This is a genomic window from Halomonas sp. SpR1, assembly GCF_031010175.1.
Taxonomy (GTDB): Bacteria; Pseudomonadota; Gammaproteobacteria; order Pseudomonadales; family Halomonadaceae; genus Vreelandella.
In genome coordinates this window covers 57,672-115,342 of record NZ_JAUAMB010000010.1, presented here as the reverse complement: position 1 = coordinate 115,342, position 57,671 = coordinate 57,672, and the positions used below count along the sequence as shown (strand labels likewise).

The 57,671-nt window shown below is 56.8% G+C and carries 48 protein-coding genes and 3 tRNA genes (2 of these 51 cut by a window edge); 13 read left to right on the top strand and 38 right to left on the bottom strand.

Annotation, left to right across the window (positions count from 1 at the left end; genetic code table 11):
* Positions 1 to 414, bottom strand: partial view of a hypothetical protein gene (locus tag QT231_RS09725; protein WP_308336700.1) — the 5' portion only. The gene continues 198 nt to the left of window position 1, outside the view; only the first 414 of its 612 coding nucleotides appear in the window; the start codon lies at positions 412 to 414; the stop codon falls past the left edge of the window.
* A gap of 503 nt (positions 415 to 917) precedes the next feature.
* Between QT231_RS09725 and QT231_RS09720 the strand changes: the two genes are divergently transcribed.
* Positions 918 to 1,772, top strand: coding sequence for an SDR family oxidoreductase (locus QT231_RS09720; RefSeq protein ID WP_308336699.1), 855 nt, complete (start codon positions 918 to 920; stop codon positions 1,770 to 1,772).
* Positions 1,773 to 1,974: 202 nt separating this feature from the next.
* Here the strand turns inward: QT231_RS09720 and QT231_RS09715 are convergent, their stop codons facing one another.
* Positions 1,975 to 2,850: a MurR/RpiR family transcriptional regulator gene (locus QT231_RS09715; protein ID WP_308336698.1), complete on the bottom strand. Its 876-nt coding sequence runs from the start codon at positions 2,848 to 2,850 to the stop codon at positions 1,975 to 1,977.
* Positions 2,851 to 3,012: 162 nt separating this feature from the next.
* On the opposite strand from QT231_RS09715, the gene QT231_RS09710 reads away from it, so the two are divergent.
* Positions 3,013 to 4,338 carry an aspartate aminotransferase family protein gene (locus QT231_RS09710; RefSeq protein ID WP_308336697.1) on the top strand — a complete coding sequence of 442 codons (1,326 nt, stop codon included), beginning with the start codon at positions 3,013 to 3,015 and terminating at the stop codon, positions 4,336 to 4,338.
* A 35-nt stretch (positions 4,339 to 4,373) separates the two neighbouring features.
* Complete coding sequence (locus tag QT231_RS09705; RefSeq protein WP_308336696.1) at positions 4,374 to 4,940, top strand: carboxymuconolactone decarboxylase family protein; 567 nt, start codon at positions 4,374 to 4,376, stop codon at positions 4,938 to 4,940.
* Between the two features lie 37 nt (positions 4,941 to 4,977).
* Here the strand turns inward: QT231_RS09705 and argA are convergent, their stop codons facing one another.
* The 3 genes from argA to QT231_RS09690 all read right to left on the bottom strand — a co-directional run bounded on the left by argA (position 4,978) and on the right by QT231_RS09690 (position 8,435).
* A complete protein-coding gene (gene argA / locus QT231_RS09700; RefSeq protein WP_308336695.1) occupies positions 4,978 to 6,291 on the bottom strand; it encodes an amino-acid N-acetyltransferase in 1,314 nt (437 codons plus the stop codon).
* Positions 6,292 to 6,478: 187 nt separating this feature from the next.
* Entirely contained in the window at positions 6,479 to 7,744 is a 1,266-nt protein-coding gene (locus tag QT231_RS09695) for an anion permease (RefSeq protein WP_308336694.1), read from the bottom strand.
* A 10-nt stretch (positions 7,745 to 7,754) separates the two neighbouring features.
* Entirely contained in the window at positions 7,755 to 8,435 is a 681-nt protein-coding gene (locus QT231_RS09690) for a TIGR00153 family protein (protein WP_308336693.1), read from the bottom strand.
* Between the two features lie 137 nt (positions 8,436 to 8,572).
* Between QT231_RS09690 and QT231_RS09685 the strand changes: the two genes are divergently transcribed.
* Both QT231_RS09685 and QT231_RS09680 read left to right on the top strand, forming a co-directional pair.
* Positions 8,573 to 9,472 (top strand): CYTH domain-containing protein, encoded by a 900-nt coding sequence (locus QT231_RS09685; protein WP_308336692.1) that lies wholly within the window; start codon positions 8,573 to 8,575, stop codon positions 9,470 to 9,472.
* A 69-nt stretch (positions 9,473 to 9,541) separates the two neighbouring features.
* Entirely contained in the window at positions 9,542 to 10,474 is a 933-nt protein-coding gene (locus QT231_RS09680; RefSeq protein WP_308336691.1) for an ion transporter, read from the top strand.
* Positions 10,475 to 10,637: 163 nt separating this feature from the next.
* Here QT231_RS09680 and QT231_RS09675 read toward each other — a convergent pair whose 3' ends face one another.
* Together QT231_RS09675 and QT231_RS09670 are read right to left on the bottom strand one after the other, a co-directional pair.
* The gene (locus QT231_RS09675; protein WP_308336690.1) at positions 10,638 to 11,261 is read right to left on the bottom strand and encodes an L-threonylcarbamoyladenylate synthase; all 624 of its coding nucleotides are present in this window, start codon (positions 11,259 to 11,261) and stop codon (positions 10,638 to 10,640) included.
* Between the two features lie 114 nt (positions 11,262 to 11,375).
* The gene (locus QT231_RS09670) at positions 11,376 to 12,305 is read right to left on the bottom strand and encodes a PHP domain-containing protein (protein WP_308336689.1); all 930 of its coding nucleotides are present in this window, start codon (positions 12,303 to 12,305) and stop codon (positions 11,376 to 11,378) included.
* Positions 12,306 to 12,449: 144 nt separating this feature from the next.
* On the opposite strand from QT231_RS09670, the gene QT231_RS09665 reads away from it, so the two are divergent.
* Both QT231_RS09665 and mnmC read left to right on the top strand, forming a co-directional pair.
* Positions 12,450 to 12,749 carry a YciI family protein gene (locus QT231_RS09665; RefSeq protein WP_308336688.1) on the top strand — a complete coding sequence of 100 codons (300 nt, stop codon included), beginning with the start codon at positions 12,450 to 12,452 and terminating at the stop codon, positions 12,747 to 12,749.
* Positions 12,750 to 12,907: 158 nt separating this feature from the next.
* Complete coding sequence (mnmC, locus tag QT231_RS09660; protein ID WP_308336687.1) at positions 12,908 to 14,917, top strand: bifunctional tRNA (5-methylaminomethyl-2-thiouridine)(34)-methyltransferase MnmD/FAD-dependent 5-carboxymethylaminomethyl-2-thiouridine(34) oxidoreductase MnmC; 2,010 nt, start codon at positions 12,908 to 12,910, stop codon at positions 14,915 to 14,917.
* Positions 14,918 to 14,991: 74 nt separating this feature from the next.
* Here the strand turns inward: mnmC and QT231_RS09655 are convergent, their stop codons facing one another.
* From QT231_RS09655 to QT231_RS09640, 4 genes are all read right to left on the bottom strand, one after another.
* A complete protein-coding gene (locus QT231_RS09655) occupies positions 14,992 to 15,267 on the bottom strand; it encodes a YheU family protein (RefSeq protein ID WP_064235814.1) in 276 nt (91 codons plus the stop codon).
* Positions 15,267 to 17,312 (bottom strand): NAD-dependent DNA ligase LigA, encoded by a 2,046-nt coding sequence (ligA, locus tag QT231_RS09650; RefSeq protein ID WP_308336686.1) that lies wholly within the window; start codon positions 17,310 to 17,312, stop codon positions 15,267 to 15,269. The genes QT231_RS09655 and ligA overlap by 1 nt, the downstream gene beginning before the upstream one ends.
* Positions 17,313 to 17,467: 155 nt before the next feature.
* Complete coding sequence (zipA, locus tag QT231_RS09645) at positions 17,468 to 19,306, bottom strand: cell division protein ZipA (RefSeq protein WP_308336685.1); 1,839 nt, start codon at positions 19,304 to 19,306, stop codon at positions 17,468 to 17,470.
* A 439-nt stretch (positions 19,307 to 19,745) separates the two neighbouring features.
* Positions 19,746 to 20,636 carry a LysR family transcriptional regulator gene (locus QT231_RS09640; protein ID WP_308336684.1) on the bottom strand — a complete coding sequence of 297 codons (891 nt, stop codon included), beginning with the start codon at positions 20,634 to 20,636 and terminating at the stop codon, positions 19,746 to 19,748.
* A 98-nt stretch (positions 20,637 to 20,734) separates the two neighbouring features.
* Between QT231_RS09640 and QT231_RS09635 the strand changes: the two genes are divergently transcribed.
* On the top strand, positions 20,735 to 21,904 hold the full coding sequence (locus QT231_RS09635) for a mandelate racemase/muconate lactonizing enzyme family protein (protein WP_308336683.1): 1,170 nt from the start codon (positions 20,735 to 20,737) through the stop codon (positions 21,902 to 21,904).
* A 1-nt stretch (position 21,905) separates the two neighbouring features.
* Here the strand turns inward: QT231_RS09635 and smc are convergent, their stop codons facing one another.
* From smc to ccmA, 10 genes are all read right to left on the bottom strand, one after another.
* The gene (gene smc / locus QT231_RS09630; protein WP_308336682.1) at positions 21,906 to 25,400 is read right to left on the bottom strand and encodes a chromosome segregation protein SMC; all 3,495 of its coding nucleotides are present in this window, start codon (positions 25,398 to 25,400) and stop codon (positions 21,906 to 21,908) included.
* A 24-nt stretch (positions 25,401 to 25,424) separates the two neighbouring features.
* On the bottom strand, positions 25,425 to 26,675 hold the full coding sequence (gene ccmI, locus QT231_RS09625; protein WP_308336681.1) for a c-type cytochrome biogenesis protein CcmI: 1,251 nt from the start codon (positions 26,673 to 26,675) through the stop codon (positions 25,425 to 25,427).
* Positions 26,672 to 27,142, bottom strand: a complete 471-nt coding sequence (locus tag QT231_RS09620; RefSeq protein ID WP_308336680.1) for a cytochrome c-type biogenesis protein CcmH — start codon at positions 27,140 to 27,142, stop codon at positions 26,672 to 26,674. Before QT231_RS09620 ends, ccmI begins: the two co-directional genes overlap by 4 nt.
* Positions 27,133 to 27,660: a DsbE family thiol:disulfide interchange protein gene (locus tag QT231_RS09615; protein WP_308336679.1), complete on the bottom strand. Its 528-nt coding sequence runs from the start codon at positions 27,658 to 27,660 to the stop codon at positions 27,133 to 27,135. The genes QT231_RS09620 and QT231_RS09615 overlap by 10 nt, the downstream gene beginning before the upstream one ends.
* Entirely contained in the window at positions 27,657 to 29,666 is a 2,010-nt protein-coding gene (locus QT231_RS09610) for a heme lyase CcmF/NrfE family subunit (RefSeq protein ID WP_308336678.1), read from the bottom strand. Before QT231_RS09610 ends, QT231_RS09615 begins: the two co-directional genes overlap by 4 nt.
* Positions 29,667 to 29,692: 26 nt before the next feature.
* Positions 29,693 to 30,202, bottom strand: a complete 510-nt coding sequence (gene ccmE / locus QT231_RS09605; protein ID WP_308336677.1) for a cytochrome c maturation protein CcmE — start codon at positions 30,200 to 30,202, stop codon at positions 29,693 to 29,695.
* Positions 30,199 to 30,390, bottom strand: coding sequence for a heme exporter protein CcmD (ccmD, locus tag QT231_RS09600; RefSeq protein ID WP_308336676.1), 192 nt, complete (start codon positions 30,388 to 30,390; stop codon positions 30,199 to 30,201). The genes ccmE and ccmD overlap by 4 nt, the downstream gene beginning before the upstream one ends.
* Positions 30,390 to 31,142 (bottom strand): heme ABC transporter permease, encoded by a 753-nt coding sequence (locus QT231_RS09595; RefSeq protein WP_308336675.1) that lies wholly within the window; start codon positions 31,140 to 31,142, stop codon positions 30,390 to 30,392. The genes ccmD and QT231_RS09595 overlap by 1 nt, the downstream gene beginning before the upstream one ends.
* A 14-nt stretch (positions 31,143 to 31,156) precedes the next feature.
* Positions 31,157 to 31,825, bottom strand: coding sequence for a heme exporter protein CcmB (gene ccmB, locus QT231_RS09590; protein ID WP_231896862.1), 669 nt, complete (start codon positions 31,823 to 31,825; stop codon positions 31,157 to 31,159).
* A gap of 113 nt (positions 31,826 to 31,938) precedes the next feature.
* Positions 31,939 to 32,559, bottom strand: coding sequence for a cytochrome c biogenesis heme-transporting ATPase CcmA (ccmA, locus tag QT231_RS09585; protein ID WP_308336674.1), 621 nt, complete (start codon positions 32,557 to 32,559; stop codon positions 31,939 to 31,941).
* Positions 32,560 to 32,756: 197 nt separating this feature from the next.
* Here ccmA and QT231_RS09580 point away from each other — a divergent pair, with 197 nt between their 5' ends.
* Positions 32,757 to 33,161 (top strand): S24 family peptidase, encoded by a 405-nt coding sequence (locus QT231_RS09580; protein WP_308336673.1) that lies wholly within the window; start codon positions 32,757 to 32,759, stop codon positions 33,159 to 33,161.
* Complete coding sequence (locus tag QT231_RS09575) at positions 33,161 to 33,778, top strand: YigZ family protein (RefSeq protein ID WP_308336672.1); 618 nt, start codon at positions 33,161 to 33,163, stop codon at positions 33,776 to 33,778. The genes QT231_RS09580 and QT231_RS09575 overlap by 1 nt, the downstream gene beginning before the upstream one ends.
* A gap of 112 nt (positions 33,779 to 33,890) precedes the next feature.
* On the opposite strand, the gene QT231_RS09570 is transcribed toward QT231_RS09575, so the two are convergent.
* The 3 genes from QT231_RS09570 to QT231_RS09560 form a co-directional block, all read right to left on the bottom strand.
* Positions 33,891 to 35,213 carry a sodium ion-translocating decarboxylase subunit beta gene (locus QT231_RS09570; protein ID WP_308336671.1) on the bottom strand — a complete coding sequence of 441 codons (1,323 nt, stop codon included), beginning with the start codon at positions 35,211 to 35,213 and terminating at the stop codon, positions 33,891 to 33,893.
* Between the two features lie 26 nt (positions 35,214 to 35,239).
* Positions 35,240 to 37,075: a sodium-extruding oxaloacetate decarboxylase subunit alpha gene (oadA, locus tag QT231_RS09565; protein WP_308336670.1), complete on the bottom strand. Its 1,836-nt coding sequence runs from the start codon at positions 37,073 to 37,075 to the stop codon at positions 35,240 to 35,242.
* Positions 37,076 to 37,166: 91 nt separating this feature from the next.
* The gene (locus tag QT231_RS09560) at positions 37,167 to 37,424 is read right to left on the bottom strand and encodes an OadG family transporter subunit (protein ID WP_308336669.1); all 258 of its coding nucleotides are present in this window, start codon (positions 37,422 to 37,424) and stop codon (positions 37,167 to 37,169) included.
* A 159-nt stretch (positions 37,425 to 37,583) separates the two neighbouring features.
* On the opposite strand from QT231_RS09560, the gene QT231_RS09555 reads away from it, so the two are divergent.
* Entirely contained in the window at positions 37,584 to 38,609 is a 1,026-nt protein-coding gene (locus QT231_RS09555; protein WP_308336668.1) for a tRNA-dihydrouridine synthase, read from the top strand.
* A gap of 204 nt (positions 38,610 to 38,813) precedes the next feature.
* Here QT231_RS09555 and QT231_RS09550 read toward each other — a convergent pair.
* From QT231_RS09550 to QT231_RS09510, 9 genes are all read right to left on the bottom strand, one after another.
* Positions 38,814 to 38,890, bottom strand: a tRNA-Arg gene (locus QT231_RS09550).
* A 137-nt stretch (positions 38,891 to 39,027) separates the two neighbouring features.
* A tRNA-Arg gene (locus QT231_RS09545) sits at positions 39,028 to 39,104 on the bottom strand.
* A 19-nt stretch (positions 39,105 to 39,123) separates the two neighbouring features.
* A tRNA-Ser gene (locus tag QT231_RS09540) sits at positions 39,124 to 39,216 on the bottom strand.
* 133 nt (positions 39,217 to 39,349) lie between these two features.
* Positions 39,350 to 39,538 carry a carbon storage regulator CsrA gene (gene csrA, locus QT231_RS09535; protein WP_308336667.1) on the bottom strand — a complete coding sequence of 63 codons (189 nt, stop codon included), beginning with the start codon at positions 39,536 to 39,538 and terminating at the stop codon, positions 39,350 to 39,352.
* Between the two features lie 194 nt (positions 39,539 to 39,732).
* A complete protein-coding gene (locus tag QT231_RS09530; RefSeq protein WP_308336666.1) occupies positions 39,733 to 40,983 on the bottom strand; it encodes an aspartate kinase in 1,251 nt (416 codons plus the stop codon).
* 243 nt (positions 40,984 to 41,226) lie between these two features.
* Positions 41,227 to 43,839, bottom strand: coding sequence for an alanine--tRNA ligase (gene alaS / locus QT231_RS09525; protein ID WP_308336665.1), 2,613 nt, complete (start codon positions 43,837 to 43,839; stop codon positions 41,227 to 41,229).
* 214 nt (positions 43,840 to 44,053) lie between these two features.
* A complete protein-coding gene (locus QT231_RS09520) occupies positions 44,054 to 44,518 on the bottom strand; it encodes a regulatory protein RecX (protein ID WP_308336664.1) in 465 nt (154 codons plus the stop codon).
* A gap of 39 nt (positions 44,519 to 44,557) precedes the next feature.
* On the bottom strand, positions 44,558 to 45,625 hold the full coding sequence (recA, locus tag QT231_RS09515; protein ID WP_308336663.1) for a recombinase RecA: 1,068 nt from the start codon (positions 45,623 to 45,625) through the stop codon (positions 44,558 to 44,560).
* A 129-nt stretch (positions 45,626 to 45,754) separates the two neighbouring features.
* The gene (locus tag QT231_RS09510; protein ID WP_308336727.1) at positions 45,755 to 46,294 is read right to left on the bottom strand and encodes a CinA family protein; all 540 of its coding nucleotides are present in this window, start codon (positions 46,292 to 46,294) and stop codon (positions 45,755 to 45,757) included.
* 162 nt (positions 46,295 to 46,456) lie between these two features.
* On the opposite strand from QT231_RS09510, the gene mutS reads away from it, so the two are divergent.
* Positions 46,457 to 49,018, top strand: coding sequence for a DNA mismatch repair protein MutS (mutS, locus tag QT231_RS09505; protein WP_308336662.1), 2,562 nt, complete (start codon positions 46,457 to 46,459; stop codon positions 49,016 to 49,018).
* Positions 49,019 to 49,319: 301 nt separating this feature from the next.
* Positions 49,320 to 49,643, top strand: coding sequence for a ferredoxin FdxA (gene fdxA / locus QT231_RS09500; RefSeq protein WP_007111508.1), 324 nt, complete (start codon positions 49,320 to 49,322; stop codon positions 49,641 to 49,643).
* Between the two features lie 503 nt (positions 49,644 to 50,146).
* On the opposite strand, the gene eno is transcribed toward fdxA, so the two are convergent.
* The 5 genes from eno to gltB form a co-directional block, all read right to left on the bottom strand.
* The gene (eno, locus tag QT231_RS09495) at positions 50,147 to 51,436 is read right to left on the bottom strand and encodes a phosphopyruvate hydratase (protein WP_308336661.1); all 1,290 of its coding nucleotides are present in this window, start codon (positions 51,434 to 51,436) and stop codon (positions 50,147 to 50,149) included.
* Positions 51,437 to 51,516: 80 nt separating this feature from the next.
* Positions 51,517 to 52,380, bottom strand: coding sequence for a 3-deoxy-8-phosphooctulonate synthase (gene kdsA / locus QT231_RS09490; protein WP_308336660.1), 864 nt, complete (start codon positions 52,378 to 52,380; stop codon positions 51,517 to 51,519).
* Between the two features lie 12 nt (positions 52,381 to 52,392).
* Positions 52,393 to 54,048, bottom strand: a complete 1,656-nt coding sequence (locus QT231_RS09485; protein ID WP_308336659.1) for a CTP synthase — start codon at positions 54,046 to 54,048, stop codon at positions 52,393 to 52,395.
* Positions 54,049 to 54,363: 315 nt separating this feature from the next.
* Positions 54,364 to 55,782, bottom strand: a complete 1,419-nt coding sequence (locus QT231_RS09480; protein WP_308336658.1) for an FAD-dependent oxidoreductase — start codon at positions 55,780 to 55,782, stop codon at positions 54,364 to 54,366.
* Positions 55,783 to 55,818: 36 nt separating this feature from the next.
* A protein-coding gene (gltB, locus tag QT231_RS09475; protein ID WP_308336657.1) for a glutamate synthase large subunit crosses the window boundary here: on the bottom strand, positions 55,819 to 57,671 show its final stretch. It continues 2,590 nt past the right edge of the window; 1,853 of the gene's 4,443 nt are visible here — the last part of the coding sequence; the start codon falls outside the window, past its right edge; it ends in the stop codon at positions 55,819 to 55,821.

Below are 57,671 nucleotides of genomic sequence, written 5' to 3'. Positions count from 1 at the left end.
TGAACTACGCAGAAAACGCGTTGCTAAAAAGCCGGCTGCAATCAAACCACCCATAAATAGCGCGGGTTCCCGGCGACTAAAGCTTTGCGCTTCATCGCAAACGTTGCGTAAATCTTTGTCACGCAAGTTGTGGGAAAAACGCTCGGTGGTATCAGCAAACTTTCTCGCTTGTTTCGAGAAAAAGGGCTGCTGCTGGTTATCAAACTCTTCAGCCATTTTTTGCAGAACACTGGTCATCTTATGCGACTGTTCCGCAGCATAATCGCGCTGTTGGTTAAAATAGCCTTCAGCTTGGTGTTGGGCCGCCTCCCCTACCTCATGGGCGGTTTCTCGCCCTTGCTGCTTGAGCGACTCCGTTGAGGAACCCTGTTGGCTGGGAGAGCCTGGATTAGGCTGTTTTCCTTGATCGGTCATCTGTCACTTCCTCCTTGTCGTCTCACTTGTCAGCATCCGTGGTGAAACAAAATCAACGTCAGTGCACATCTACAAGGTGCAATCAATCAGAACCCTTATGAGCTTAAATAAAACAAGCCATAATACTTAACTAATTACACTGCATTACTTAACAGACGCGCCACCTATAAAAACATAGCGGGCATTAGCTTATTGTCAATTGATAGCCACTCAATTCCTGTATAAACATTTATTTTATTAACATAGGTTATTAAAAAAAGGTTATAAAACATAGAATTAATACATAAAAGAACCTTGAATATAGGCATAAAGATAAACATCTGAAAGGTTCTCAAAAGACATCCTCACCCGCGCTGGGGTTTGCTTATTTTTACGCCTTTGGTCTACGTTTAGGGGTGACGCTCGCCCGAGGAGTGGGTAGGCGTCAAATGGCTCAAACAGTATCTATCCGTTTGTGTGGATTCTGTGCCAACCGTTTTGTGCCAACAATGGAGTGACCGCACATGAGTGATCAAAAGCAACCTCCCCAGCATCAAGACAAGCAGCCGGGCGACGAGTACGCCATGCGCCCAGAGCCTGAGTATATCCGCGACAGCTACCGCGGCGCTGAGAAGCTGTTGGATAAAGTGGCCATTATTACCGGCGGCGATAGCGGTATTGGCCGAGCGGTGGCGGTGCACTACGCCCGGGAAGGGGCGGACTGCACGATTGCCTATTTAGATGAAGATACGGATGCCGAAGAGACCAAGCGACTGGTAGAAGCAGAAGGTCGCCGCTGCTTAGTGTTAAAAGGCGATGTAGCTGAACCAGAGTTTTGCCGCGATATTGTTAAGCACACCCTCGACCACTTCGGCAAGATCAATATTGTGATCAACAACGCCGCCGAGCAGTACGACTGGGACGACATTACCGAGATTCCTGATGATCAATTGCTGCGCACCTTCCAGACCAATATCTTCAGCCACTTTTATCTGACTAAATCCGCCCTGCCGCATCTCAGCGAAGGTGACACCATTATTGCCACCTCATCGATCAATGCCTTTAAGGGCAACGATACGCTGATTGATTACACCGCCACTAAAGGCGCCATTCAGGGGCTGGTGCGTTCGCTGGCAATGTCGCTGATGGATCGTGGTATTCGCGTGAACGCCGTGGCGCCGGGGCCTGTGTGGACACCGCTGATTCCGGCCAGTTTTGAGGATGAGAAAGTGGCGTCATTCGGCGGTCAGGTGCCTATGAATCGCGCAGGCCAGCCCAGCGAAATGGGCCCTGCCTATGTCTATTTGGCCTGTGAGGAGTCCTCCTATATGAGCGGCCAAACACTGCATCTGAATGGTGGCGTTATCTTAAATACCTAATACCTAAGGGTTTCTTATTAAGATATAGCGCACGCTAACGGGGCGGCCTTGGGCCGCCTTTTTGTCAGAATGCGTTTGCTCCAAAATATTCCCGCTCGGGGATATTTAATCCTAACAAGGCGAAGAGACGACTGATTATTACCGCTCGGTAATAATCGAAGGATTTACCGGACAATGAGGCTGGGTTAACAAATCTCGCTTCTCACTGCCGCCTGGGGTTAGCGGTCGAATAGGTATTGAGATGCGAGAGGTGATCATCCGCCTGTTGCAACGCCTCTAGCGTCTTAGGCCGGTCGAATTCCGCCAATAAGGTGCATAGTACTTCAGAGACAGCTAACGCAGGGGTTAGCGTATGGAAGAAGCTGTCGCTTTCCGTAGGGCAAAAGATAGCCTGCTCTGACAGCGCTACCAACGGCGACACCTCACTATCGGTGATCGAAACAATGCCCATACCCTTCTCTTTTGCCAATTGGGCCAGTTCTAGCGTCCCTGTTGCATAAGGCTTGATGGAAATAACCAGCATAACGTCTTCCGGTGTCGCACGAATTAACGCGTCTCCGCCGGTTCCCCCCGGCCCATCCAGGTGAACCGAACGCTCGCCCAGCAAGGTCATCACGTAATGGAAGTGCCAGGCAATGGTATGGCTGGAGCGTAAACCTAGCACATAGACCTTTCTCGCTGACCTCAGTCTATCGGCGGTGGCTTCCAGCCGCCGGAGCGTATCGGGCTCGCAGAGTTTAGCAAGTTGGGCACTCAGCCCTTGAAGCATATGTAAGGCGATATCGCTTTCCTGCGTTTCACTGCCTTCCTCTACCCGCTGGCGAACCTTGGCGGCAAAGCCATCGCCGCCCTGACGCAGCGCCGCCGCATGCTGCGCCCGAAGTTCATCGTAGCCTGGCAGCCCCAAGTGCTTTGCCAGCCGGGTCATGGTGGCGGGTTGTACACCCGCTAAGCGTGCCACCTCGCGCATGGAGACCAGCGCTACTTCCTCGGGATGCTCAAGCACATAGCGAGCCGCCTGTTGGAGCTGCGGTGACATGGCATCGTAATGGGCAATTATCTGCTCTCTCAGCGACATAGGCGGTTGCTCTTTTAGAAATAAGCGGTTGGTTCTTTGAAAACATGATCCATATGTTTCATTATACATTAAAATGATTTATTTGTTGTAAGCGTCTCTATAGATGTGTCAATCTCCTTGTTATATGAATTTCTCACCGTTTGATAATGAGGGTCAGGGGCTATGACGCGTATTCTTCACCGTGGTATCGGCGGGGCACTGCCCCATGCAGCGTCGGCGCAGGGTGTCTATATCACCGATACCACGGGTCGGCGCTACCTGGATGGATCGGGGGGTGCAGCGGTTACCAGCGTCGGTCATGCCCACCCGGAAGTGCTGGCCGCCATGCGCGCGCAGATCGATAGCCTTTGTTACGCCCATACCGCTTTTTTCACCACCGATGTCGCCGAAGCGCTTGCTGAAAAGCTGGTAGATTTAGCCCCGGCCGGGCTGGATTACGTCTACCTGGTATCGGGCGGGTCGGAGGCCGTTGAAGCGGCTTTAAAGATGGCACGGCAATACTTTGTCGAGATTAATCAGCCCCAGCGGCGACACATCATTGCCAGACGCCAGAGTTACCACGGCAACACCATCGGCGCATTGGCCACCGGTGGCAATGCCATGCGGCGCCAGCAGTTTCAGCCCATTCTGCCCGAAACGCACCACGTATCGCCCTGCTATGCGTATCGCGACAAAGGCACCGATGAGACGCCAGCAGCCTACACGGCACGGCTCGCCGATGAGCTTGAGGCAAAGATTCTGGCGCTAGGCCCCGACGAGGTCATGGCGTTTGTTGCCGAACCCGTCGTTGGCGCCACCTTAGGGGCGGTCGCCTCTGAGGCGGATTACTTTAAACGCGTGCGGGCTATTTGCGATAAGTACGGCGTGCTGCTGATCCTCGACGAAGTGATGTGCGGCATGGGCAGAACCGGCACCGTCTTCGCCTGCGAACAAGATGGGGTAACGCCTGATATCGTTACCATCGCCAAGGGCCTGGGGGGCGGCTATCAGCCCATCGGCGCGGTGATGCTATCGGCCAATATCTACGCCAGCTTCGCCAATGGGTCTGGGCTGTTTCAGCATGGCCATACCTACCTTGGTCACCCTGTCGCCGCAGCCGCCGCCAACAAAGTGGTTGAGATCATTGCACGACCAGAGACACTGGCGAACGTTAATGCCATGGGGGCGAGGCTGCAGAGCGGCCTTGAAGCAGCGCTCGGCGAATCACCCCATGTGGGCGATATTCGCGGCAGAGGCTTATTTCGCGGGATCGAGCTGGTGGCGGATAGGGAAAGCAAAACGCCTTTCGACCCGGCTCGCAAGCTTCACGCAAAGATCAAACGCCAGGCCATGGCGCGTGGCCTGATCAGCTATCCGATGGGCGGCACTATTGACGGCATTTACGGTGACCACATCTTGCTGGCACCGCCCTATATCATCGAGCCTAGCGAAGTCGATCTGATCATTGAGCGTATTGCCGAGGCCATCGACGCCGCCATCGCAGAGTGATGATGAAATAACAACTATCTGAAAGGAGCTCGCCCATGACATCGTCTCCCTGCCCGCCTGTTTCTGACGCCGACTGGCCTGAGGAAATCGCTCCTCTGCGCGAAGATTTTGCTGGTGCACTCAACGTCTATCGCACCATGGCACACCACCCAGCCCTGCTTAAAGCGTGGGCGCCCTTGCGCCAACACGTTGTGAAGGAGAATGCGTTAGGCCCGGAGTTGACCGAAGTGGTGATTCTACGTGCAGGCCTGCGTATGGGCTCAGCGTACGAGTGGGCCCACCATGTTAGTCGCGCCCTCGCTCTGGGGTTTCCCGAGGCCCGCATCAATGCCATTCGCGGTAACCCCGAAGGCGTGGATGGGCTTATCGTCAAGGCCGTGGATGCGTTGCTCGACGAGCGCATGCTGGCCAAGAACCAGGAAGCAGAACTTGCCGAGGCGATCGGGCGCAAGGCGGTGATCGACCTGATCGCCATGGTGGGTTTCTATTCGGTGCTGGGCTATTTGCTCAAAACCTACGACACACCGATTGATGAGAATATTCAACGAGAAGCGCAAAAAATGCCGGCGCTGTTTTCAATAGCGCCAGGCTCCAGCTCATAAATCAGCTGTGCTAACGGTTCCCCCTTTTAAAAGCGGGTTACGTTAGTTGCTTGACCAGTACCTTCGATTTGCGGGCGTGATTGTAAGTTTCGCGTTTCAGTGGCGGTAGGTCTTCCAGACTGGCGGCACGGAAGCCATGCTCCACAAACCAGTGGGCCGTGTGGGTTGTCAGCACGAATATTTCCGTTAAACCGCGCTGGCGGGCGCGGCGCTCCATGGCTTCGACCAAGCGCTCGCCGCGCTCGCCGCCGCGGTAGCTGTCGTGAACCGCCACGCAGGCCAGCTCGGCAATGCTGGTATCAGTGAACACGTGCAGCGCCGCGCAGCCAATCACCATGCCGTCGCGTTCGATCACCATGTAGTCATCAATTTCGTGTTCCAGGCGCTCCCGGGAGCGCGCCACCAGCATGCCCCGCCGCTCTAGCGGCTCCAACAGCTCCAGCAATCCCGCCACATCATTGAGCGTGGCCGGGCGCAGCTGTTCGTAGCGGTGCTGGGTGATCATGGTGCCCACGCCGTCGCGGGTGAACAGCTCACCCAGCAAGGCGTCGTGGTTGCGCCAGGAGAGCAGGTGCGTGCGTGCCACGCCTTCCCGTGCGGCAGTGCAGGCGGCCTGTAAGTGGCGGGCTAACTCGCTGCCTGGAACGGCGTGGGTTAACCTCGGCTCCGCCTCCGCTGGGGATAGCTGGCGCAGCAGTGCGCCGTGCTCATCTTCTAAACCTTCCGACTCGCCGAGCAGAATCAGCTTATCGGCTTTTAGGGCCACGGCGGCGTGCTGGGCAACTTCTGAAGCGTCCAGATCAAACACCTCGCCGGTGCTGGAGAAACCCAGCGGCGGCAGCAGCACCAGGGAGCCCTTTTCCAACAGGCCTTCAATGGCGCTGGCACGCACCCGGCGCACTTCACCGCTGTGGTCGAAATCCACGCCTTCGCGCACGCCTAGCGGCTTGGCGGTCACCAGATTGCCGGAGATTACGCTGAGCTCGACACCGTGCAGCGGCGTGCTGGGCAGGCCAAGGGAGAGCCGCGCTTCTAACCATAGCCGCTGATGAGCAGCGACCTGCTCCACATGGGCCATCACCGCGCGGTCGGCGACCCAACGGCCATCGATACGGGTGGGTTCAACGCCAGCGGCGGTGAGCGCTTCATGCACCTGGGGGCGAATGCCGAATACCACCACCAGGCGAACGCCCAGGGTATGTAGCAGAGCCAAATCCTGAATCAGCTGCTCCCCTCGGCCAGACGCCATGGCTTCGCCTTCAATTAAGATGACAAAGGTTCGCCCCCGGTGGGCATTAATGTAGGGGGAAGCGTTACGAAACCAATCAACAAAGGGGAAGCGCGTATCCAAGGGCCGCTCTCCGGCAGCAGGTGAAAGAAAAACCAAGCATCTACCACATCCAATCAGGTTACTTTACCAGAGCGCAAAAAACAGCGGCACCTTCTAATGTAAATCTGCTCAATCTAATGCAGATAAACATGAAGATGCCGCTGTGATGTTACCGCTTGGCGACTTCTAAACGCATCCGAGCCTGTTGTTAGCCGAACATGCCCTTGAACATAAAGAAGAACAGAATCGCCAGGCCCGCGCCCGCGGGTAGGGTAATCAGCCAGGACATCACAATGGTGCCGATAACCCGCAGGTTCAACGCCGCCATCCCGCGCGCCAAGCCAACGCCCAATACTGCGCCAACGAGGGTATGCGTGGTCGAAATTGGCAGGCCTGTTCCTGAGGCCAACACCACCGTGGTTGCCGCTGCTAAGGTAGCGGCAAAACCGCGACTCGGCGTCAGTTCAGTAATGCCGGTGCCTACTGTGGCAATCACTTTATGGCCGTAAGTGACCAAGCCCACCACGATACCGCCGCCGCCCAACACCAGCACCCACCAGGGCACCAGCGCTGCGCTATCAATCACGCCTTCGCTACGCACCACACTAATGACCGCCGCCAGCGGGCCCACCGCATTGGCTACGTCGTTAGAGCCGTGAGCAAAGGCCATGGCGCAGGCGGTGAAGATCATCAACACACCGAACACACGCTCAACGTTGGCATAACCGAAATGGTCGCTGGCGTTCTGTACGTATTTGACCCGCCGCTCCATCACTACGCCCAGCGCCGTAATGATCAAGCCAATCACAATGGAGATAAGCAGGCTCTGACTAAAGCTTAAGTGCAGGCCGATGTGCTTCAACCCTTTGGTCAACGTCACCATCGCGACGATAAAGCCGACCAGGAAGATATAGCCTGGCACATAGCGTTTGGCCGCGGCAAAAGGGTCGTCGTTTTCAAAAATCAGGTGATGAACCGACTTGAACAACACGAAACCGATCGTACCGGCAAGCAGCGGCGAAACAATCCAGCTAGAGGCTATTTGCCCAACTTTGCTCCACGCAACCGCATCAACACCTAGTCCCACGGCGCCAAACCCGACGATAGCACCGACAATTGAGTGGGTGGTAGACACCGGCCACCCACGGGAAGAGGCAATCATCAGCCAAATGGCGGCAGCTAACAGCGCCGAGAGCATCCCGTAAACCAACAGTTGGGGGTTATCCGCCAACAGTACGGGGTCAAGCATTCCCCCTCGAATGGTCGCGGTGACTTCACCACCGGCCAACCAAGCGCCAAGGAACTCAAAAATAACTGCGATAAGGATGGCTTGCTTGATGGTAATCGCTTTCGACCCCACCGAGGTTCCCATCGCGTTGGCGACGTCGTTGGCACCAACGCCCCAGGCCATAAAAAAACCAAACACACAGGCCAGGATGATAAAGATTTCACTGTGCTGGGCAATAATCAGCATGGAGGTCCCCTTAGCGGGCAGTCAGGATCTGCAGACGGCTACCCACGCGCTCGGCGCGGTCGGATAGTTCACCCACCCACTCAATGATCTTGTAGAGAAAGATCACATCCACGGGCGGTAGCTCGCTTTCAAGCGCAAACAGCTGGCGACGAATGGTGATCTGTTGGTCGTCGGCCTGGTGTTCGAGGGTGTGCAGCTCGCGGATCATTTTCTGCATCACATCGGAGACGTTTTTGCCAAAGCCAGACTCCAGCAGATCCTTAAGCTCTTCCAGCGCTTGGCGCGCTTGCGCTACGCAGGCAACGCTGGTGCGGATGTAGTTGCACATCGGCTCAGCCAGCTCAGCCGGCACGCGCATTTTACGCCCCAGCATAATGCCGGTAATGTCACGCACCTTATTGGCGATCTTGTCCTGTACGCTGATCAGGTCGAGCAGATCTGAGCGGGAGACGGGCAGGAACATGGTGTTGGGCAGGTTCAACCGCAGCTCGGTTTTCAGCGTATCGGCGTCGTGCTCTAAACGGGTGACGTTTTCGCGCAGCTCTGCCGCTTTGTCCCAGTCGTTGGCTAGGGTTGCTTCAAAAAACGGTAACAGCTGATCGGCGCACTCATTCGCCTTGACGATATGGGCCAATAGCGGCTGGAATGGCGAGCGGCCAAACATCGAAGAAAAAGGATTGGAGGTAACCATAATGCCTTTTAGCCTATTTTCGGGGAGCCGGGAAATGGCGGCGCCAGTATAAAGAGTGCGCCCGCCGCCGTCATGAAAAGTTCATAAATGTAATCAAATATTCATTTAAATGTCACGATAACGAGGTGGCTAGCGTCATGAAAAGTCTAAATCCCATGGAAGTGGAGCTGAAATTAGCCCTTGCCCCTGCAGGGCCTGCGGCGCTTGCTCAGCACCCCCATCTCGCTTCTCACCCAGCACGTAAGCAATCGCTGACCAACACCTACTTTGATACCCCCCAGGGCGATTTGGCCAAGGCACGCATTGCGCTGCGCCTGCGTCAGGTAGACGGCCAGGTGCTGCAAACGGTGAAAACTGCTGGGCAGGGTGGCGGTGGGCTCTCGCAACGCGAAGAGTGGGAGTGGCAGGTGACTGGCCCTCAATTGGATCTCGCTTCAATTGCCAAACTCCCCCCTTTTCAAGGTGAGCTTAGCGGTGTGCTGGATGCCCTGGCACCCCAACTTAGCACCGATTTCACCCGCCGTAGCTGGCAGCTAAAAGAGAGGACACCAGGCCAGGAGAGCCATATCGAGCTGGTGTTGGATGAAGGCGAAATTATTAGCGGTGGCTACCGCACGCCAATTCGCGAAGCAGAGCTGGAATTAAAAGGCGGCGAGCCGGAAGCACTGTGGGCGTTGGCCTTAACGCTTGCTGAGCAGGTGCCGCTGCGGCCTTCGGACAGCAGCAAGGCATCCCGTGGCAATGCCCTTAGCGCTCAACACTGGCCGCTACCCGAAGCGCACTCCCCGGCGGAGTGGCTGCACCGTGCCACGCTGGCGCTGGACGCCTACCATGACAGCCAGCAAGCCAGCTTTCTTGGCGATGCCCAGCAGGCGCTGAGCATCCTCGCCAACCACCCCGAACTGAATGACACTGCGCGCGGTTATGCCCAGGCACTTTCCAGCGGGATCGATGCGCACGGCCAGCCCAGTACGGCCTACGGTAAAGCGGCGTTAGCACTCGCCCATCGCTTGGCGCTCCAAACCGCGCTACGCTAACGGATAGTTAAGCTCCTTTATTAAACACTGACTTCAGGATAGCACTCAGGCTCACTTCAGGATGATGCAATGAATTTACACTTAACCCCTGGCGGAGAAGGCCTGCGCGCGCGGCTGTTTCATATCATTTTCGAGTCTGACACACCGGGCGCTAAGGCGTTTGATATCGCCCTGATCGGGGCGATTTTGTTAAGCGTGGGCGTCATTCTATTGGGCAGCATTGAGAGCTATGCCGAGCGCTACGGGGAGCTGTTTTTCTACATTGAGTGGCTCTTTACAGTGCTGTTCAGTATCGAGCTGGTTGTGCGCATCTACTGCCTGGAACGCCCGTTACTCTATCTAAAAAGCTTTTATGGCATCGTCGATTTAATCGCTATTCTACCCACTTGGCTGGTGCTTCTGGTGCCGGGCGCCCATGGGTTAGTGATTGTTCGCATACTCCGGGTACTGCGTATTTTCCGCATTTTGCGCCTGATGGAGTTTGTTGGTGAGGCACGCTTGCTATTAGACGCCCTCAAACGCAGCCTGCGTCAAATACTGCTGTTTTTCTGCTCTATTTTTATGGTGGTGACGCTGTTTGCCGCCTTGATGTACACCATCGAATCCCCCGAAGCAGGCTTCACCAGTATTCCCATGTCGATGTACTGGGCCATTGTGAGCATGACCACGGTCGGCTACGGCGACATTGTTCCCGCTACCGCCCTGGGTAAGGCGATCACCATGGTGCTGATGCTGCTGGGCTACTCGATTATCGCGGTGCCCACCGGGGTATTCTCCGCCCAGGTGATCCGTTCCATACGCGAGGATCGCTACTCAGACGAAGTCTGCCCCGGCTGCGGGCATGAACGCCATGAAAAACGCGCCCGTTACTGCCTGCGCTGCGGCACCTGGCTCGACGAAGACAGCGAAGACCCACGCAAGAAAGACGACGACAAAAAAGATGAAGCTCAAAAAAATAGCGACGAGGGAGACGCAGACAAAAACGCGCCCCAGGATAGCTAAAAAACCAATAGCCTAACCATGCCGTCAGAAAGAGGTAGCTTCAGCACGCACCTCTCCGGCTGCTCGCTTGAAGTGACACCTCCCGGCCGGATCTTGGCTCCAGTGGGAGGTAGCTTTAGCTCGCGACCGATTAGGCTGCCAGCAAGGCAGCCTCCAGCTAAAACTAAGCCTGAAAAGGCGTAATATCACCGCGCCCTTCGCGGATAATTTTCGGCGGCAGTTCACGCAGGTCAATAACGCTGGTGGGGTCTAAATGGCAGGCGCCGCCGTCGATAATGGCATCCAGGTGGGCGCCAAAGCGTTCGCGAATCTCTTCCGGGTCGTTCATGGGCAGGTCATCGCCCACCGGGATCAGCGTGACGCTCATCAGCGGCTCGCCTAATGCGGCCAGCAGCGCGTGGGTAATGCGGTGATCCGGCACGCGTACACCAATGGAGCGGCGCTTGGGGTGCAGCAGCAGGCGCGGCACTTCGGAAGTGGCATCCAGAATATAGGTGTAAGGCCCTGGCGTGTGGGCCTTCAGCAGCCGGAACACGTCGTTATCCACCTTGGCGTAGGTGCCAATTTCCGAGAGGTCGGAACACACCAGGGTGAAGTTGTGTTTATCGTCCAGTGAACGCAGCCATTTGATCTTCTCGATGGCTTTCTTCTCGCCCAGGTGGCAGCCGAGCGCATAGCCCGAATCAGTCGGGTAAGCCACCACACCGCCTTTACGAATGATGGCAATCGCTTGATCAATCAGGCGTTTTTGAGGGTTTTCCGGGTGAATCTGAAAGTATTGGCTCATTGGTAGCTCCTATCCGTAGGCTCTTCTTGTACCGCATTCGTACAACTGTACTCATATAAACGTATTCGTATAACCGTACTCTTATCACTGCACTTCTAAAACATAGCGTAAACGCTAAGCGGGTTCCCCTGCCGCCAGCATTCCAGCAGGCGCATCGCGCAGGTGCACCAGACGTGGGTGCTGCCATATGGGGGGTGCCGCCGTGCGCGGCACCAGGCTCATACTGCCGGGGGCCGAGTGGCTGCCGGGAAAGTGAAAATCACTGCCCATGGAAGCATACAGTTCGCGCTCCACTAGCTGACGCGCCAGATCACGGGTGCTATCCGGATTCTGCTGGCCGCTGACCAGCTCCACCGCCTGTCCGCCCGCGGCCTGGAAAGTATCCATTAATAGGCCACGCTTGCGCCGGGTTAAGCCGTGGCGCAGTGGATGGGCAATTACGGCCACACCGCCGGAGTCGACAATCCAACCTACCGCTTCGCTGATTTCCGGCCAGTGGGCTTTAACATCGCCCTTTTTGCCGCTGCCCAAATAACGCTTGAAGGCACTGGCCCAGTCGGGCACCACGCCTTCCTCCACCAGCGCGCGGGCAAAGTCCGGTCGGCCCAGGGGGCGGTCGCTGCCTGCGTGCAGGCGCGCTTTTTCCAGGGCGTTGGATAAACCGACTTTTTCCAGCCTTTCGGCGATGACTTCAGCACGCTGAATGCGCGCTTCACGCTGCTGAATCAGGCCTTCCACCATTGGCCCCTGCAAGCCGCCGGGCAACAGCGCCACTACATGAATATTGACCCCTTGCCAGCGTGTGGATAACTCGCAGCCGGGAATAAGACACAACCCAGATTGCTCCGCCGCACGGCCCGCTTCTTCAATGCCGTCCATGGTATCGTGGTCGGTGAGCGACATGTGCGTCAGCCCACGCTCAAAGCACAGTGTCACCAGCTCGGTGGGCGATAGTGCGCCATCGGAAGCGGTGGAGTGCATGTGCAAATCAACTGGGTAGCGCTGATCGGCATCAAAAGTATAGGGAAGTCGAGGCATAAGCATGACGCCGTGTGGGCAGTTTGTCAGAATGCGCTTTTCAGCTGTGAATAAAGTATTCGCAATGGGTAAGATATGGTGCGCGCTTATACCAGTGCGGTCAATTAACGGCCACTTTGCATCCTCGTTTAATCAAGGAGTTAACCCCAAATGCTATATGCCATTATGAGTGAAGATGTGCCCAATAGCTTAGAGCGTCGCTTGTCTGCTCGGCCCGACCATTTGGCGCGCCTGGAAGCGTTGCGCGATGAAGGCCGCGTGGTACTGGCTGGCCCTCACCCTGCCATCGACGCTGAAAACCCCGGCGATGCAGGCTTTTCCGGCAGCTTGGTAGTGGCGGAGTTCGACAGTCTGGAAGATGCCAAGGCGTGGGCCGATGCCGACCCTTACATGATTGCAGGGGTGTATGCCAAGGTAATTGTTAAGCCGTTCAAGAAAGTTTTGCCTTGACCCTTGTAGGCGAGTGTGGAGGGTTCGTCGGCTTTTTCACAGAGCCTGTGGAAAACTCTGTGCAAACCCGGCGGACGCTTTTCGCTAAGCCAGAGATTACGCCAGCGCTGACAAATTGATCATTTTTTAACCACCTAATCATCAATACGGATAACCGCGTGACCCAACGTTCAAACGCTTTGCCTCCGCTGGCGGCATTAACGACGCCTGCGCTTACCTGGAACGAGGGCGCCCCCCACGCAACCGCCTTTGATGACATCTATTTCACCCGTGGCGATGGGCGCGCAGAGACCGAGCATGTGTTTCTGGGTGCCAACCACCTTCCCGAGCGCTTCGCCGCCTGGGAGGCCTCGCGGCCCTTTGTGATTGGTGAAACCGGCTTTGGCACCGGGCTCAATATGCTCTGCGCCTGGGCCTGTTTTGAACAGCATGCCCCACCCAATGCACGCCTCCATCTGTTATCCACAGAGAAGTTCCCCCTTGAGCGTGAGGCGCTTGAACAAGCGCTCGCGAGCTGGCCCTCTCTCGCCAGTTATTCACAGGCACTCTGTGCCCAGTGGCCTGCCGCCGTTAGCGGTATTCACCGCCTGCACTTAACCGAGCGCATCACCCTGGATCTACATTTCGGCGACACCACTGAGCGTCTGGAACAGTTAGACGGTCAGGTCGACGCCTGGTTTTTAGACGGCTTTGCGCCCTCTAAAAACCCCGATATGTGGCAGCCGGAACTATTTAACGCCATGGCCGCCCGTTCACGCCCCGGCGCGACGTTCGCCACCTTTACCTGCGCAGGCATCGTTAAACGCGGCCTCAAAGCGGCAGGCTTTAACTGGAAGAAAGTACCGGGCTATGGCCGCAAGCGGGAGATGCTGGCAGGCAGCATCGAGACGCCGCCAGCGGATCAGCGCCGCCAGGCAACACCGTGGTTTACGCCACCCTCTTTGGCTTCAGTCAAGCACGTTGTAGTCGTCGGCGCCGGGCTGGCGGGAAGCAGCGTGGCGGCGGCGCTGGCGCGGCGGGGGGTTAAAGTAACCGTGGTAGAGCGAGAAGCCCCCGGCGCGGGCGGATCGGGTAATCGCCAGGGCGCGCTGTATGTAAAGCTGGCTGCTGAGACCAACCACCAAAGCCGGGTTTATCTCGCTGGGTTGCTGTATAGCCAGCGCTGGCTGGCAAAGCACCACGCTAAGCAAGTCTTATGGCAGCCCTGCGGCGTGGTGCAGTTGGCGAGCAGCGATAAAGAAGCCCGCCGCCAGCAGCGCTTTATGGAACAGCACCCGCTGCCTTGCGAGGTCGTCACCTCAATGGAGAACCCGGCGTTAACTGAGACGGCAGAGATCAGCATTAACGCTTCCCACGGGCTCTATTATCCACAGGCGGGCTGGGTAAGGCCTAAGGCGCTGTGTGAGCACTTGCTTAGCCACCCAGGTGTTGCCTTACAGCAAGGCGAGGTTAGCTCCCTGACCCAACTAGCGGATGGCTGGCAGCTCAACTTGGCCGATGGCAGCACGCTTGAGGCGGATCAGGTGGTGATTGCCAGCGCCCATTTGGCCAACCGGTTTGCGCAAACGGCGGAGCTGCCGCTGCAGTCGGTGCGCGGTCAGATTAGTGAATTGCAGCTACCCAAAGAAGTAGCAGGCCCTACGCGAGTGGTGTGCGCCGGGGGCTATGTGGCGCCTGCTTTGGAGGGCGTGCTGACCTTTGGCGCCAGCTTTGTGCCCAATAACGCAACCACCGATGTGACGATTGACGACCATCAGCGCAATATCGATGAGCTGCGCCAGACGCTGCCCGCCTTGGTAGAGGAGTTGGCTCAGGCAGGCATCGAGCTGACGCCGGAACACCTTCAGGGCCGCGCAGCGGTACGGGCAGCAAGCCCCGACAAAACCCCTTACGCAGGGCCGGTGCCGGTGACAGCCGCGTGGCAAGCGGATTACTCGCTGCTGAGTAAGGATGCCACCCGAGTGGCGGATACGCCGGGTGAGCACTACCCCGGCCTGTGGATATCCACGGCTCACGGCTCGCGGGGATTAGCCAGCGCGCCGCTATGCGCCGAGGTCATTGCCTCACGAATGTGTGACGAACCGATGCCCCTGGAAGCGCCGCTGGTGGATCACTTGCACCCAGGGCGGCGGATTATCAGCGCGATTATTCGTGGCGAGAACGCTTAAAAAGAGAGTCTGATAACGGCCCCTGTGGGAGGTAGCTTTAGCTCGCGACTATTTAGGCCGCAAGCCAAGCCAAATTAAATATCACCCTCCTCTTCATCGTCGGCGATATCGCGGCCAAACGAACGCCACCGCGCCAGAGTCATCACTTCGGTCATTTCCAGCTCAAGGTCATGGGCGATGATCAGCTCATTGCGCTCTAGCTGCTGTTTCAGCTCGGCTACCCAGCCGTGCATGCCCTCGCCGGTGGTATCGGTAGTGTCGTAGCCCTGGCGGGTCACAAACGCCTCTAGCAGGGCGTTGAGGGTATCCGGCGGCAGCATTCTGGCGGGTACTTCAATAAAACGGCTCATTAGCGTTGCTCCCACTCTGCCAAACGTTCAATAAAGGTAGCTTCGTCGACGACTTCCACGCCCATCTGTTCGGCTTTGGTGAGTTTACTGCCCGCCGCTTCGCCAGCGACCAGGCAGGTGGTTTTCTTCGAGACGCTGCCCGCCACCTTGGCGCCCAGCGCCTGCAGGCGCGCCTTGCCTTCATCCCGGGTCATACTCTCCAGCGAGCCGGTGAGCACCCAGGTCTGGCCTTCCAGCGGCGTGGGGCCCTGGGTGACTTCCGCCTCTTGCCAGGTAATGCCCGCGTCAATCAGCGCGGCGATGGTTTCCTGATTGTGCGGTTGGCGGAAGAAGGTATGCACATGGGCGGCGACAATGGGGCCGACATCGTTAACCGCTTCCAGCGCTTCCAACTCTGCGGCTTGAATGGCGTCCAAGGTACCAAAGTGGGTGGCAAGGTTGGCGGCGGTAGCTTCGCCCACTTCACGAATACCTAAAGCGTAAATGAATCGTGCCAGCGTGGTTGATTTCGATTTTTCGAGGGCGTTGACCAGATTAGTCGCTGACTTCTCGCCCATACGCGGCAGACTTTGAAGCTGCTCAACAGACAGGTGAAACAGCGCCGCGGGGGTTTCTACCCAGCCTAAATCAACTAACTGCACGATCAGCTTTTCGCCCAGGCCGTCAATATCCAGCGCTTTGCGGCTGGCGAAGTGCTTGAGCGCCTCTTTACGCTGCGCCGCGCAATAAAGGCCGCCGGAGCAGCGCGCCACCGCCTCGCCTTCGAGGCGCTCGATATCCGAACCGCACACCGGGCAGTGTTCGGGGAAAACAATCGCCTTTGCGTCAGCGGGGCGCAGCTCGGTATGCACGCTCACCACTTGGGGAATCACATCACCGGCCCGGCGAATCGAGACCGTATCGCCGATCATTACATCCAGGCGTTTAATCTCATCGGCGTTGTGCAACGTCGCGTTGGAGACCGTCACGCCCGCGACGGTCACCGGTTCCAGACGCGCCACGGGAGTAATCGCCCCGGTGCGGCCGACCTGGAACTCCACATCATTGAGGGTGGTGACCTCTTCCTGCGCAGGATACTTGAACGCCACCGCCCAGCGCGGCGCACGGGCAACAAAGCCGAGTTCACGCTGATGGCGTAGGTCGTTCACCTTGATCACCACACCATCAATATCAAAGCCAAGGTCGTCACGTTTTGCGCCTAGCTGCTCGCAGTAATCGGCAACGGCCTGGGGGCCTTTGACAATTTTGAGCTCACTGCTTGAACGAAAGCCCCAATCTTTGAGCCTTTCCATCTGGCGACTATGCGTAGGAATTACGCTGTCATCCAAATTAGCCATATTGATACGGGCAACTTGATAGGCGTGAAACTCCAGCGGACGTTTTGCCGTAATACGGGGATCCAACTGACGCAAACTGCCCGCCGCTGCATTACGCGGGTTGGCAAAGACCTTGCTGCCCTCCTCCCGGGCGCGCTCGTTCAGCGCTTCAAAGCCCGCATGGCGCATAATCACCTCGCCCCGGACTTCCAGCAGCTCGGGCACGTTTTTGCCCATCAGCTTTAGCGGCACCGAACGCAGTGTGCGCAGATTTGAGGTAATGCCTTCGCCGGTGCGGCCATCACCTCGGGTCGCTCCGCTTACCAGTACGCCCTGCTCATAGACTAGCGAGACGGCGGCGCCATCCAATTTTGGCTCGCAGGTAAACTCAACGTCGTCTGCGGCGCATTCAAGGCGCTCGGCCACCCGCTCGGCGAAGGCGTGGATATCGTCACGGCTAAAGGCGTTATCCAGTGACAACATGGGGATCGCGTGGGCCACCGAGGGAAAGCCCTCCGCGGGGGCGGCGCCAACGCGCTGGGTCGGCGAATCGGAAGTGACCTGTTCTGGATGTTCGCTCTCCAACTGCTGTAGGCGCTGAAACTTGCGATCGTAGTCGGCATCCGTGAGCGTCGGTTCATCGAGCACGTAGTAGCGGTAGTTGGCCTCGTCCAGGGCGGCCCGCAGTTGGGTAATCTCTTCCAGCGGTTGAGAATCAGACTGACTCATTTGAATGGGTTCCAGACTCGCAGCAAAGGTGCAAAAATTTGAACATACAAAATATGCTGCGTATTGAACAGAAACACCCGCCTTCTGGCAAGAAGGCGGGTGTTACGCTACAAGTGTTTCTAAGTATTTAGCAGACGACGTTTAGTGGGTGACGTTTAGCGTGCCTGCATCTGACGGTGCAGGCGATGGCGACGCTCAAATTCACGCACCCGCTGGCGGGCGAATTCGATTGTTTGCGCGGTCATTACACTGCGGTTTTCGTCTTTCAGCTCACCGCCCATATGGCGTACCACGACCATGGCGGTCTCTACCATCGCCTCAAAGGCAGCAGCGCTATCAATGGCGCCAGGCAACGGCATCAGCAGTGTGATACCGGGGGTCATAAACTCCCCCATCTTTTCGATGGGGAAAGTACCCGGCTTAACCACGTTGACCATCGAGAACTGCAGTTCGCTATCGTCACTCTCGGTTTCAAAGCGGTGGAAAACACCCATTGCACTACTGTAGCGCAACCCGCAGACCATCATCAGTTCCAGCAGCTTGGTACCGTCGAAACCTTCCGGGTCTCTGGAGAGAACGCTAATCACCACGACTTCTTCAGCATTGGAGAGCGTTTCCTTGGCGTGTTCACCGCTCACATCGTGGCGTAACGCTTTTTCTAACGTTGGGTGTACGCGAACTCTCTCATTCACCTCACGCTCGTCGGCAGCCTGGCTGTCATAAGCGTGAGCTTCGACGCTTTCTTCAAAACCAACTTCCTGGGAATATTCACTGGTTTCGTGGCGACGCGCCTCTTCGTCTGCGGCACGTTGCTGAGCGGCGAGCCTATCTGCTGCCGCCGCCGCACTAGCTGCTGCTTCTTCACGAGCTCGCGCCTGCTCTTGAGCGAGGCGAGCACGCTCTGCGTCGGCGGCTTCTTTGGCTTCACGCTTTTGCTCTGCTTCCAGCGCTTTGCGCTCGGCCTTCTGCTGGGCCAAGGCTTTATCACGTTCCACTTTCTCGGCTTTCTTACGCTGCTTCTCTTTACGCCGCGCAATCAAGCGACGCTTCAGTGACCGTCCCATACCTTCAAAGTCGACTAGGCGATACTCATCAACTTCATCATCGTCTAACTCGTCGTATTCGCCCACTGTGTCAGAGCGCAACTGACGCCGTTTAGGCGAGTGCTCATTGGCGTGTTTAGCAAATACGGCGTCTTCTGGCTCTGCTCGCAGTACCGGCTCTTGCTGATACTTTTGCTCAGACTCTGGTTCATGTTCTGGCTCTGAGCGAAGCGGTGCCGCCATTTCAGTATCTGCTTCGCTAGCGGACATCGAGATAGCGTCAGAAGCGGCTGGCTGAGTCGCTTCAAGATTAGTTTTAGCCACACTCGTTTCAGCAGCATCGGTTTCAGCGGTTTCAGCAACATCAGTTTTAGCCATCGGCGCACTGGGCGACGACGCAGCGTACGCAGGTTGCTGCTCGGTGCGTTGCTCCGGCTGCTGGGCAGCAGCCGCTTTGGCCGACGGCATATCAGTTGGCGAAGAGTCAGCCATTGAGATACTTGGCTCGCGACGATCATGCTCTGGCGCCGGTGTAGTAACAGCCGACGCTGCTTTAAAGGCAGTCGATGGTTGCGCCCTTAAGGCTGCTTTATCTAGTTTTTCTGCCTTATCTGCTTTGCGCTTGGCCGCTTTAGCAGAGGCTGAACGTCTAAACTCGGCAAGCACTCTGGAAGGCCCAGGATGCTCTTGACGTTCTAACTTTGGTTTATTACCTAAGCCACTATAGTCTGCGGGTTTAACAACTCGAGCACCGCCATTAGGAAGTTCCCAATTGATCTCCGCGGCTTTAGCAGCCTCTTCGGGATCATCTAGCGAACTGCCGGAAAGATCTTTCTCCGCCTGATCCAGACGGGGTACACGTCGCTGACGTTGAAGCCTTCGCGCACCGTCAATAACGATGAGCGATACCAACGCCAGCCCCAATATGATTAGCCACTCTCTTAGTTCCATGTCGAACGTTCCATGGTCGTCTTGCCGTTTGCTAAGGCACAGGGTCTAAAAAGGCATGCCTGAATTTGATAACTGTAACTGCTATTTAATAAATACTTGCACCAAGCATAGCGCGATTGTGGTGAAAATGGCCAATTTTTGCTGCATTTAACGCGATTTTCACGGCTTGGCAAAATTTTGAGACGCCTTAAGGCGAGAAATTTCGACCTTAACTTCAAACAAAAGTGCCACGATCATTTGATCTAACATCTATAAATAGCTTTATAAAGGAATCCTGGAAGCAAGAAAAGCCGTTTTGACAACCAACTCACCTGCCAGTGCATATTTTCTCTATAAGCCGTTTAACCATCCCCAGCGCCCTATTACTAAGGGTAATATAGTTAAGTTGGAGGCTTTGGCATATTTTTTTACCTTTTAGACTAGCATCAATCTCCCAATGTTAATCGCGTTCACGCTGATCTGTTACTCGCGCCCAGAAGTTTTCGGCCGCAATGCTTAATGGGGCTACTGGCCTCACGAGATGGATTTGCAACGCGATATCCCAGCTTTCATCAAACGCCCGTACCAATCGGCCATCGCTAATTTCTTGCTCTGCAAGGCTTTTTGGCAACCAAGCTACTCCTTTCCCCTCTAATGCCATCGACATCAATACGGCGGCCAGGTGACTACTAAACTGTGCTTTAAGCGCTAACACCTCGCTATTGTCGTATAAACGGTGAGCCACAATGCGCCCAAGACCCGACGCTTCCGTATAGGCCAAATAAGGCAATTGGTTGGCAGGGTTGCTCTCCAGTAACGAGCGGGCTACTAGTGCTATCAGGATGTCGTCGCCCACGTTTTGACTCACAAAGTGCTCCTGGGTCAATGGCGAAGGCACTTCAGGATGGCGATGACAGAGCAAAAATGGCACCTCGCCACGCACCAAGAGTTGCTCGCAGCCCTGCATGCTGTCTGAGTGAAGTTGGATCGCTTCAATCGGCGCGCCATTCTCGGTTTGGCGTATCCAGCGCGGAAAAAAGGTAAAAGAGAGCGAGTGAGTGGCGGCGAACTGAAGGGTCTTTGCCGCTTTACCGGCCACCTCTTGCGCTTCTTCGCGCAGTCGATACAGGCGATTTGTCGCTTCAAACGCTCTGGCTTGAATATGACTACCAGCTTCGGTAAGCGTAGTGCCTTGTGGCGTGCGTATAAACAGGCTGACACCCATCCACTGCTCTAACGAGCGAATGCGACGGCTAAATGCCGGCTGTGTGATGTGACGCGCTTCTGCTGCCCGCACGAAACTGCCGTGTTCTGCCAGGGCGATAAAATCTTCGAGCCAAACGAGTTCCATGAGCAATGCCGTTTCAGCATGGGGTAGCGCAGTAATAGCATTGGTCGCGCTGTATTGTCACGCTTAATGTGGGGCTGTTAACCACACAGGAGCACACCATGCGCATCGTTGAAATTCGCGAGAAAACCGTTTCTATCGCTTCGCCCATTGCCAATGCCTATATCGATTTTTCCAAAATGACCTGCTCGCTAGTTGCCGTGGTCACGGATGTGATCCGTGACGGTAAGCCTGTGGTTGGCTACGGATTTAATTCTAACGGCCGCTATGGACAGGGTGCGCTGATGCGCGAGCGTTTTTTTGACCGTATTAGTGAAGCCGAACCTGAAAGCCTTATTGATCAAGCGCATAACAATCTTAATCCCTTTGCAATCTGGAAAACCTTAATGACCAATGAAAAGCCCGGTGGCCACGGTGAGCGCTCCGTAGCGGTAGGCACAATCGACATGGCCGTTTGGGATGCGGTGGCCAAAATAGAAGGTAAGCCACTCTACCGGCTGCTGGCTGATCGGTACCGTAATGGCCAGACAGACGACAAAGTGTGGGTCTATGCGGCAGGCGGCTACTACTACCCTGGCAAGGATCATAGCAAACTACAGGATGAAATGCGCAGTTACCTGGATCGTGGCTATAGCGTGGTCAAAATGAAAATCGGTGCTGCATCGTTAGCAGAGGATCTACGCCGAATCGAAGCGGTCATCAAGGTCGTTGGTGATGGTAGTCGTTTAGCCGTGGACGCCAATGGTCGTTTTGATCAAGCCACCGCTATCGCCTACGCCGAAGCGCTAAAGCCCTACAAGCTGTTCTGGTACGAGGAGGCTGGCGACCCACTCGACTATGCCCTTCAAGCAGAGCTTGCCAACCACTACGAGCTGCCTATGGCCACCGGTGAGAACCTGTTCTCACACCAAGATGCGCGCAACTTGCTCCGCCACGGCGGTATGCGTGCCGACCGCGACTATGTGCAGTTTGATTGCGCACTCTCCTACGGCTTAGTGGAGTATATGCGTACCCTAAAAGTGATGGATGAGCTTGGCTGGTCATCGCGCCGCGTGGTTCCCCATGGCGGCCACCAGATGTCGCTGAATATTGCCGCGGGTTTACAGCTAGGCGGCAACGAATCCTACCCGGACGTTTTCCAGCCCTTTGGCGGCTTTGCGGATGGTATTCAGGTGGAAAATGGCTATGTGGGGCTGCCAGATATCCCTGGCGTGGGCTTTGAAGCGAAATCGGCGCTTTATGCGGTAATGCGCGAGCTTGGTGAAGGTTAACCTAATCAACCAACGCTGCTGCCTCTTCAATACCTACCGAGACTAACCGCGAGACGCCGGGCTCTTGCATGGTGACCCCCATCAGGCGCTCGGCGGCTTCCATGGCAATTTTGTTGTGGGTGATATAAATAAACTGAACGTTTTCAGACATTTCCTTCACTAGCCTAGCGTAGCGCCCTACGTTGGCGTCATCCAATGGGGCATCCACTTCATCCAGCATACAGAACGGCGCGGGGTTAAGCTGAAAGATGGCAAATACCAGCGACAGCGCGGTCAGCGCCTTCTCGCCGCCCGAAAGCAGGTGAATGGTGCTGTTCTTTTTACCCGGTGGGCGGGCCATTATCGCCACGCCGGTTTCCAACAGGTCATCGCCGGTTAGTGTTAACCAGGCGGCCCCGCCGCCGAATACGCGTGGAAAAAGGGTTTGTAGCCCGCTATTCACCTGATCAAAGGTTTCCCGGAAACGCACGCGGGTTTCCTGGTCAATGCGCTTAATTGCCCGTTCGAGGGTTTCCAGCGCCTCGGTTAGCTCGGCGTGCTGCGCTTCCAGATAGTTACGCCGTTCGGCCTGCTGGTCATACTCCTCAATGGCAGCCAGGTTGATCGCCCCTAAACGGCGAATTTTATCCGTAGTGCTTTCCAAGAGTTCCTGCCAACGGGTTTCCGTCGCTTCCTGGGGCAGTTGCTCGGCGAGAGTTTCGACGTTATGGCCTAATTCAGCCAGTTGCTCATCCTGGGTGGCGGCTTTGAGCGCTAGCGCCTGGGCATCCATACGCCGCTGCTGTAACTGCTCGCGGCTCTGTTCCAGGTTGCGCTCGTGCTGTTGGCGAGCCAGCTCATCATTGCGCAGCTGCTCTGCCAACCCCTGAGCCTGCTGTTTAGTGGCGTTTAAGCGACCCTCCTGCTGTTCGCGCTGGTGAAGCAGCTCTTCGAGCTCCTCCCCGGCCAGCTCGTCGGGCTCGAGCAGCATTTCCCGCGACTCTTCAAGCTCGGCAATACGTAGCGAGAGACGCTCTTCAGAGTCACTTGAGCGCGCCTGCTGGGAGCGCAGGCTATCGCGCTCGGCACTTAAACGTTCCCGCTCAAGTGCCAGCGCCTGCTGCTGTGCTTTGAGCGGAGCGTGCTGCTGAGTCAACTGGTCACGCGCTTCACGCTGCCGGTTGCGCTGCTCGGCGCTGGTTTCCCGCGCTTGCGCCGCGCTCTCTAACTGCTCCATCGCCACATGCCAGCGGGCGCGCTGCTCGTCGAGGGTAAGCGCTAACTCTGCTTCATCCTCTTGTAGCTGGGCAAGCTCTTCATCAAGCTCAGTGGCGCGACTCTCCAGATGCTCCAAGCGCTGGGCCAGGCTGCGTTCTCTTACTGCCAACTGCTGCAGGGTGGTAGCGTGGGCACGCTCCTGTTCGGCCTGCTGCTCGCGGGTCTGCTCTAGCGACTCAATGGCTTCACTGGCGGTTTCACACTGCGCTTCGGCCAGCGCTAGTGCTTCCTCTTCACTTTCACGTTGGGCGGTCAGTTCGGCGTAGCGGCGGCGGGTTAGTAGCAGCCCATCGATACCTTCACCGTTGGCCTGCTGGTTCAGCCAACCGCGGCCTAGCCAAACCCCATCCTGGCTCACCACGCTTTCGCCGGGGGCCAGGTGAGCTACCTGCAGCTTCGCCTCTTCAGCGGTTTGCGTATAGTGAATGCTTGCTAACCATTCGCCCAGCGCGCCAGCGCCTGAGACTAAGCTGTCTAATCGCTGGCCAGACGTCGAGGCGGCTGGCGACGTCTGATCAATCAGCCGCCACTCCGTGGCTAGGGCCTCCGGCAGAGCAGCTAGCTGATCACGCGCGACCATGCGAGCATTAAGCCATGGCGCCAGCAGCCAGGACACCAGTGTTTCCCAGCCGGGCGCTACCTGCAGCACTTCCCCAAGCTGGGGCGCATCCGCCAAGCCATGCGCTTCCAGCGTCGTGCCGATAGCAGGGTCGTGATCCGCCAAGGCGGCGTCCATTAATGCTTGCAGCGAAGCCAGTTCCCCCTGGCGCTGGCTGAGCTCGGCGCGCTGCTGATCCCGCGCCTGAGTTGCCTGCTGGTAAGCCACTTTGGCATCGCTGTAGCGCTGCTGCCACTGATCACGCTGGGTTTGAAAGCCTTCCGCCTGCTCCTCGGCCTCCGTCAACTGCGCTTGACACACCCCATGCTCTTCGCGCAGGGCGGTGAGATCGGCGACCTCGCTACGCTGCTGCCGGCGACGCTGGTTTTCCGCCTGGAGACGCGCAATACGCTGCTCAAGGTCGCGCAGTTGATCCTGGCTGCGATCTGCATCGCGGCTGGCATCGCGCCAGCGGGTTTCGGCATCGGCCCACTGCTGTTCAGCGGCTTCCAGCGCGGGGGTCGCGTCGGCTAGCGCTTGCTCCAGGCTTTCGAGCTGCTCTTCCAACGCTTCGTGCTCGGGGAGCAGATCGTCAAAGCGCTCGTCAATCGCGGCTAAACGCTCCTGATCGCCTTCGCTGACCCGTCGTTGCTCATCCAGCTCACGTCGGGCGGTGGCGATATCATTGGCCAACTGGGTTTCACGGCTGCGGCGGTGGGCCTGATCCTGCTCTAAACGCGCGATACGCGTGGTGGTTTCAAAAAACTGCTGCTGGTGACGATCAAGCACCTCTGAGAGTTCGTCATGCTGCTCCCGAGCCTGTTCCAGGCGGGTTTCGCACTGGCGTACGCCGAAGACATCTTTTTCAACGGCTATTTCCAACTCGCGAACACGGCTCTCCTGGTGGGACTGCTCCGCCCGCAAGGCGCGCCCGCGCAATAGCGCCAGCTCACCCTTGAGTCGATACTCCTGCTCTTTTAGGTCTTGATAGCGCTTGGCAGCTTCGGCCTGACGCTTGAGGCGCTCCAGCTGCTTATCCAGCTCTTCGCGAATATCATCAAGACGCTCCAGGTTTTCCTGGGTGCGCCGCATGCGGTTTTCGGTTTCCCGGCGGCGTTCCTTGTACTTGGAGATCCCCGCGGCCTCTTCCAGAGTCGAGCGCAGGTCGTCGGGGCGGGCTTCGATCAGCCGCGAGATCATGCCCTGACCGATAATCGCGTAGGAGCGCGGGCCCAAGCCGGTACCCATAAACAGGTCGGCGATATCCCGGCGGCGGCACTTCTGGCCGTTAAAGAAGTAGTTGGATTGACCGTCCCGGGTGACCAAACGCCTAACGGCGATTTCCGCGTACTGGGCGTAGACACCGCCCATACCGCCGTCGCGATTATCGAATTTGAGCTCTATAGAAGCCTGGCTAATCGGTTTACGGCCAGTGGAGCCGTTAAAGATAACGTCGGCCATGGATTCACCGCGCAGGGTTTTGGCGGAGGATTCCCCCATTACCCAGCGCACGGCGTCGATAATATTGGATTTACCGCAGCCGTTGGGCCCCACGATGGCGGTCATATTGCCATCGAAAGGCACCGTTACGGGATCCACAAAGGACTTGAACCCGACTAAGCGAATCGACGTTAAGCGCATACCGAAGCGGCGTTCCCGTTGCGGTTATTCAAAGACACGATTAATCACCACTTCAACCGCCTCCGCGTCATCAATAGGCCCGACGCTAACGCTCTCAAGGTCGCCAAACAAATCCCCCGGCTGAGGCGTCGCCTGGCCGGAGGGAGAAACGCGCACTACCAAACGTGCTTCACGCACCTGGGAGATCTGCGCCTGGGGCGACATTGCGGCGCTGTCGTCTAGGGTCACCGTCATGGGCAGCTCAGATACCTGCGCGCGCACCACGGCAAGAGGCGGTAACTCCCCCTCAAGGTCGCGGGCGGTGACAAACACCGTATCGTTATCGTCAACACGACCAGCAAGCTCTTCGTCTAACGCCACGCGAACCTGAATGCCGCTGCCCACAGCAACAGCCTCTTCAGGATCTATCTCAGGTTCTATACCCATGCGCTCCTGAGCCACACGAATACCGTCGCGCAGCGAAGACACGGTAGTGGGGTCTTCGATATTGGCGATGGCCCGACGCCAGTGATCGATGGCCTGTTGGTAATCACCGCTGTCAAAGGCGTTAATGCCCAGTAGGCCTAACACCGTGGGCTGGCGGGGATCCTGTTCCAGCGTCTCATCGACCAGTGCCTGCACTTCGTCGGTAAGCTCGCGTTCGGCCATAAAGAAACGAATTTGCGCCAACTGAGCGAGCAGCGGCGGAATGCGCCCTTCGATCTCAATCAAACGCTCCAGGGCGTTCACGGCCTTGGGCATTTGCCCGGTTTCGCGGTAGAGCGGAAACAGTGTGCTCCACACATTGGGATTATCCGGCTGGCGCTCGGCCTGCTCCTCCATGCGCTCGATATACATGGCGAGCGATCCTTCAGGGTCGTTCTGCACTTCTTGTTGCACGGCCAGTAGCACCAGGTCGCCCTCAGCGCCCTTTTGCTGGTACCAAATGACGCTTACGGCCACCACAGCGACCATGACCAGTGGCACGACAATTCGGCCGGCGCTGGCTGTTTTTAACGGCCGACGCTCGCGAAATGCGGTGTCTTCCAGCAGGCTACGCTCAAGCTCGAGGCGGTCTTCTTCAAAACGTGCGGCATCAATATCACCGCGCTCCCGGGCCGCTTCCAAGGACGCCAGACGGCGCTTAAAAATCGCTACGTTCTGCTCCGCGGAGGTGTCGTTGGCTTCAAAATCGCGCTGCTGGTCATGCAGTGCACGCGCGTTTCTTAGCGGCGACACCAGCAGCCACAGCGCGGGAACCAGTAAAACGGCAATCGCAATCCAGAGCAGCGTCATGAAGACCTCTTACGGTTAGTCAGCGCTTCTATACGCTGGCGCTCTTCGGGGCTCAACGCTTTAGCAGAGGCGTTGCGGCGGGCACGGATCATCAGCACGACCACAATAGCGCCCAGCAATACCAGGCCGATGGGCAGGCCCCAAAGCAGATAGGTACGGCTCTCTAAACGGGGGTTGTAGAGAATATATTCACCAAACCGCTGCACCATATGATTAATAATTTCGATATCCGACTGCCCATCTTGCAACAGCTGATAAACACGATCGCGCATATCTGCTGAGATAGGCGCGTCGGAGTCGTCAATCGCCTGGTTTTCACACAGCGGGCAGCGCATGGAGGCGGTTAAGTCACGGTAACGCTTCTCCATCACCGGGTCGTCAAATTCACGCAGCTCGATTCCGCCCGCCACTGCGCCAAACGCCATGACTAGCAGTAGTAGCGCTGCTAGGGTTCGCATTAGCGCCATTTTTCCACCTCCGGCAGAATGCGTTCGCGCACGTCTTGGGGTGATACATAGCCTTTATGGTGATAGCGGATCACCCCGTCGGCGTCGACCAGGAAAGTTTCCGGCGCACCGTAGACGCCGAGATCAAAGCCTAGCTCACCTTCTGGGTCGAAAATATTCACCTCAAACGGGTCGCCAAATTCGCTGAGAAACTGCATGCCTTTCTCCCGGGTATCGCGGTAGTTGACCCCCACCATGCGAATGCCGCGGTCAGCCAGCTCCAGAAGCTGTGGCATCTCCTGTTTACAGGCGGGGCACCACTCGCCCCATACGTTCACCAAGGTCACTTCACCCTCTAACAGCGTTTGGTCAACGCGGCGGTTTTCATCGCGCAGCGTGGTGGCTTCAAAGGTCGGGAACTCCCGCGCCATCAGCGCTGAGTCACGCTGGGAAGGATCCAGCGAGAGGCCTTGGTAAAAGAACAGCGCCAGACCTAAAAAACACACCGGCAGTAGTAGTAACAGTAGCCGTCGCTTCATACCGTGGCCTCCCGTACGCTATCGCCTTGGCTGGCCACTTGCGGTGTTTCACGGGTGACCGTGGCGCGACGGTAGCGTTTGTCGAGCACCGCCAGCACACCGCCGAACGCCATCAGCAGCGCACCTAGCCACAGCCAGCGGACGAACGGCTTGTACTGCACACGCATCGCCCAACTGCCATCACCAAGGTTTTCACCCATGGCAACATAGAGGTCGCGGAACAGCCCTGGGCGCAGCGCCACCTGGGTCATCGGCATGCCGGTGGCCAGGTAGAGGCGCTTTTCAGGCCGCATGGTAAAGCTGCGGCCTGAATCGCCGCGCTGAACCTGAAGAATGGCGGTATCCGCCAGAAAGTTGGCCCCGCGACGCTCGGTTAACTCGGTCATGGTGAACTGATAGCCGGCGACTTCCACCGTGGTGCCCGGCGACATACGCACATTGCGCTCGATGTTGTAGTTGGAGACGACCGTCACGCCAACGATAGTCACGGCAACGCCGATATGCCCCAACACCATGCCCCAGTAAGCCAGGGAGAGCTTGCGGACACCGGCAACAAACGAGCTGGCGTGGCGGGTTTTATCGAACACATCGCGCACCATGGGCAGCACAATCCAGAGTGCCGAGACGATGCCCAGGGAGACAAACAGGCTCCACTCGCCGCGGTACAGCAGCGGCATTAATAGGCCGATCACCAATGCGGCCACGCCTGATAACCATAGTTTACGGATCAGGTCGCGTGCCGCCATGCTTTTCCAGCGCGTTACCGAGCCGAGCCCCATAAAGATACACATCATCACGGTAAGCGGCACAAACAGGGCATTAAAGTAGGGTGGGCCCACGCTGATTTTGCCCAGCCCCAGAGAGTCCAGAATCAGCGGATAGACGGTACCCAGCAGCACGGTGACGGTCATAATCACCAGAAAGATATTATTGACCAGCAGCAGCGCATCCCGAGAGAGCCAGTTAAAGCCGACTTTATGGCTTACCCGCGGGGCGCGCAGGGCAAACACCAGCAGCGAAAGCGTTACCGTAATGGCCAGCAGCATGAGGATAAAGAAGCCGCGTGCAGGATCGTTGGCAAACGCATGTACCGAGGTCAGCACCCCAGAGCGCACCAGGAAGGTGCCCATCAGCGATAGCGAAAAGGTCGAGATCGCCAACAGCACGGTCCAGCTCTTAAACGAGCCACGTTTTTCGGTGACTGCCAGCGAGTGAACCAGCGCGGTGCCCGTCAACCAAGGCAGTAGCGAGGCGTTTTCGACCGGATCCCAGAACCACCAGCCACCCCAGCCAAGCTCGTAGTAGGCCCACCAGCTGCCCAGCGCGATACCCACGGTCAGAAACGCCCAGGCAATATTCGTCCAAGGCCGTGCCCAGCGCGTCCAGGCGGCGTCCAGGCGGCCACCCATCAGCGCCGCAATGGCAAACGCAAAGACCACCGAAAAGCCTACGTACCCCATATAGAGCATCGGCGGATGCACCACTAGCCCGAAGTCTTGCAGCAGCGGGTTAAGGTCGGCGCCATCCTGGGGCATATCGGGCAGCAGCCGCTCGAAGGGGTTCGATGTGATCAGAATAAACAGCAAGAAGCCGACACAGACCATGCCCATCACGCCCATCACTCGGGCGACCATATCTCGCGGCAGGTTGCCGGTGAATAGGCTAGCCGCAAAGCCCCAGCCCGCGAGCATAAAGCTCCATAGCAGCACCGACCCTTCGTGGTTGCCCCACACGGCACTGAACTTGTAGTACCAGGGCAACAGCGAGTTTGAGTTGTTGGCCACGTTGGCCACGCTAAAGTCATCGAGCATATAACTGGCGGTCAGACAGGCGTAGGCAATGGCAATAAACACAAACTGCCCCACTGCCATGGGCTGGCCGTAGGCCATCCACAGCGGGCGTCTGGTGGCGGCACCTGCCAGCGGCATCACTGCCTGCACCGCCGCCATCAGCAGCGCAATGATAAGGGCAAAGTGGCCAATTTCGGGGATCAGTTTGATCAGCATATGTGCTCCAAATTGGGCTTTTTACCCTAGTATTCGCTTGCCTGGGGGACGCCTTCTTCGTCCAGGCGTTTACCCACCTCGGCAGCTTTGGCCTGGTAGTCGGCCGGCGAATAGCCTGCCTCTTCTAGCGCCTGGGCGACTTCGGGGGGCATATAGTTTTCGTCGTGGCGGGCGAGCACCTTATCGGCATACAAGCGTCCGTCGGCCTGTAGCTCACCGACCACCACCACGCCCTGGCCTTCACGGAACAGGTCGGGGAGGATGCCGCTGTAGTAGACCTGCAGGTCATCGACGTAATCGGTCACGGTAAATTCGACGTCCAGACTCTCGGGATCACGGGATACCGAGCCCTCCTTTACCATGCCGCCAGCGCGAATCTGCCGCTCCAAGGGCGCATCACCCTGGGCAATCTGCACCGGGCTAAAAAACAGATTGATGTTAGAACGGAGCGCGTAAAGGGTCAGCCCCACTGCAATCGCAGCCAGCGACACAAGGCCAAGAATAACAAATAGTTTCTGTTTACGTTTCGGCGTCATTGGGCGCTCCCCCTTGCGCTGTTTGCGCGTCTTGCGCGGCGTTTCAAGCCTTTGAGCAGTTGGCGCTGTTCAGCACGCGCATGCCAAACGGTGGCGAGCAGCAGCAGCGCAGTAACACCCCAGGCAGACCATACATAAGGCGCGTGGCCGCCCATGGCGAGAAATTCGGCAAATGAGTCAAATGCCATTAGCGAGCCTCCTCTACCTGGCCTTTGACCAGATCCTGTACCCAGCGCTTGTTAGCTTCGCGGCGAAGAATCTCGCTGCGCGTACGCATCAGCGTTAAGGCGATAAAAAAACTGTAAAAACCCAGCACCATAATCACCAGCGGCAGCCACATTTCAGTGGGCATTGCCGGGCGTGAGGTCAGGGTAAAGGAGGCAGGCTGGTGCAGGGTGTACCACCAATCCACTGAGTATTTAATGATGGGGATATTGATCACCCCCACCATGGCCAGCACCGAGGCTGCCCGTGAGGCGCTATCGCGGCTGGCAAACGCCCCACGCAGGGCAATCACGCCTAAATACAAAAACAGTAAAATCAGCATGGAGGTTAGCCGTGCATCCCACATCCACCAGGTTCCCCAGGTGGGCACGCCCCACACGGCGCCGGAGAACAGCGCCACAAAGGTCATTGCCGCACCCAGAGGCGCCATCACTGCTGCCGCCATATCAGCCACTTTAATTTTCCAGACCATAAACACCAGACCGGAAACCGCCATGGCGATAAAAATGGACTGGGCTAAAAAGGCCGCTGGCACATGAACGTAAATAATCCGGAAGCTATTGCCCTGCTGGTAATCCGCCGGAGCAAATGCCAGCCCCCATAGCGAGCCAACGATTAATAACAGTGCCGCCGCGGCCCAGAACCAGGGCTGTAGCTTGGCGCTAATGGCGTAGAACCACTTGGGTGATCCCAGTTTATGTATAAAGGCCCACATAGTGTGTCCTGTCCTTAACCGTTGATACTGATACGCAGCGATGCGGCAATCGCCCACGGCGCCAACATGAGTGAGGCGGCGAGCAGCGCGCCCAGGATAGCCAAATGGGCAGCGACACCGTCCCCAAAAATGGCCGCCTGCACCGCACCAGCGCCAAAAATGAGCACCGGAATATACAGCGGTAGCACCAGCAGCGAGAGCAGCACGCCACCCCGTGCCAAGCCGACGGTTAACGCCGCACCAATGGCACCAATCAAGCTCAAGCTTGCCGTACCCAGGGCAAGGGATAGTGCCAACACAGCGTAGCTACCCGCTGGCAGCGCCAGCATAATACCCAATATTGGCGCCATCAGTGCCAACGGTAGACCGGTCAACAGCCAGTGCACGGCCACTTTGGCCAAACTGAGTGCGGCTAACGGCTGCGGCGCCAATAGTAGTTGCTCCAGACTGCCATCGTCATAATCGCTACGAAACAGGCTGTCTAATGAAAGCAGCGCGGCTAACAGCGCCGCTACCCATAGCAAACCTGGCGCAATTACTGCTAACAGCTCAGGGTCGGGCGAAATTGCGATCGGAAACAGCGTGATCACCAGAGCGAAAAACACCAGCGGATTGAGCACTTCGCCGCGGCGTCTCAGTAACAGCGTTAAATCACGCACTAGCGTGGCCTTCACTGCGATCATCAAGCCACCTTTATGTTCACGCAGTGGCACTGTTAGCACCTGCGGGGTGGTGTCTGAACCTTGTGAAGAGCTGTGTGAAGCGCCATGTGAAGAGCTGTGCAACCCTTTCTCCTTTACCCCAGGGATATCCGTCTCAACAACGGTGAAGCGGTTAACTCGTGGTGTGTCGTTACCAGCACGCAGCCCCCCGCCTGAGCGTGGGCAACAAGCTGTCTTTCCAGATCAGCGACGCCGTGGCGATCAATGGCGGTGAAGGGTTCATCCAGCACCCAGAGCGCGCGGGGCGTTAGCGTTAAGCGCGCCAGCGCCACACGGCGCTGTTGGCCTGCCGAAAGCTGCCCTGCGGGCACGTCTTCAAAGCCTGCCAATCCTACTTGCTCAAGGGCATCCAGACGCCGCTCTTCATTACCGCTCTCCCCGCTTAACGCCTGATACCAGGCCAAGTTTTCTAACGGAGAAAGCCCTGACTTTATGCCTGGGGCGTGTCCTAAATAGAGCAAATTCGCCAGGAAATGTTCGCGCGCCTCGTTCATCGCAGCTCCATTCCAGAACAGCTCGCCCTGGTAGTCGCTGAGTTGCCCGGAGAGGATTTTCAACAGGCTGGTTTTACCACTGCCGTTAGGCCCCTCGATACGCACAATTTCGCCGCTGCGAATATCCAGATCCAACCCTTGAAACAGCCAGCGGTCGTCGCGTTCACAGGCAAGCTGTCGGGCTTGTAGACACAGGCTCAAGCGTCTCTCCTGGCATATTGATTTCGCGTCGAACTCTACACGTAAAGGCCCTTTCTCGCCACTCACGCAATGCGGCGCTGGGTCGCAGCGTGATCTCAATCAATATGTCGTTAGACCAATTATCTCTAGCACTGTATGCAAAAACAGGTCTACAATGAAAACCACTGTATGAAAGAACATGCAATGGAGATTTCCCAATGACTCTATCGATGGCAGCACCTACGACTACGTTCGGCCGCAGACAACCCGCTCCGCGCCCTTACGCGATGGCCCCTAGCGTTACCCGACGCAACACCTATGCGCTCAAAGTGCGCGGCAATGCACTGTGCGATTGCAACTTGTTCGATGGCGATGTCATTATTATCCGTCGCTATCAACACGATGCCCAGACAGAAACCGCCGTTGCCGAAATTAACCAGCAAACGATTGCCTTAAGGCAGCTCTCTATCAGCCGCTTTGGCGTAGAGCTATGGCCAGAGGATACTTTGCGGCCAGCGCTATTTTTGCATAACCGGGATATTCAGGTACTCGGTATGGTGATGGGTGTCGAACCACATCCCAGAGCTCATTTGAAAAGTGAGCCTACCTTCACGGAGCATTAATGCGCTATCGGGTTCCCGAGCTACCCATTGGGTCATGGCATACGGCCGACATCGAAGTAGAAAAAAGTCAGTTTATCACCTGGGTATGCCACGCCCCTGATATCGATGCATTCACCAACCTGCTGACTGCGGCGAAAAACGCGCACCCTAATGCCAGCCACCACTGCACTGCTTACATTGCCGGTCCACCCGGTGAGCAAAACCTGATTGGCTTTTCCGATGATGGCGAGCCAGGCGGCACCGCTGGTCGACCCATGTATCAGGTTCTCCAGGGTAGCCAACTAGGCCAGATCGGCTGTGTGGTCATTCGGTATTTTGGTGGCACCAAGCTCGGCACCGGCGGTTTAGCCCGCGCTTATGCCCAGGCGGTTAGCCATGCCCTTGAGACGCTGCCTACCCGTGAAGTGATTGAGCGCGACATCTACTCTCTGCGACTCACCTTTGCCAATGAAGCGATTGCCCGCGCCTGGTGCGAAGAGCGCAATATCCCTATTGAACAAGCCGACTACGATGGCGATGGTGTACGCCTATCCATTGGCTGGCCACGGGACTACCCGCTGGACCTTGCCCCACTGGAAAACCGCTTAAAAAGTGCTATTGAGGTTCTCACTGACTAAACCTCTCACCCATTAAAAAACGCGACATACCGAAAGTGGCAGTATGCCGCGCTCTGTTAGCCCACTATTAAAATAGGCTGTTAAAACCTGCCTTAAGCGCTATCCCTAAGTGTCATCCCAGGTATTTAATCATTACCCCGGCGGCGACCGCCGAGCCAATCACCCCGGCCACATTGGGGCCCATAGCGTGCATCAGCAGAAAGTTGTGCGGGTTGGACTCAAGCCCCACTTTATTCGCCACCCGCGCTGCCATGGGCACTGCGGAAACGCCTGCGGCACCGATCAATGGGTTAATGGGCATTTTGCTTACCAGGTTCATCAGCTTGGCCATCAATACCCCCGCCGCCGTGCCAATGCCAAAGGCGACAATACCCAGACCCAATATCCCCAGCGTCTCAAACGACAGGAAACTCTCGGCCATCAGCTTGGAGCCCACCGACAGGCCGAGGATAATAGTGACGATATTGATCAGGGCGTTTTGTGCAGTATCCGACAAGCGTTCGACCACGCCGCATTCGCGCATCAAGTTACCGAAACAGAACATACCCAGCAGCGGAGCTGCATCGGGCAGAAATAGCGCCACCAGAATCAGCAGCACCAGTGGAAAGACGATCTTTTCCAGTTTTGAGACCGGCCGCAGCTGCGTCATCTTGATTTGACGCTCTTTCTGGGTGGTCAAAAGACGCATAATCGGCGGCTGAATCAGTGGCACCAACGCCATATAGGCGTAGGCGGCCACGGCGATAGCCCCCAACAACTCCGGCGCCAGCACACTGGAGACGTAGATGGAGGTCGGGCCATCAGCACCACCAATAATACCAATGGCGGCGGCCTGGTTAAGCGAGAAATCCATGATCCCCATCGAGCTTAGCACTACAGCGCCAAACAGGGTGGCAAAAATACCAAACTGAGCGGCCGCGCCTAAAAACAGTGTGCGCGGGTTGGCCAGCAGCGGGCCGAAGTCAGTCATGGCGCCCACGCCCATAAAGATAATCAGCGGGGCAATACCCGAGCCAATCGCGACTTTATAGAAGCTGTAGAGCATGCCATCGCTGTACCCGGATCCCACGGCAATATCACGCGCGGCACGTAGTTGATCCGGCGCAACACCATCGTGGGCAAGCGTTTTTAGCGACTCCCGCCAGGCTTCTGCGTTTGATAGCGGATCCAGCGTTGCGCCCAGCGCTGCTGCCATCTGTTGCAACACTGCGGGCTTTGCCACCTCAATCGCTTGATCTAGCGCTGAAATCGCCAGCCCCGCTTCGGGGATGTTAGCCAGAATACCGCCAAAGCCAATCGGCACCAGCAGCAGTGGCTCAAACTTCTTATAGATGGCCAGGTAGAGCAGCAGTAACCCCACTATCATCATGACCGCTTGGCCAAGCTCCAGGTTGTACAGCCCCGAGCCTTCCCATAACGTTACTAATTTATCCATTACTTTTTATCCATTACCGGGGGCCCTTAGAGCTCGATCAGCGTGTCGCCTACGGCAACGCTATCGCCTTCGCTGACGTTAACCTTAGACACAGTGCCCGCACTGCTGGCGCGCACTTCGGTTTCCATTTTCATCGCTTCCAGGATGATCACCACATCACCTTCTGCGACGCTGTCGCCAGGGCGAACATTAACCTTGAAGATATTGCCTGCCAGCGGCGCATCGATGCTTTCGCCACTACCGCCACCGCTCGGCGCAGGCGCTTCGCTAGAGGAGGGCTGTGCCGACGCTGTGCCAGATGCAGTTTGCTCCTGCACTTCGCCAAGCTCACCGCCTTCAGAAACTTCCACCACGAAGGCTTTGCCGTTGAGCTTAACGGTATAGGTTTCCGGGCCTTGGCTTGCGACCGGCGCTTTGTTTTCCGCCTTGGCGGGTGCCTTTTCAGCGCTGGCTTCAACTGCTTGGGGCGCAGGCTCAAAAGCGTCTGGATTGTCGCGGTTTTTGAGGAACTTCAGGCCGATCTGCGGGAAGAGCGCGTAAGTCAGGACGTCATCCACTTCGCGCTTACCTTCGGCCAAGCGGATGCCTTCAGCGCTGGCTTTGTCTTTTAGCTCGGCGGCCAGCTTGTCCATCTCTGGCGAGAGGTTATCCGCCGGGCGACAGGTAATCGGCTCACCACCTTCCAGCACGCGCTTTTGCAGCTCGGCATTAAAGGGCGCTGGCGCGGCACCGTACTCACCTTTGAGCAGCGCCTGCACTTCCTTGGAGATCGACTTGTAGCGCTCGCCCATCATCACGTTCATCACCGCCTGGGTGCCCACAATCTGCGAAGTGGGCGTCACCAGCGGAATAAAGCCAAGGTCTTCGCGCACGCGGGGGATCTCGTTCAGCACGTCGTCCAGCTTGTCGCCCGCGCCCTGCTCTTTGAGCTGGCCTTCCATGTTAGTCAGCATGCCACCCGGCACCTGAGCAATCAGAATGCGTGAATCAATACCGCGTAGCGAGCCCTCAAAGGCAGCGTACTTCTTACGTACTTCACGGAAGTAACCGGCAATATCTTCCAGCAGCTCAAGATCCAGCCCGGTATCCCGACCAGTGTCCTTCAGCATTGCTACCACGGACTCGGTGGGGCTGTGGCCATAGGTCATCGACATGGACGAAATTGAGGTATCGACGTTATCAATGCCCGCTTCCACCGCCTTCAGAATGGTCGAGGTAGAAAGGCCGGTGGTGGCATGGCAATGCAGGTGCACCGGAATCGACAGCTCTTTCTTGAGCCGGGTGACCAGATCAAAAGCCGTATAGGGCGTCAATAGCCCCGCCATATCCTTGATAGCCAATGAATCTGCGCCCAAACCGGCAATGGTTTTAGCGAGATCGACCCAGCTATCCAGGGTATGTACCGGGCTCACGGTGTAAGAGATGGTGCCCTGGGCGTGGCCTTCTACGTTACGCACCGCCTGGATAGCGCGTTCGAGATTACGCGGATCGTTCATGGCATCGAACACACGGAAGACGTCAACGCCGTTGGTCTTCGCCCGCTCGACAAACTTATCGACAACGTCATCGGCGTAGTGGCGGTAACCCAGCAGGTTCTGACCGCGTAGCAGCATCGCTTGCGGCGTATTAGGCATCGCTTCTTTCAGGGCGCGAATACGTTCCCAGGGGTCTTCACCCAAATAGCGGATACAGGCGTCATAGGTGGCGCCACCCCAGGTTTCCAGCGACCAGTAGCCAACGCGATCCAGCTTTTCGGCAATCGGCAGCATATCGTCCAGGCGCATGCGCGTGGCAAACAGCGATTGATGGGCATCGCGCAGCACGACATCAGTAATGCCTAGAGGGCGTTTTATTTCGTTCATGGTCTTGGCTCACAGTAATAGAGTTGTAAGTTTGTAGTAAAAATAACAAAAAAATAGCCAAAAGAGGGCTGAAATGAAAAAAATAAGAAAGTTAGCGACGCCGGGTTGAACGGTAACGGTGCACTGCAGCACTGATCACTGCCCTGACCTCGTCACTTTGCGCTGCGGGGGGCGAAGAGGGCGACGATTTTTTACCCGTATCAACAGCAATGGGAACGGGTTGAAAATGCCCAACAAGCTTCGACATCAGCGTAACGCTAATGACCAAAATCGTAAGAAAAACAAACACTACGCCCATTCCGAGCGCCATTAACGCCAGCCCATCCTGTAATAGTTCCAGATCCTGCATAAGGCGCTCTCCTTGAAGCGAGGTGTCTTGAAGTACAGTTCAAGTACCATTGTTACGCACATCATTGCGCCAATACGGTGAAAGGCGCTTGGCGCAGTAAGAGGAATACACTAACCTGCCACACTCAGAATAGAATGCAATGGCGCGATAGTGGAAGTCATGGTTGTTAATTTACTACATAACGGCAGAATTGGCCTAGCCCCTAGAATTGGTCTAGCCCCGATGGAAGGCGTGATCGATGCACTGACCCGCGACCTGCTAACCCGCCATGCCGGGTTCGACTGGACAGTCACGGAGTTTGTCCGCGTTGTGGATGCCCGCCTGCCGCCCAGAGTGTTTTATAAACACTGCCCCGAGCTGACGCAACCGCCTGTGGCAACGCCTAGCGGCATTCCCGTGCATTTACAGTTACTGGGCTCTGACCCAGCCGCCCTGGCGGCCAATGCGCGGCAGGCGCTTAGTTTGGGCGCGGTAAGCGTCGATCTTAATTTCGGCTGCCCCGCCAAGCTGGTAAACCGTCACGATGGTGGCGCTTCGCTGCTGCGCCAGCCTGATCGCGTCTATCAAGCGGTTAAAGCCGTTCACGACGCCTTAGGGGGTGAAATTCCGGTGACGGCCAAGATTCGTCTGGGTTTCGCCAATCGCCGCCTAGCGGTTGCCTGCGCCCAGGCCACCGAAGCGGGAGGCGCTGCGCAGCTTGTCGTCCATGCGCGCACTCGGGACGAGGGTTACCGCCCACCGGCACACTGGGAGTGGATCGGCAAAATTCGCCGCCAGGTGTCCATTCCGGTTGTCGCCAACGGCGATATCTGGACGCTGGAAGATTACTGGAAGGCTCGCACCCTGTCAGGGTGTCGTGATGTGATGCTAGGGCGTAGCGCGCTGGCCGACCCTTGGCTGGCACCACGTATTCGCCACTGGCTGCAAACCGGCGAGCGTCTGCCTGAAAGCAGTTGGGCAATGCGCGCCAATGTACTCAAAGAGTACGCCGCGCTACAGCGCCAACAGTTACCAGACCGCGTCGTAGTCTCCCTGGTAAAGCAGTGGCTTGCCCAAATGCGCCAAGGCAGTAGTGAAGCGGAACAGAATTTTCAGCGCGTGAAGCGGCTCACTGAGCTGGATCAACTGCTCGACAGCCTTGTTGTCGATGAATATGTCGACGAACAGCACGCCGCACTGGCTTAACTGCTTTCGATCGCCCCCGCCCCCACTCAATCAACAGGCAAAAAAAAGCGCCCTACCGAAAAACGGGGGGGCGCTACACACGATCGCAAGACCGGGGTGCGAGCCTTAGCCGGTCAGGCTGGAAACAGGCGATAAAGTAAGAAATAGGCATTCAGACTGGAAACAGAAAACCCGCCCTCAATAAAGAGAGCGGGTTTTGGAATCTGGCGCGCCCGGGAGGATTCGAACCTCCGACCCCCTGATTCGTAGTCAGGTACTCTATCCAGCTGAGCTACGGGCGCGTAATAGTTTGCTAACATTTGAACTTGCGAAGACGCTACTTGCCAAGACAGTAATTACCGAGACAGTACTTATCAAGACGCTACTTAGCAAAACACTTACAACGATTAATAAGCAGTTAACAAAGCTAATAGAAAGGTGGCGCGCCCGGGAGGATTCGAACCTCCGACCCCCTGATTCGTAGTCAGGTACTCTATCCAGCTGAGCTACGGGCGCATACCTTCTAACATGCAATTGGCGGAGAGAGAGGGATTCGAACCCTCGATAGGGCTATAAACCCTATACTCCCTTAGCAGGGGAGCGCCTTCAGCCACTCGGCCACCTCTCCTTAACGGCACGGCGCGAATATTACCGATTTAGCCTTCTTGTGTCTAGTCTTCTACGGATTTTTTTCGCACCGGCCATATCTTACAAATAAGCTTACGCTTTAAGCATCGGTTCATTATGCGAGCCCGCGAGTCCTATTCCACTTCGTCTTCGCTACTTCTTTCACGCTGAATACGCTGGTAAATCTCTTCACGGTGAACTGCCACATCTTTCGGCGCATTAACGCCAATACGTACTTGATTGCCTTTCACACCTAGCACGGTGACGGTGATTTCATCACCGATCATCAGGGTTTCGCCAACACGGCGAGTTAGGATGAGCATGGCTGATCTCCTTTTCAGACGTTTTATGCAACGGGATATGTCAGCCGGAGGCAACACCACACCATTATGCGGCATAGTGCTGCCTGTCACCAATGGCTCCGGCTCCATGACACCTTATACCTCCCGTTGAAAGAAAGCTCACCACCACACGGCAGCAAGTACCCCTTCAGCGTAGAAGGTTTAAGGCATAAGTGTTATTCAGATTCGATGTCTGCCTTATCTAAACCAAAAGCTTTGTGTAATGCGTTAACGGCAAGCTCCATATGCTTCTCATCAATAACGACTGAGATTTTAATCTCAGAAGTGGAGACCATACGGATATTGACGTTTTCATCGGCGAGTACGCGGAACATCTTCGATGCGACACCCGCATGAGAACGCATACCGACACCCACTAAAGAAACCTTAGCAATATTATCATCGCCACGCAGCTCTCCGCCGCCTAAATCAGGAATCACCGTCTCTTCGAGCAGTTTTTTAGTGGCCTTGTAATCACCTTTAGCAACCGTAAAGGTAAAGTCGGTATAGTCACCGGCCGGCGCCACGTTCTGCACGATCATATCAACTTCGATATTGGCATCGGCAATCGGGCCCAGGATACGTGATGCAACACCTGGCACGTCCGGGGTATTAAGCAGGGTTAATTTTGCTTCATTCTTGGTAAAGGCGATACCGGAGATCAGTGGTTCTTCCATAGCGTCCTCGTCTTGGTCTGCTTCTGCAACAATTAGGGTGCCGGGGCCATCTTCAAAGCTAGACAGCACCCGCAGGGGTACGTTGTATTTACCGGCGAACTCTACCGCACGGATCTGCAGCACTTTAGAGCCGAGGCTGGCTAACTCCAGCATCTCTTCGACGGTGATACTCGTTAGGCGCTGGGCTTTGGAGCACACGCGGGGGTCGGTGGTGTAAACCCCATCTACATCGGTGTAAATCTGGCACTCATCGGCGCCTAGCGCGGCGGCTAACGCCACCCCGGTGGTGTCGGAACCACCACGGCCAAGGGTGGTAATATTGCCGTCTTCATCAACCCCTTGGAAGCCGGCCACAACCACTACCTGCCCATCATCAAGGTCGGCCTTGAGGTCTTCGGTTTCAATACGCTGAATACGTGCCTTGGTATAGGCACTATCGGTATGAATACCTACCTGAGCGCCAGTGTGGGAAGTAGCAGGCACGCCGATTTGCTGCAGCGCCATGGCTAGCAGTGAAATAGTCACCTGCTCACCAGTCGACAGCAACATATCCATCTCGCGCGGCGCAGGTTCGTCGTTAAGCGCCAGGGCCATATCGGTAAGGCGGTTGGTTTCGCCGCTCATGGCGGAGACCACGACCACCACCTGATGGCCTTGATCGCGGAAACCCTTTACCTTTTCCGCTACGGCCTTGATACGCTCGACAGAGCCCACCGAGGTGCCGCCGAACTTCTGTACGTATAGTGCCATATGCCGTTTTTCCTATGCGTTCGGGAGTGGAGGGTGAAAGTGTTAGAGACCTTTGCACGACTACTGCGCTCGCCAATACTTTGTTAAAAACAGACTCAAAATGCTCATTTATAACCCATAAACTCCGCTTTTTCGTCTGTTTTTGCCTCGTCTTGGCATCGCTCGTGACATCGTGCAAAGGTCTCATTATAAGTTTTATATAAATAATAAGGCCGGTAGCAATAATGCCACCGGCCCAGAGGTTTAGCTAAGAACGTTTTCCAACCATGCCGGTACGCTCTTCAACGCATCCGGCAAGGCGTCGGGTTGACTACCTCCGGCTTGGGCCATGTCAGGACGGCCGCCGCCCTTACCTCCCACCTGAGAGGCTACATGGTTCACCAGCTCACCGGCTTTCACTCTACCGGTCAGATCTTGGGTTACCCCAGCGATCAGGCTTACTTTGCCCTCCGCCTGGTCGGCAACGCCGAGGATAATCACTCCAGAGCTTAGCTTGTTCTTAAGCTGATCAAGGATGCCACGTAGGTCTTTGCCTGACACACCATCCAGCTGCGTCGCCAGCAGCTTAACGCCGTTGATATCCTGCACCTGGCTAAGCATATCGCTACCTGCTGCGCTGGCCAGCTTGGCTTTGAGCTGCTCGAGCTCTTTTTCCAGGCTACGGTTACGCTCAACCAGCGATTCCACCCGTGCTTCAACCTGCTCAGGCTTGGTTTTCAAACGCTCGCCCAAGCGCTCAAGGCGGGCTTCCTGTTCGCGGAAGTAGGCCAACGCATTTTCGCCGGTGATCGCTTCGATCCGGCGCACGCCGGAAGCAATACCTACCTCGCTCATCACATGGCAGCAGCCGATATCGCCGCTGCGCGCCACGTGGGTACCACCGCACAACTCGATAGAGAAGTCGTCGGCACCAATGGTCAGCACGCGCACGTTCTCGGCGTATTTGGCCTCAAACAGCGCTGCCGCCCCCTTGGCCTTGGCCTGATCCAGGCTCATCTGCTCGACCTTGGTCGGTGCGTTAGCCAGAATCTGCTCGTTGACCAGTCGCTCGACTTCCGCCAGTTGCTCGGCGGTCATTGGTTCGAAGTGGCTAAAGTCGAAGCGCAGGCGCTCAGCATTGACCAGCGAGCCTTTCTGCTGCACATGGTCACCCAGCACCATGCGCAATGCTTTATGCAGCAGGTGGGTAGCCGAGTGATTGCGGAGAGTGGCGGTGCGCAGGCTGGCGTCCACTTCGCCGCGCACGCTGGCACCAACGCTTAGCGAGCCTTCGATCATTATGCCCTGGTGAAGGTGATGCCCACTCTTCTTTTGGGTATCCGTCACCTGGAAACGGCCACCATCGACATACAGGTAGCCGGTATCGCCTACCTGGCCACCTGATTCGCCGTAAAACGGCGTGCGATCCAGTACCACGACGCCCTTCTGCCCGGCTTCCAAGGCGGCTAATTCGTTACCTTCGCTATCGACCAGCGCGGTTACCTTGGCCTGGTCTTCCAAACGGTCGTAGCCGGTAAAGGCTGTTTCACCCTCCAACTCGATGGAGGCGCTGTAGTCGGCACCAAACTGGCTGGCCGCCCTTGCACGTTCACGCTGGGCCTCCAGGGCTTGCTGAAAGCCCTCTTCATCCAAGGTTACACCACGCTCGCGGCAGACGTCGGCGGTAAGGTCGAAGGGAAAGCCGTAGGTGTCGTAAAGCTTGAAGACGGTTTCACCCGGCAGCACCTTGCCATCCAGCTCGGCCAGGGCGGCATTCAAGAGCCCCATACCGTGATCCAGGGTGCGCGCGAACTGCTCCTCTTCTTTTAGCAGCACTCGGGCGATTTGACCGCTCGCTTCACGCAGTTCTGGATAGGCATCGCCCATTTCGGCGTCCAGCGCCTCGACCAGCTTATGGAAGAACGGTTCTACCGCGCCCAGCTTGTGGCCGTGACGAATCGCGCGGCGAATGATCCGACGCAGCACATAGCCACGCCCTTCGTTGGAAGGCAGCACGCCATCAGCAATCAGGAAGGCGCAGGAGCGGATATGGTCGGCAATTACGCGCAGTGAAGGTGTAGCGGTATCCGGATGCCCGGTAGCCTTGGCAGCCGCTTGCAGCAGGTTCTGGAACAGATCGATCTCGTAGTTGGAGTGCACACCCTGCATGACAGCGGCGACACGCTCCAAGCCCATACCGGTATCGATAGAGGGTTTCGGCAGCGGGTTGAGCGTGCCCTGGGCATCGCGATCAAACTGCATGAAGACCAGGTTCCAGATTTCGATAAAACGATCGCCATCCTCTTCCGGAGTCCCCGGCGGGCCACCCCAGACTTCGGGCCCGTGATCATAAAAGATCTCCGAACAGGGGCCGCAAGGACCGGTATCGCCCATCTGCCAGAAGTTATCTTTTGCACCGATACGCGCAATGCGCTCCTGAGGAACGCCAATGTCGTCGGCCCAGATATTGTAGGCCTCGTCATCTTCCGTAAAGACGGTGACCCATAACTTGTCTGCAGGCAGCCCAAGTCGCTCAGTGAGAAACTGCCAAGCGAAACGAATAGCGTCGTGCTTGAAGTAATCACCGAAGCTGAAGTTACCCAGCATTTCAAAAAAGGTATGGTGGCGGGCGGTATAACCCACGTTGTCTAAATCATTATGCTTACCACCGGCTCGCACGCAGCGCTGGGCGGAGGTCGCCCGCACATAGGGGCGCGGATCATGGCCTAAAAAGACATCTTTAAAAGGCACCATGCCTGCATTCGTGAACAGTAGGGTGGCATCGTTGCCCGGCACCAGTGACCCGGTGGGCACGATGGTGTGCCCCTGCTCTGCAAAGTAATCAAGAAAGGCCTGTCTGAGTTCTGCGCTCTTCATAGGGTATCCGTAACAAGAAAGCGTGATGTCCCAGGGCGCTGTCACCGCTACCCTCAGGGGTCGCAAAGCAGCCATTATAGCGCAGTTGTCAAACGACTAAAGCCGCACTTAGTGGCAGAATGGCAAACAGCTATGTGGACAGCCAGGAGAACAAGCGTATTAGAGCGCCATTAGAAATGTAAGAGGGGGCGGTTTACGGACTGGAGAAAACGTATTAGAGACAGGAGAGTGCGTAGCGAATTTGCTCAAAATCGAAGCCGCGATTGGCGAGAAAGCGCTCGCGTCTAGCGCGCTCTTTGGGGGTTTCACCGGGGCTATCAAAGCGTCGCGCCAGGGTTTCCCGGGCTAGCTCAAACCAGTCGACCTGCTCGCCCTCCTCCACCTCTTCAAAAGCAGTGTTAAGGGTTTCCTGGTCAACGCCGCGCTGGCGCAACTCGCCTTTAATGCGGATAACGCCTTGACCACGCAGTATGCGTGAACGGACGAAACTGGCCGCAAAGCGAGCGTCAGACTGCAATCCTTGCTCAACCAGCGTATCCAGGCATTCATCAATAGCGTCATCGTCGAAGGCTTTTTTCTTTAGCCGCTGGGCAAGCTCGGCGCGGGAGTATTCGCGCCGAGCCAGCAAGCCAATGGCGATGTCACGGGGCGTGGCATCGCGCTGGGAGGGAAAGGCCATCAGACTGTCTTCGCTAGAATTATCTTCGCTAGCATCGTCTTACAGCAGTTCGTCATCACCGGCGTCCAACTCAGCTGGCGCTTCAGTAGCCGCTTCTTCTTTTTTGGGGTCAGGCTTGGCCAGCAGTTGTTCACGAATCTGCGTTTCGATTTCGAGCATGATGTCCGGGTGCTCTTCCAGGTAGAGCGCCGAGTTGGCTTTACCCTGACCGATTTTCTTACCTTTATAGCTGTACCAGGCACCGGCTTTATCGACGAGATTGCACTGCACGCCCAGATCGATGACCTCACCGGCATGGTAGATACCCTTGCCATAGAGAATCTGGAACTCAGCCTGGCGGAACGGCGGCGCCACCTTGTTTTTAACCACTTTCACGCGGGTTTCGTTACCGGTGACTTCATCGCCTACTTTCACCGAACCGGTGCGACGAATATCCAGACGTACGCTGGCGTAAAACTTAAGCGCGTTACCACCCGTAGTGGTTTCAGGGCTACCAAACATGACGCCGATCTTCATGCGAATCTGGTTGATGAAGATCACCAGGCAGTTGGCGTTTTTGATATTACCAGTGATTTTACGCAGCGCCTGGGACATCAGGCGCGCCTGCAGGCCGACGTGGGAGTCGCCCATTTCGCCTTCGATTTCAGCGCGCGGGGTTAACGCGGCCACCGAGTCGATAACAATCACGTCGACACCGCCGGAGCGAACCAGCATGTCGGTAATTTCCAGCGCCTGTTCACCGGTGTCCGGCTGGGAAACCAGCAGATCATCCAGGTTAACGCCCAGCTTTTCGGCATAGCTGGGGTCAAGGGCGTGCTCGGCATCCACGAAGGCACACACTTTGCCCTGCTTTTGCGCCTGAGCAATCACCGAAAGGGTCAGGGTCGTTTTACCCGACGACTCTGGGCCAAAGATTTCGCACACGCGACCAAACGGCAGGCCGCCGATGCCGAGGGCGATATCCAGACCCAATGAACCGGTGGAAACCGACGGCATGACGACACGCGGCGCGTCGCCTAGACGCATAACGGTGCCCTTGCCGAACTGACGGTCGATTTGGGTGAGTGCAGCGTTTAGCGCTTTAGTGCGGTTGTCATCCTGAGCCATTCAGAGATTCCTCATAACAAGCTGTATAATTAGCCAGTAGTATGCCAAAGATTGCGGCGTAAACAAATCCTTGATCACGCTTTCTCTCATCTATTTTGTTAAGTGCCTATCTGGATAAGCGCTTTTGTCTTACGACGGGTGCCTCTTGCTGGCCTTCTTGCGCTCATTCAGGCGTGCCACTAACCCTACCAAGGCCTGGCGCACTGCCTGCTCGCGCACTGCCTGACGGTCACCTGGAAAGTGAAAGCATTCAGCCTCCTGGACGGTGCTATCTCCCCAGGCCAACCAAACCGTACCCACCGGCTTCGCATCGCTGCCGCCATCCGGCCCAGCCACTCCGCTAACGGCAACGGCCAATCCTGCACCACTTTCACGGCAGGCGCCTGACACCATAGCATTAACCACTTCTTCGCTTACGGCACCGTGTTCGGCCAGCGTGACTTCAGGCACGCCCAACAAGCGCGTTTTAGCCGCATTCGCATAGGTCACATAGCCGGTCGTAAAGTAAGCAGAGCTTCCCGCTGTAGACGTAATGGCGCTAGCAATGCCGCCCCCGGTGCATGACTCAGCGGCGGTCACTTCCACACCCAACTGCTTACACAGCCGCCCCAGCCGCTGAGCCAACAGGGTTAAATCAAGATTTTTCAGGCTAGTTTCACTGGGCACTATCGTCGCTCCTTCAAGTGAGTCGTCTGTTCAGCGTAGAATACTGCGTTTAACTTGCTTAACGAACTGTCTCAAAGTCCTTGTTCCAAGAACTGCCTCAAAAAACTGGCTCAACGAACACGCCGTAAGCCGTAATGGCCTACGCTAAGCTTAATCAGGATGCCCATGTCACAGGCTATTCCCGCCAACACGCCAATGATCACGCAATATTTAAAGATCAAACGCGAGCACCCCGAGGTACTGCTGTTCTACCGCATGGGGGATTTTTACGAACTGTTTTTCGACGACGCCAAGCGCGCCGCCGCGCTGCTGGATATCACCCTTACCCAGCGCGGCCAGTCGGGCGGCAAACCGATTCCCATGGCGGGCGTACCCTACCATAGCGCTGAGGGCTATCTCGCGCGTCTGGTCGCCGGTGGCGAGTCGGTGGCTATTTGTGAGCAGATTGGCGACCCTGCCACCAGCAAAGGCCCCGTCGAGCGCCAGGTGGTACGTATCGTCACCCCCGGCACGCTCCACGATGAAGCCCTGCTCGATGCACGCCGTGACAACGTCTTGGTCTCCGTTTCCCCCGGCAAAGAGAGCTGGGGCCTTGCCTGGCTGGAACTCTCCAGCGGCCGCTTTAACGTGCTGGAAGTGGAGAGCGAGGCGGAGATGCTCGCGGAGCTCACTCGCCTCTCTCCCGCCGAACTGCTGGTGCCCGAAAGCCTAACGCTACCCGATGCCTGGTCGCAAAAGCGCAGCCTGCGCCGCCAGGGGGAGTGGCTATTTGACTTGGAGAGCGCCACCCGCAGCCTCTGCGACCAGTTTGAAGTACAGGATTTACGCGGCTTTGGCTGTGCGCATCTAACCACTGCGCTAATTGCTGCCGGGGTGCTGATTGATTACGCCCGGGACACCCAGCGCTCGCGTCTGCCCCACGTAACGGCCATTAGCGTTGAGAATCGCGATGACGCGGTGGTCATCGACGCCGCAAGCCGACGCAATCTGGAAATCGACATCAACCTGGGGGGCAGTAGTGACAATACCCTAGCCAGCGTGCTGGATACCTGCACTACGGCCATGGGCTCACGGCTGCTCAAACGCTGGCTCAACCGTCCGCTACGCCAACGCGATATCGTGCAAGGGCGCCATGCAGGGGTGGCGCTGTTAAGCCTGGATGCCGCCTATATGCCGCTGCGTGAAACGTTGCGTGCAGTGGGCGACGTGGAGCGCATTCTCGCCCGCGTGGCCTTGTATAGCGCTCGCCCCCGGGATCTGGCACGGCTGCGCGATGCACTGGTAACGCTCCCTGAACTGGAGCAGCAGCTTAGCGAGGTAGAGAGCGGCAGCGCCTTGGACAACCTGCGCCCGCATATTCGCCCTTACCCGGAAATGGCCGATATGCTCAGCCGCGCGCTGGTGGAAAACCCGCCGGTGGTGATCCGCGATGGCGGGGTGATTGCCGACGGTTTTGATGCCGAGCTCGATGAGCACCGCGGCATGGCCGAAAACGCCGGCGACTATCTTGTTCAGCTTGAACTTCGTGAGCGCGAGCGTACGGGGCTAGCCAATCTTAAGGTGGGCTACAATCGGGTGCACGGCTACTTTATCGAACTGCCTCGCTCCCAGGCTCAGCAAGCGCCCGCCGACTATATTCGTCGCCAGACGCTGAAAAACGCCGAGCGGTTTATCATACCCGAGCTCAAAGAGTTTGAAGATAAGGCGCTGTCCGCCAAGTCCCGAGCGCTCACCCGGGAAAAATGGCTCTATGATCGCCTGCTGGGCGATCTCAACAATAGTCTTCACGCGCTGCAGAGCACCTCGCAAGCCCTGGCGGAGTTGGATGTGCTGTGCGCCTTTGCCGAACGCGCCGAAGCGCTGAACTGGGTGCGCCCGACACTCACCGAAACCACCGGCATTCAAATCGACGCGGGACGCCACCCGGTAGTCGAGCAGGTGAGCGAGACGCCTTTTGTGCCCAACGACGTAACGCTCAATCCTGACCAACATATGTTGATTATTACCGGCCCCAATATGGGCGGTAAATCGACCTATATGCGTCAGACGGCACTCATCGCCCTGCTGGCCCACTGCGGCAGCTTTGTGCCCGCCGATGCCGCCGAGATCGGCCCGCTGGATCGGATATTCACCCGCATTGGCTCATCGGATGACTTGGCGGGCGGCCGCTCTACCTTTATGGTGGAGATGACCGAAACCGCCAATATTCTGCACAACGCCACCCAGCAAAGCTTGATCCTGATGGATGAGATTGGCCGCGGCACCAGCACTTTTGACGGATTATCGCTGGCTTGGGCAAGTGCGGAACACTTGGCTAAAGGGCGCGCACTCACCCTGTTTGCCACCCACTACTTTGAAATGACTGCACTGCCTGAGCATATGGAAGGCGTGGCCAATATCCACCTAACGGCGACCGAGCACGGCGATAGCATCGTGTTTATGCACCGCATTGAGGCGGGCCCGGCAAGCCAAAGTTACGGCTTGCAGGTGGCGCAGCTAGCGGGCGTGCCTAACCATGTGATCAAACGCGCTCGTGAAAAGCTGATGAGCCTGGAACAGCGCGATGTAGATAACACGGCGCAGGCGCCACGAACCGCTCCCCAGCAAAACGATTTATTCGCCGCCGCGCCGCATCCGGTGGTCGAGGCGTTGGAAAACATCGATATGGATGATTTAACCCCGCGGGAAGCGCTGTCGCTGTTGTATCAGTGGCGAGACCTGATCTAATGGTGCTGATAACTTGGCAGGCCATAAATGAGCATTTAGTGCCAGTGCAGGTTGGAGCGAGGGTCTTTCGACAGGGCCATCGAAAGTAGCGCCCACGGACGGATTCACAGCGCCCTCGTGGAAACCTGTAGTGGCATTGCTACCCACAGAGATAGCTCAGGAATCATATGGCGCTTGCCGCAGGGTAAGCGCACCTCTAGAATGTCGCTCAAACTTTTAGCTTATAAAAAACGGCTGATTTATAACCATTCACGATTGACCATGGCTGGGAGCGCCCCGGCCCTGCAAGAGGGATAGCAAGATGACGTTTGTCGTTACCGAGAACTGCATCCAGTGCAAATACACCGACTGTGTGGAAGTCTGCCCGGTCGACTGTTTCTACGAGGGCCCGAACTTCCTGGTCATTCATCCTGACGAGTGTATCGACTGCGCGCTGTGCGAGCCCGAGTGCCCCGCCGAAGCGATATTCTCCGAGGATGAACTGCCGGATGGGCAAGAGGCCTTTATCGAGATTAACGCCGAAATGGCCGAAGTGTGGCCGAACATTGCCGAACGAAAGGATCCACTGCCGGACGCCGAAGAGTGGGATGGCAAGCCTGGTAAGCTTGAGAAGCTAGAGCGCTAAGGCTAACCACTAATCAGCGTTTCTCTTTAAAACCAGCGACCGCGCTGGTTTTTTTATGGCTTGCCAAACTTGCACTGGTAAATTTTAGACAAAAAAAGGCGGCCCGTAGGCCGCCCGCTCCAAGCACTTCCTCTGACCACTCCCTGGATCAACCTCCTCAGATGACGTCCTTGCCGGGACTTACCTCACTGTATCACCCGGCGCATCTGACCTACATCCCGCTGCATCCTGACTGAAGCGTCCTTGCCTCCCCTTGTCCTGTGTATATTGTGTCAGATCACACCAGCTTCTCAACAAAGCCAAAATGCAAAAAGGCGAGTCGCAGCGACTCGCCTTGTTTAAAAAAGTATTTTAAAAACAAACACTTGAATTTAAATTAGTGAAAAAATAGGTCATTTCTTAGCCAAATCGAGCGATTCTGGTCGGCATTTGTAAGATATCTCTTACAAAATCTTGAGACATCTCTTACAAGCCCCTCTAAAAAATCGCTCGAAATTGGCGTTTTACTGCCCCTTAATGGCTTTCAGACCCGGGTAAGTCACTTCACCCAGCTCCGCTTCAATCACCAGCAAGCGGTTGTACTTGGCAACCCGATCGGAGCGGCACAGTGAACCCGTTTTGATCTGCCCGGCGCAGGTGCCCACTGCCAAATCGGCAATGGTGGTATCTTCCGTTTCACCCGAGCGGTGTGAAATCACCGCGGTAAAGCCAGCATCCTGGGCCATCTTGATGGCATCCAGCGTTTCCGACAGCGAACCGATCTGGTTAAACTTGATCAGAATCGAGTTACCGATCTGTTCGTCGATACCGCGCTTGAGGATCTTGGTATTGGTGACAAACAGGTCATCGCCCACTAGCTGTACTTTATCGCCCAGCTTATCCGTTAGCGCTTTCCAGCCCGCCCAGTCCGACTCATCCATGCCGTCCTCAATAGAGACAATTGGATAGTCGGCGCACAGACCTGCCAGGTAATCGGTAAAGCCTTGAGCGTCGTAGCTTTTTCCTTCACCGGAAAGATTGTACTGACCATCCTTATAGAACTCAGACGAAGCACAATCCAGCGCCAAGGTAACGTCTTTACCCAGGGAGTAACCTGCATCAGCCACGGCCTGTTTAATCACCGCTAGCGCATCGGCGTTAGAGGCCAGGTTAGGCGCAAAGCCGCCCTCGTCACCAACGGAGGTGGAGAGGCCTTTCGCCGAGAGTACTTTCTTCAGCGCGTGGAAAATTTCCGCGCCCATGCGCAGCCCTTCGCGGAAATTAGCCGCGCCCACCGGCTGCACCATAAACTCTTGGATATCGACGTTGTTATCCGCGTGCTCACCGCCGTTGATGATGTTCATCATCGGTACCGGCATGCTGTACTGGCCCGGCTGGCCATATAGCTCGGCAATGTGGGCATACAGCGGCACGCCTTTGGCGTTAGCGGCGGCTTTAGCGGCGGCCAGCGAGACAGCTAGAATGGCGTTAGCGCCAAGATTCGCTTTGTTCTCGGTGCCGTCCAGCGCCAGCATGGCATCATCGAGGCCGCGCTGATCGCGTGCATCCATACCCAGCAGCGCATCACGAATTTTGCCATTGACCGCATCAACTGCTTTCAGCACGCCCTTACCCAGGTAGCGCGATTTATCGCCGTCGCGCAGCTCTAACGCTTCCCGGGAGCCGGTCGAGGCACCACTGGGGGCACAGGCTTCGCCCACAGCACCACTGGCAAGGCGCACATGCGCCTGCACAGTGGGGTTACCGCGTGAATCCAGCACTTCCAACGCACTGATAGCAACAATTTTGGTCATAGCAGTGTCCTTTCCTGTTAGTTAGATAAAATTATTAATATAACGCCCTACTCAACGACGCACTGATTAGCAAAAACAACTTAGCGAATCGTTAGCGGTTCAAACCCTTTGACCAGCGCATCCAGCTGCACAAGCTGAGTTAGGAACGGCTCTAGCTGATCCAGCGGAAGTGCACAGGGGCCATCGCATTTGGCATTATCAGGGTCAGGGTGAGCCTCTAAAAACAGCCCTGCAAGGCCGACAGCCACACCCGCTCGGGCCAGTTCGGCAACCTGTGCCCTGCGACCGTCTGCACTGTCGGCCCGGCCACCGGGACGCTGCAGGGCATGAGTCACATCAAAAAATACCGGATAGCCGGTCTGCTTCATATCACCAAAGCCGAGCATATCCACAATCAGATTATTGTAACCAAAGCTTGAGCCACGCTCGCAGAGCATTAATTGATCGTTACCCGCCTCCTGAAACTTGCTGAGGATATGGCGCATTTCATGGGGCGCCAAAAACTGCGGCTTTTTGATATTAATGACTGCGCCGGTTTTGGCCATGGCAACCACCAAATCGGTTTGGCGAGCCAAAAAAGCGGGCAATTGGATAATGTCGGCGACTTCAGCCGCCGCTTCCGCCTGCCAGGGCTCATGCACATCGGTGATGATCGGCACGTTGTGGCGGGCTTTGATATCGGCAAGGATCTGCAGCCCTTTTTCAATACCGGGGCCACGGTAGGAGTGGATGGAGCTGCGGTTGGCTTTATCGAAGCTGGCCTTAAACACATAGGGCATATCCAACTTCTGGGTCACCGTCACGTAAGCTTGGGCAACTTCGTCGGCAAGTTCCGCAGACTCCAGCACATTCATGCCGCCCAATAACATTAGCGGTAAGGAATTGCCGGCGGTTAAGCCGGCAACATTAATATGACGTTCTTGAGACTGCTCTTGAGAAGCCATGCTTTTGCCCTCTTATTCCTGCGCATTCGCATGGGCGCGACTACGCGCTGTTTTGTGATCCAAGGCGGCGTTAACAAAGCCCGAGAACAGCGGGTGTCCATCACGGGGAGTGGAGGTGAACTCCGGGTGGAACTGACAGGCCACATACCAGGGGTGATCCGCCAACTCGATCATTTCCACCAGGGACTGATCAACGCTCTTACCCGAAATAACCAGACCCGCCTTTTCAAGCTCATCGATAAACTGGTTATTCACCTCGAAACGGTGACGATGGCGCTCAACAATCTCTTCCGAGCCGTAGGCTTCCCGCGCTTTAGAACCCGAGGCCAAATGGCACACCTGACCACCTAAACGCATGGTGCCACCTAAATCGGACGCCGCATCGCGTAGCTCGATTTTACCTTCAGGGTTCAGCCACTCGGTAATCAGCCCCACTACCGGGTGCTGGGTGTCGTGGGTGAACTCGGTAGAGTTGGCATCACTCCAGCCTGCCACGTTGCGGGCAAACTCAATCACCGCCACTTGCATACCTAGGCAAATACCCAGATATGGCACGTTATTTTCGCGCGCAAACTGAGCAGCAAGGATCTTGCCTTCTACGCCACGCTCGCCAAAGCCCCCGGGCACCAGTATGGCGTCTTTACCCGCCAGTCGCTCGGTGCCGTGGTGCTCAATGTCTTCAGAATCAATATAGTCGACGTTGACCTTGATGCGGCCTTGGATGCCAGCGTGAATCAGTGCTTCATTAAGCGACTTATAGGCATCCAGCAGCTCCATGTATTTACCCACCATGGCGATGCTAATGGACTTGAGCGGGTTGAGCTTGGCGTCTAGTACCTTCACCCACTCTGAGAGATCGGCTTCAGGCGCTTCAAGGCGCAGCTTGTCGCAGACAATCTCGTCCAGGCCGTGCTCGTGGAGCATCAACGGAATGCGATAGATCGTATCGGCATCCTGCAGCGGTACCACTGCACGCTCTTCTACGTTGGTGAACAGCGCAATTTTGCGCCGCTCGCTCTCTTCCAGCTCCACTTCGCTGCGGCAAATCAGAATATCCGGCTGGATACCAATCGAACGCAGCTCTTTAACGCTGTGCTGGGTCGGTTTGGTTTTGGTCTCACCCGCCGTTTTAATGTAGGGCACCAGGGTCAGGTGCATAAACAGCGCGCGGTTGGCGCCCTGCTCACTACGGATTTGGCGAATGGATTCCAGGAACGGTAGCGATTCAATATCGCCGACCGTGCCGCCAATTTCCACCAGCGCCACGTCAAAGCCTTCACCGCCCGCGTAAACGCGCTCTTTAATCTCGTCGGTGATATGCGGAATGACCTGAACGGTGCCGCCCAGGTAGTCGCCACGGCGCTCTTTGCGCAGCACGTTCTCGTAAACACGCCCGGTCGTAAAGTTGTTGCGCTGGGTCATTTTGGTGCGAATAAAGCGCTCGTAGTGCCCGAGATCAAGGTCGGTTTCGGCGCCATCTTCAGTGACGAACACCTCACCGTGCTGGAAGGGGCTCATGGTGCCCGGATCCACGTTAATGTATGGGTCGAGCTTGAGCATGGTGACCTTAAGGCCGCGGGCCTCTAGAATCGCCGCCAGCGAGGCGGAGGCGATGCCCTTCCCGAGAGAGGACACAACGCCGCCGGTCACGAAGATATATCGTGTCATGGATAACCTGTCGAATCGTGATCAAAAGGCACGGCAGAAAGCCACGCCAGGATGGGTCGACAGACTAGCAGATTACGACCTAAGGCTCAATTTGAACTGAGCAGTCAAAACCTACTCAACTTAATCACACTTGTGCCATCGCCCCAGCGATAGGTCTACGCGAGGGCGCTGTGAACCCATCCATGGGCGCTACTTTTGTCATCTGACCGCCATGGATGGCGGGAATGCCGGAATTGTATGGAGCGTTATTCCGGCCATGACAAAAGACCCTCGCTACGACCTATCCCCGGCGCTGCTCTATGCGTGAGGCGCGCGCTATACCCCCAGGTAATCCAGAATACCTTCCGCGGCTTGGCGGCCTTCGTAGATGGCGGTGACCACCAGGTCAGAGCCGCGTACCATATCGCCACCGGCAAAGATTTTTTCGTTGCTGGTTTGGAAGGCGTACTGGCCGTGCTCCGGCGCGGTGACCCGGTCGCGTTCGTCGACCTGAATGTTGGCGCTATCGAACCAGGGCGCTGGGCTTGCCTGGAAACCGAAGGCGATAACCACGGCATCTGCCGCGATAATCTCTTCAGAACCGGGCACCACTTCAGGACGCTGACGGCCGTTTTCGTCCGGCTCGCCCAAGCGCGTGCGCACAACCTTCACGCCTTCGACCTTGTCTTCACCAACAACCGCTACCGGCTGCCGATTGAACAGAAACTCCACGCCCTCTTCACGGGCATTGGCCACTTCTCGACGCGAGCCCGGCATGTTGCCCTCGTCACGACGATAGGCGCAGGTCACGCTGGTGGCGTTCTGACGAATCGAGGTACGGTTGCAGTCCATCGCCGTATCGCCGCCGCCCAGCACCACCACGCGCTTGCCTTCCATGGAGATATAGTCGTTAGGGTCTTTTTCAAAGCCCAGGCAACGGTTGACGTTGGCAATCAGGAAGTCGAGGGCCTTGTACACGCCCGGCAGGTCTTCGCCTGGAAAACCGCCTTCCATGTACTTATAAGTCCCCATACCCAGGAAGACCGCGTCGTACTCCTGCATCAGGGTCTCAAATTCGATATCGGTGCCGATTTCGGTGTTAAGACGGAACTCGACGCCCATCTCTTCAAATACCGCCCGGCGGCGTTCCATGACACTCTTTTCCAGCTTGAATTCGGGGATACCAAAGGTCAGCAGGCCGCCGATTTCCGGGTACTTATCGAACACCACCGGCTTGACGCCATTGCGGGCCAGGATATCCGCACAGCCCAAGCCCGCCGGGCCTGCGCCGATAATGGCAACTTTTTTGTCCGTCCAGGTAACGTGGGACATATCCGGCCGCCAGCCCATGGCAAACGCCGTATCGGTGATGTACTTCTCCACCGAACCGATGGTTACCGCACCAAAACCGTCATTGAGCGTGCAGTCGCCTTCACATAGACGATCCTGGGGGCACACGCGGCCACACACTTCCGGCAGCGAGTTGGTTTTGTGCGACAGTTCGGCGGCTTCAATAATGTTGCCTTCCACCACCAACTGCAGCCAGTTGGGAATGTAGTTGTGTACCGGGCACTTCCACTCGCAGTACGGGTTACCGCAATGCAGGCAGCGGTGCGCCTGGCTGGCCGCATCAGTAGGTTTAAACGGCTCGTAAATTTCCGCAAACTCTTTGGCACGGGCGCGGGCGTCTTTCTTTTGTGGGTCTTTACGACCCACATCAACAAACTGAAAATCGTTATTTAAACGGTTAGCCATGGTCTCTCTCCTGTCAGCGTGAGGGGCATAAGCGGGTTATTGCGGCTGACGCCGAGACTGATCCAGCAAACTACCCAGGCTTGCCGCTTTTGGCTTAACCAGCCAGAAGTGGCGCGCATAGTCGCTGAAGTCTTCCAAAATAGCCGCCCCACGCGCGGAACCCGTTGCGGTCACGTAGGCTTCGATCATTTCACGCAGGTGACGACGATACGCCTCCATCACCTCTGTGTTAACGCGATGAATTTCGACCAACTCGTGGTTGTACTTATCCACGAAAGTACGGTCTTCATCCAACACATAGGCAAACCCGCCGGTCATCCCCGCGCCGAAGTTCACCCCGGTTTCGCCGAGCACGCAGACCAGGCCGCCGGTCATGTATTCGCAGCAGTGATCCCCTGCACCTTCAATGACGGCAGAGGCGCCGGAGTTACGCACAGCAAAGCGCTCGCCCGCTGTACCCGCCGCAAACAGCGTGCCGCCGGTGGCGCCGTACAAGCAGGTGTTGCCGATAATGGCGGTTTTATGGCTCTCAAACTGACTGACCTTGGGCGGCACAATCACGATACTACCGCCGTTCATGCCTTTACCCACGTAATCGTTGGCGTCGCCCTCAAGGTAGAGGTTCAGGCCACGGGCGTTCCACACCCCGAAGCTCTGCCCCGCCACCCCGGTGAACCGGGCGGTGACTGGCGCCGCTTCCAGGCCCTCTTCACCATAGCGCTTGGCAATGGCACCGGAGGTGAGCGCCCCCACACTGCGGTCACAGTTGGTGATAGTGAAATCAAACTCACCGCCCGACTGGCTTTCGATGGCGTCTTTCAGCGCTGCCAGCACTTCCTGGTTCTTGGCACCCGGGTCGTGAGGCACGTTTCGGCTGACCTTACAGAACTGCGGCGCATCTTTAGGTACATAATCATTGGCCAGCAGCGGCGTTAAATCGAGCTTGCGCTGGGAAGCCGTATTGCCTTCCAGCACTTCCAGCAGGTCGGTACGGCCGATCAAATCAGTCAGCTTGCGCACGCCCAGCATGGCCATCAGCTCGCGCACCTCTTCAGCGATAAAGCGGAAGTAGTTCTTGACCATATCCACGGTGCCGCGGAAGTGCTCGCCGCGCAGGAAATCATCCTGAGTGGCGACGCCGGTGGCGCAGTTGTTGAGGTGACAGATGCGCAGGTACTTACAGCCCAGCGCCACCATCGGCGCGGTACCAAAACCGAAGCTCTCAGCCCCCAGGATCGCGGCTTTAACCACGTCTAAGCCGGTTTTCAGGCCGCCGTCGGTCTGCAGGCGAATTTTGTCGCGCAGGCCGTTGATTCGCAGCGCTTGGTGCACTTCCGGCAGTCCCAATTCCCAGGGCGAACCGGCGTGCTTGATGGAGGTCAGCGGGCTGGCCGCCGTGCCGCCGTCGTAGCCAGAGACGGTAATCAAGTCTGCATAGGCCTTGGCCACGCCGGTGGCAATGGTGCCGATGCCCGGTTCGGAAACCAGCTTCACCGATACCTGGGCGTCAGGGTTGACCTGCTTAAGGTCAAAAATCAGCTGGGCCAAGTCCTCGATAGAGTAGATATCGTGGTGCGGCGGCGGCGAAATCAACGTCACGCCAGGTACAGCGTAGCGCAGCCGAGCAATCAGTTGGTTCACCTTACCGCCGGGCAACTGACCGCCTTCACCGGGCTTAGCGCCCTGGGCAACTTTGATCTGCAGTACTTCCGCATTGACCAAGTACGCTGGGGTTACGCCAAAACGGCCAGAGGCGATCTGCTTGATTTTCGAGCTACGAATCGTGCCGTAGCGCGACGGGTCTTCACCACCTTCACCGGAGTTGGAGCGACCGCCCGCCTCGTTCATGGCCTGGGCCAGCGCTTCGTGGGCTTCCGGCGAGAGCGCGC

What these genes read in the sequence shown, in the direction of transcription:
- QT231_RS09720 (WP_308336699.1), top strand. Translation starts at nt 918, where the DNA reads ATGAGTGATCAAAAGCAACCTCCCCAGCATCAAGACAAGCAGCCGGGC.
- QT231_RS09715 (WP_308336698.1), bottom strand. Translation starts at nt 2,850, where the DNA reads ATGTCGCTGAGAGAGCAGATAATTGCCCATTACGATGCCATGTCACCG.
- QT231_RS09710 (WP_308336697.1), top strand. Translation starts at nt 3,013, where the DNA reads ATGACGCGTATTCTTCACCGTGGTATCGGCGGGGCACTGCCCCATGCA.
- QT231_RS09705 (WP_308336696.1), top strand. Translation starts at nt 4,374, where the DNA reads ATGACATCGTCTCCCTGCCCGCCTGTTTCTGACGCCGACTGGCCTGAG.
- QT231_RS09695 (WP_308336694.1), bottom strand. Translation starts at nt 7,744, where the DNA reads ATGCTGATTATTGCCCAGCACAGTGAAATCTTTATCATCCTGGCCTGT.
- QT231_RS09690 (WP_308336693.1), bottom strand. Translation starts at nt 8,435, where the DNA reads ATGGTTACCTCCAATCCTTTTTCTTCGATGTTTGGCCGCTCGCCATTC.
- QT231_RS09685 (WP_308336692.1), top strand. Translation starts at nt 8,573, where the DNA reads ATGAAAAGTCTAAATCCCATGGAAGTGGAGCTGAAATTAGCCCTTGCC.
- QT231_RS09680 (WP_308336691.1), top strand. Translation starts at nt 9,542, where the DNA reads ATGAATTTACACTTAACCCCTGGCGGAGAAGGCCTGCGCGCGCGGCTG.
- QT231_RS09675 (WP_308336690.1), bottom strand. Translation starts at nt 11,261, where the DNA reads ATGAGCCAATACTTTCAGATTCACCCGGAAAACCCTCAAAAACGCCTG.
- QT231_RS09670 (WP_308336689.1), bottom strand. Translation starts at nt 12,305, where the DNA reads ATGCTTATGCCTCGACTTCCCTATACTTTTGATGCCGATCAGCGCTAC.
- QT231_RS09665 (WP_308336688.1), top strand. Translation starts at nt 12,450, where the DNA reads ATGCTATATGCCATTATGAGTGAAGATGTGCCCAATAGCTTAGAGCGT.
- QT231_RS09655 (WP_064235814.1), bottom strand. Translation starts at nt 15,267, where the DNA reads ATGAGCCGTTTTATTGAAGTACCCGCCAGAATGCTGCCGCCGGATACC.
- ligA (WP_308336686.1), bottom strand. Translation starts at nt 17,312, where the DNA reads ATGAGTCAGTCTGATTCTCAACCGCTGGAAGAGATTACCCAACTGCGG.
- zipA (WP_308336685.1), bottom strand. Translation starts at nt 19,306, where the DNA reads ATGGAACTAAGAGAGTGGCTAATCATATTGGGGCTGGCGTTGGTATCG.
- QT231_RS09640 (WP_308336684.1), bottom strand. Translation starts at nt 20,636, where the DNA reads ATGGAACTCGTTTGGCTCGAAGATTTTATCGCCCTGGCAGAACACGGC.
- QT231_RS09635 (WP_308336683.1), top strand. Translation starts at nt 20,735, where the DNA reads ATGCGCATCGTTGAAATTCGCGAGAAAACCGTTTCTATCGCTTCGCCC.
- smc (WP_308336682.1), bottom strand. Translation starts at nt 25,400, where the DNA reads ATGCGCTTAACGTCGATTCGCTTAGTCGGGTTCAAGTCCTTTGTGGAT.
- ccmI (WP_308336681.1), bottom strand. Translation starts at nt 26,675, where the DNA reads ATGACGCTGCTCTGGATTGCGATTGCCGTTTTACTGGTTCCCGCGCTG.
- QT231_RS09620 (WP_308336680.1), bottom strand. Translation starts at nt 27,142, where the DNA reads ATGGCGCTAATGCGAACCCTAGCAGCGCTACTACTGCTAGTCATGGCG.
- QT231_RS09615 (WP_308336679.1), bottom strand. Translation starts at nt 27,660, where the DNA reads ATGAAGCGACGGCTACTGTTACTACTACTGCCGGTGTGTTTTTTAGGT.
- QT231_RS09610 (WP_308336678.1), bottom strand. Translation starts at nt 29,666, where the DNA reads ATGCTGATCAAACTGATCCCCGAAATTGGCCACTTTGCCCTTATCATT.
- ccmE (WP_308336677.1), bottom strand. Translation starts at nt 30,202, where the DNA reads ATGACGCCGAAACGTAAACAGAAACTATTTGTTATTCTTGGCCTTGTG.
- ccmD (WP_308336676.1), bottom strand. Translation starts at nt 30,390, where the DNA reads ATGGCATTTGACTCATTTGCCGAATTTCTCGCCATGGGCGGCCACGCG.
- QT231_RS09595 (WP_308336675.1), bottom strand. Translation starts at nt 31,142, where the DNA reads ATGTGGGCCTTTATACATAAACTGGGATCACCCAAGTGGTTCTACGCC.
- ccmB (WP_231896862.1), bottom strand. Translation starts at nt 31,825, where the DNA reads ATGATCGCAGTGAAGGCCACGCTAGTGCGTGATTTAACGCTGTTACTG.
- QT231_RS09580 (WP_308336673.1), top strand. Translation starts at nt 32,757, where the DNA reads ATGACTCTATCGATGGCAGCACCTACGACTACGTTCGGCCGCAGACAA.
- QT231_RS09575 (WP_308336672.1), top strand. Translation starts at nt 33,161, where the DNA reads ATGCGCTATCGGGTTCCCGAGCTACCCATTGGGTCATGGCATACGGCC.
- QT231_RS09570 (WP_308336671.1), bottom strand. Translation starts at nt 35,213, where the DNA reads ATGGATAAATTAGTAACGTTATGGGAAGGCTCGGGGCTGTACAACCTG.
- oadA (WP_308336670.1), bottom strand. Translation starts at nt 37,075, where the DNA reads ATGAACGAAATAAAACGCCCTCTAGGCATTACTGATGTCGTGCTGCGC.
- QT231_RS09560 (WP_308336669.1), bottom strand. Translation starts at nt 37,424, where the DNA reads ATGCAGGATCTGGAACTATTACAGGATGGGCTGGCGTTAATGGCGCTC.
- QT231_RS09555 (WP_308336668.1), top strand. Translation starts at nt 37,584, where the DNA reads ATGGTTGTTAATTTACTACATAACGGCAGAATTGGCCTAGCCCCTAGA.
- csrA (WP_308336667.1), bottom strand. Translation starts at nt 39,538, where the DNA reads ATGCTCATCCTAACTCGCCGTGTTGGCGAAACCCTGATGATCGGTGAT.
- QT231_RS09530 (WP_308336666.1), bottom strand. Translation starts at nt 40,983, where the DNA reads ATGGCACTATACGTACAGAAGTTCGGCGGCACCTCGGTGGGCTCTGTC.
- alaS (WP_308336665.1), bottom strand. Translation starts at nt 43,839, where the DNA reads ATGAAGAGCGCAGAACTCAGACAGGCCTTTCTTGATTACTTTGCAGAG.
- QT231_RS09520 (WP_308336664.1), bottom strand. Translation starts at nt 44,518, where the DNA reads ATGGCCTTTCCCTCCCAGCGCGATGCCACGCCCCGTGACATCGCCATT.
- recA (WP_308336663.1), bottom strand. Translation starts at nt 45,625, where the DNA reads ATGGCTCAGGATGACAACCGCACTAAAGCGCTAAACGCTGCACTCACC.
- mutS (WP_308336662.1), top strand. Translation starts at nt 46,457, where the DNA reads ATGTCACAGGCTATTCCCGCCAACACGCCAATGATCACGCAATATTTA.
- fdxA (WP_007111508.1), top strand. Translation starts at nt 49,320, where the DNA reads ATGACGTTTGTCGTTACCGAGAACTGCATCCAGTGCAAATACACCGAC.
- eno (WP_308336661.1), bottom strand. Translation starts at nt 51,436, where the DNA reads ATGACCAAAATTGTTGCTATCAGTGCGTTGGAAGTGCTGGATTCACGC.
- kdsA (WP_308336660.1), bottom strand. Translation starts at nt 52,380, where the DNA reads ATGGCTTCTCAAGAGCAGTCTCAAGAACGTCATATTAATGTTGCCGGC.
- QT231_RS09485 (WP_308336659.1), bottom strand. Translation starts at nt 54,048, where the DNA reads ATGACACGATATATCTTCGTGACCGGCGGCGTTGTGTCCTCTCTCGGG.
- QT231_RS09480 (WP_308336658.1), bottom strand. Translation starts at nt 55,782, where the DNA reads ATGGCTAACCGTTTAAATAACGATTTTCAGTTTGTTGATGTGGGTCGT.